Origin of the sequence: Burkholderia sp. WAC0059 (assembly GCF_002870125.1) — a bacterium.
Taxonomy (GTDB): Bacteria; Pseudomonadota; Gammaproteobacteria; order Burkholderiales; family Burkholderiaceae; genus Paraburkholderia.
This window is the reverse complement of sequence record NZ_PNEO01000008.1, coordinates 57,672-112,973: the sequence shown is the minus strand read 5'-3', so window position 1 is coordinate 112,973 and position 55,302 is coordinate 57,672. Positions and strand designations below refer to the sequence as shown.

Here is a 55,302-nt window from a genome sequence, read left to right as displayed (position 1 = left end):
GCACGCCGCGCTCCGGGTCGAACACGTAGCGGCCGTCGGGCTGGACCGCCTGGCGCGCGACGGTGCGGTTCAGCGCGAGCGCGTAGCCGGTCTCGCGTAGCAGCACGCGCTCGAACGAACGCAGCACCTGGACGGCGGGCTCGTCGTGCGCGAGACGCGTGAGCGTGACGACATAATGCCGGAACAGCTCCGGATGCGGGTCCTCGCGCGCACAGAACTTCACGAGCAGCTCGTTGACGTAGAAACCGCAGAGCAGCGCGTCGCCCGCGAGCGGCAGCATGCCGCCCACCCACTCGGCGCCCGTCAGCGTGCGCACCTCGCCCTTGCCGGTCCACGACAGCGCAAGCGGCTGGAACGTCTGCAGCACGCCGCGCAACGCGGAATGCGGACGCTTCGCGCCTTTCGCGACGAGCGCGACGCGCCCATGATCGCGCGAAAGCACGTCGACGATCAGGCTCGTTTCGCGGTACGGATAGCTGTGCAGGACGAAGGCCGGCTGCTCCGCGACCCGGTAGTCGGGAACGGACGGCGCGCGCGGCGCGCGGCGCGCGGCGGCGGACTTGCGCGGCGTCCCGGCGACGGGCGCATCGGCTTCGCCGACCGGGGTCGCGTACGCGACGTCCGCGTTGCCGGTCACGCCGTCGTTCGTCCCGTCATTCGTACCCATAGGCGCGCAGTCCGGCCTCGTTGTCCGCCCAGCCGCTCCTCACCTTGACGAAAGTCTCCAGATAGATCGGGCCGCCGAACAGCTTCTCCATGTCGAGCCGCGCCTCGGTGCTGATCTGCTTGAGCTTCGCGCCCTTCTGTCCAATCACCATCGCCTTGTGGCCGTCGCGCTCGACCAGGATCGTCGCGAAGATGCGCCGCAGCCGCCCTTCCGTCTCGAACTTGTCGATCAGCACCGTGCTCGTGTAGGGCAGCTCGTCGCCGGTCCAGCGGAACACTTTCTCCCTCAGGATTTCGGCCGCGAGGAAGCGCTCGCTGCGGTCGGTCAGGTCGTCCTCGCCGTAAATCGGCTCGCCCTCGGGCAGATACGGCTTGAGCGTGTCGAGCAACCGCCGGATGTCGTCGGGATGCTTCGCCGACAGCGGCACGATCTCGCGGAACGGGCGCAGCGCCTGCACCTGCCCGATGAACGGATAGAGCGTCGCCTTGTCCGACACGCGGTCGAGCTTGTTGGCGATCAGGATGGTCGGCGCCGACGGCGGAATCAGGTCGAGCACCTTCTGGTCGTCCGGACCGAAGCGCCCGGCCTCGATCACGAACAGCACGGCATCGACCGAGCTCAGCGTCGAGGTGACGGCGCGATTGAGCGAGCGGTTCAGCGCGGTGCTGTGCTGAGTCTGGAAGCCCGGCGTATCGACGAAGACGTACTGCGCGTCCTCGATCGTGTTGATGCCGGTGATCCGGTGCCGCGTGGTCTGCGCCTTGCGCGACGTGATGCTGATTTTCTGGCCGACCAGCGCGTTCATCAGCGTCGACTTGCCGACGTTGGGACGGCCGACGATCGCGACCGTGCCGCAGCGAAAACCGGCAGAAGGGGTAGGAGTGGCGTTCATGGTCGGACGGCTCAGGATGGAGAGCGGCGCCGCCTCGCGCGAGGCGGCGCCGGAAATGGTGGCGTCAATGGCCGGCATCGGCTGCGCGTGCCGGCAGGACGGCCGGGAGGGCTGTCGTCGCGCCGGCGGCGTCGAGCCCCGCGTCGTCCGTGGCGCCGGCGACGGACGCGGCATCGCGAACCCTGGCCGGCCGCTCGGCGGTGCGCTCGCCCCCGCGCGCCGCCGCGGACTCCGCTTTCGCCGCGTTGCCGCGCGGCACGGCCGTGACGGCCGGCACACCGTCGGCGAGCGGCGCGGCCTTCTCAGCAACCTTCTCGGCGGATTTCTCCGCCGGCCGGTCCGCCGCGGAATGCCCGGGCGCATCGGTCTTCCCGGCGGTCGGCCGCTCACCGGCTTCGCCCTTCTCGCCGCCCCGCTCCTGGCTGTATTCGACATGCGCCGCCCGGATCAGCGCAAGCGGCACGGCAGCGGCCATCGCGCGCTCGACGTCCCCGGCCGCAGGCGCAGATTCCTCCGCTACCACGACGACGGGCCGTTCACCGGAGCGCGACGCGCGCTCGCGACGCTCGGGCGAACGCAGATCGAGCGCGCCCTGAATGCCCGTGACCCCCGGCACGACTTCCGGCTCGGCCTTCGCGGCGCGCGCGCCCTTCGAGCGTTTCGGCTTCGCGACGGGCGCGGGCGCCGCCGCCATCACCTCCTCGAGCGCCTTCTTCGCGGCGGCCTGCTCGGCCGCCCGGCGGCTCGCGCCCGAGCCCGACACCTTGACGTCGAGCTTGGGCACCGTGCATTCGACCTCGAACTGCTGATTGTGCGCCGCACCATGTGTCGCGATCACTGTGTAGGTCGGCAGCGCGATCTTGTGCCCCTGCAGGTACTCCTGCAGCAGCGTTTTCGAATCCTTGCCGAGCGTGCGCGGGTCGATATGGTCGAGAATCGGCACGTACAGGCGCTTGATGACCGTCTGGGCCGCGTCGAAGCCGCCATCGACGAAAATCGCGCCGAAAACCGCCTCCAGCGCGTCCGCGAGGATGGACGGTCGCCGGAAACCACCGCTGCGCAACTCGCCCTCGCCCAACCGCAGGCTGTCCGCAATATTGAGGGCCTGAGCTATTTCGTACAACGACTGCTGCTTCACGAGGTTCGCGCGCACGCGCGACAGGTCGCCTTCGTCGAGCTTGCCGAAACGTTGAAACAATAGGGCCGCCACCGCGCAATTCAGGACCGAATCGCCGAGAAATTCGAGGCGTTCGTTATGCGTGGCACTGTGACTGCGGTGGGTCAAAGCCTGGCGCAACAATTCCGCATTGCGAAATTCGTAGCGCAGCCGGCTTTCCAGCGGGGATAAAGGCATGGGGAGAGTATAACGCGCCGGCCCGCCCCGGCGAACACGCGCGGCGGGCGGCGAAAGAACGTGTCGAAGCGGCGTTACTGCGGATTCTTCAAGTAGCGCGCGAACATGCCGAGAGCCGCACGACTACCTGACGACGACGATTCGCGATTACCTGAAGAAGCCGATGCGCTTGAGGCTGCTGAAGTTCATCCAGACGAAGAACGCGCGGCCGACGAGATTCGCGTCGGGCATGAATCCCCAGTAGCGGCTGTCGGCACTGTTGTCGCGGTTGTCTCCCATCACGAAGTAGTTGCCGGGAGGCACCTTGCAGATGATGCCCTGCGCGTTGTACTGGCAGTTGTCGCGATAGGGGAAGTCGTCGGCGCCGATGATGAACGGCGGCACCGCCGGATTGTTGAGGATCTCGTTCTTGCGGCCGCCGAGGTCCTCCTCGAACTGCTTCATGTAGCCGCCGCGCTCGTCGTCGTAGAAGTCGGGCAACGGCGTCTCGGACACGGGCGTGCCGTTGATGGTCAACTGCTTGTCCTCGTAGGCGACCACGTCGCCGGGCAGACCGATCACGCGCTTGATGTAGTCCACGGACGGATCCTTCGGATAGCGGAACACGACTACGTCGCCGCGCTTCACCGGCTCGCCCTGGGTGAGCTTCGTGTTGACGATCGGCAGGCGGATGCCGTAATCGAACTTGTTGACGAGAATGAAGTCGCCGACGAGCAGCGTCGGCATCATCGAACCCGACGGAATCTTGAACGGCTCGACCACGAACGAACGCACGAGAAAGACGACGAGAATGACGGGGAAAAAGCTGGCCGAATACTCGAGCCACCACGGTTGGCGCAGCTTGTCGTTGCGCAGCTTCTGGCGCGTGACCGGCGCGTTCTCGTCGGCGAAGCGCTCGCCGACGCGCGCCTGCTGACGGTCGAACTCCTCGACCGCCGCAACGGCGGCGCGGCGCCGTTGCGGCAGGAAAACCAGTTGATCTGCAACCCATGCAATGCCCGTCACGACGACGAGCGTAAAAAGAATAAGCGCAAAGTTCATTTAAAAGTCCAATCCGGTCTTATTTGTCCTCGACCCGAAGAATCGCGAGGAAAGCCTCCTGCGGAATTTCGACGGAGCCGACCTGCTTCATCCGCTTCTTGCCTTCCTTCTGCTTTTCGAGCAGTTTCTTCTTGCGCGTGATGTCGCCGCCATAGCACTTGGCGAGCACATTCTTGCGCAACGCCTTGATATTTTCACGCGCGATGATGTGCGCGCCGATCGCCGCCTGGATCGCCACGTCGTACATCTGGCGCGGGATGATCTCGCGCATCTTCGCGGCGACCTCGCGCCCGCGATACTGCGACTGCGAGCGGTGCACGATGACCGAGAGCGCGTCGACCTTGTCGCCGTTGATCAGCATGTCGACCTTCACGACGTCCGAGGCCCGATACTCCTTGAACTCGTAGTCCATCGACGCATAGCCGCGCGACACCGACTTCAGCCTGTCGAAGAAGTCGAGCACGATCTCGGCCATCGGAATTTCGTAGGTCAGTTGCACCTGGCGGCCGTGGTATTGCATGTTGACCTGGTTGCCGCGCTTCTGCGTGCACAGCGTGATGACCGAGCCGACGTAGTCCTGCGGCATGTACAGGTTGACCGTGACGATCGGCTCGCGGATTTCCTCGACCTTCGACGGGTCGGGCATCTTCGCGGGATTCTCGACCATCAGGATGGTGCCGTCGCCCTGCACGACCTCGTAGACGACCGTCGGCGCGGTCGTGATCAGGTCCATGTCGAACTCGCGCTCGAGCCGCTCCTGGACGATCTCCATGTGCAACAGGCCGAGGAAGCCGCAGCGGAAGCCGAAGCCGAGCGCCTGCGAGACTTCCGGCTCGTACTGCAGCGAGGCGTCGTTGAGCTTGAGCTTTTCGAGCGACTCGCGCAGCGCGTCGTACTGGTTCGCCTCGACCGGGTAGAGCCCCGCGAACACCTGCGGCTTGACCTCCTTGAAGCCGGGCAGCGGTTCGACCGCGGGCACGCCCCCCGACGAACCGGCCGCGTGCGTGACCGTGTCGCCGACCTTCGTCGCCGCCAGTTCCTTGATGCCGGCGATGATGAAACCCACCTGCCCCGCCGACAGCGCCTCCAGATTCTTCGCCTTCGGCGTGAATACGCCGATGTGCTCGACCGGGTACTGCGCGCCCGTCGCCATGAGCCGGATCCGGTCCTTCGGACGCAGCGTGCCGTTGACGATGCGCACGAGCATCACGACGCCGACGTAGTTGTCGAACCACGAGTCGATGATGAGCGCCTGCAGCGGCGCGTCGGGCTCGCCCTTCGGCGACGGCACCTTCGCGATCAGCGCCTCGAGCACGTCCCCGACGCCCTCGCCCGTCTTGGCGCTGCAGCGCGTCGCGTCGGTGGCGTCGATGCCGATCACGTCCTCGATCTCGGCAATCGCGTTCTCGGGGTTCGCCGCCGGCAGGTCGATCTTGTTGAGCACCGGCACGACCTCGACGCCGAGCTCGATCGCCGTGTAGCAGTTCGCGACGGTCTGCGCCTCGACGCCCTGGCTCGCGTCGACGACGAGGAGCGCCCCCTCGCAGGCCGACAGCGAGCGGCTCACCTCGTAGGAAAAGTCGACGTGACCCGGCGTGTCGATCAGGTTCAGGTTGTAGAGCCGGCCGTCGCGCGCGCGATAGCTCAGCGCCGCGGTCTGGGCCTTGATCGTGATGCCGCGCTCGCGCTCGAGGTCCATCGAGTCGAGCACCTGGGATTCCATCTCGCGGTCGGACAAGCCACCGCATAGCTGGATGATGCGATCGGCGAGCGTCGACTTGCCGTGGTCGATGTGCGCAATGATCGAGAAGTTACGAATATGATCCATTCAATGCCGATCAAGCAAAAAAGGCGCGCCCAGACAAAAAGCGGAGCACGCCTTGTAAGCAGATGAAAATCCGGGCTATTTTAGCCGAAAAGGGTTCCGGCCGGACAGCAGTACAGTCCGAACCCGCTCTTTGTCGAGCCGGTGGTGGCACAGTTCGGCCCCGCCGCAAACCAGCACCGGCACCCGCTCGCCGTAACGCGCCCGCCATGCCGGGTCGCGGTCCACGTCGATCCGCTCGACGCGGGCGTGGGTCCCGGCCAGGACGGGCTCGAGCGCCGCGTGCATCTCGTCGCACAGGTGGCGCCCCGGGCGGCCGTAGCGTTCGAAGCACACCGCGCCGCCTTCGGGAAGCCGGGCCATGGTCAATTCTTCTGCTCCGATGCGCGCGGCCGCAACGGCACGAATTGCGCGTTGCCCCCGCGCTGCACGAGCAGGGCGACCATCTTCTGCGGGTCGAGCCGCGCGGTCACGGCCTCGAACTGCCGCGCGCTCGTGATGTCGGTGTCGCCGACGCGCAGGATGACGTCGCCTTTCTGCAGCCCAACGCGCGCAGCCGGCCCCTCGACCGCCACGACCTGCACGCCGCCGTGCAGCTTCAGCGCCTTGAGCTGATCGGCCGACAGGTCGCTCACAGCGAGACCCAGCGCGTTCGAAGCGCGCGGCGCCGGCGCCGGCGGCTTCTTCTGCCCCGTCTTCGCGCTCTTGCCCGACTGAATTTCGGCCACCGTGACCGTCAGGTCGCGCGTCTGGCCCTTGCGCCAGACGGTGATGGTCGCCTGCGTGCCGGGCTTCGTGTCGCCGACCATGCGGGGCAAATCCGTCGCCGCATCAACCGTCTGGCCGTTGAACTTCAGGATGATGTCGCCCGGCAGCACGCCCGCCTGGCCGGCAGGGCCGTCGGGCTCGACGCTGCTCACGAGCGCGCCCTCGGCCCTCGGCAGGCCCAGCGAGTCGGCCACGTCGCTCGTCACCTCGCCGACCGCCACGGCAATACGCCCGCGGATAACCCGGCCCGTCGTTTCGAGCTGGTCCGCCACGCGCATCGCCTCGTCGATCGGAATCGCGAACGAAATGCCCATGAAGCCGCCCGTGCGGCTGTAGATCTGCGAGTTGATGCCGATGACCTCGCCGTCCATGTCGATGAGCGGACCGCCCGAATTGCCGGGATTGACGGCCACGTCGGTCTGGATGAACGGCAGGTAGTCGCCCGTGTCGCGCCCCTTGGCGCTGACGATGCCGGCCGTCACGGTGTTCTCGAGCCCGAACGGCGAGCCGATCGCCACGACCCACTCGCCGACGCGCACCTTGTTCGAATCGCCGATCGTGACGACGGGCAGATTCGAGGCGTCGATCTTGACCACGGCGACGTCGGTGCGATCGTCGACGCCGATCAGTCGCGCCTTGAACTCGCGCTTGTCGGTCAGCGTGACGTAGATGTTGTCCGCGCCGTCGACCACGTGCGCGTTCGTCATCACGTAGCCGTCGGAGGACAGGATGAAGCCCGAGCCGACCCCGCTGCTCTGCTCGCCGCCACCGCCGTTGTCACCGTTATCGCCGCCGTTGTCCGGAGACGAATCGTCGGGCGGCGGGACATCCTGCTGGCCCTGCGGCCCTTGACCCTGCTGCCCTTGCGGCAACGGGATGCCGAAGAAGCGGCGAAAGAATTCCGACATGTCGCCGTCGTCGGACCCCGACGGCAGGCCGCCCGGCTGATCCGACGACACGCGCGTCGTCGTGCGGATGTTGACGACCGCCGGGCCGACCTTGTCCACGAGATCGGTGAAGTCAGGCAGATTGGCTGCGGGAGCCGCCGACGCATCGAGCGAGGCAAACGGCAGGCAAGCCGCCATCGCCACGGCCGCTAAAAATTTGCGCACCGGGAAAATCGTCATGTCGTAGTCAGCCAAAAGAATTTACCTGGGAGCCTTGTATTCTATGGCAGACGCAAATTGCTGCAATGTGGCCTCGGGAACTTCGCCGAGCAGCGTGATCCAGTAGTCGCCGCGCCGCTCGACGAGCACGTGGGTCGCGCCGCTGCTGCCGGTGCCTTCCTTGCGGCTGTTGTGCTCGACGGGCTCGACGAAAATGGAAATGGCCGACAACCCGTCGGAGAAAACGGCCTGGTCGACGGGGATGGGCGGATCGGACGGATTGCTCGCGGCCATCAGGCGGCGCAGTTCGCGGATCTCGCGAAAACCGGGCACGGCGATCGGAAAGCGCCAGCCCTGCGCCTCCATGTCGACCGGATCGAGCGGCGGATGCACGACGGTCCAGCCCGCGGTATCGCGGATGCCGTTGACGATCGGCGCCAGGTCGGCAGGCACGCCGATGCTGATCTGCGAAAACGCCAGTTGCTCGAGAACCTGGCCGTCGGGACCGAGCGTCTGCGCGCGCAACAGCAAACCGGTCTTTTCGTCGGCCCAGAGCTTGTAGGCAAAACGCCAGGCGTCTTTCGGATCGAGCTCGATCACCTGGCTGTCGACACCCGCCACGCGGTCGGTGCCGAGCAGCTTCGGCTCGTAGACCGAGAGCACCTCGTCGTCGCCCGTCGTGAAGAGCGCCGGGAAGGTGTCCCGGCTCTGGCGCTTCTCGACGATGCACAGATGCCGCTCGGGCACGAACGTGTAGAGGTCGTCGTCGTGACGCAGCATCTTGCGCGGCTTGCCGTCGAGACTTTCGAGCTGCTCGTACTCGCCGTCCTTGCCGGCCGCGTAGTGGACGATGCTCGTTGACTGCACGAACGCGCCGCGCTGATAGACGAACGCGCCTTCGTAGTTCTGATCCTCCGCGGCGACGCGTATGCGGTCGAGCCAATGCGCGGTCTGCTGCCGGACCGAGGCGGCATCGCCGGCCGGCGAGCCCTCGGCGTGGGCGCGGTTCGCCGCGGACAGAGCGGTCAACAATACGGCCGCGCAGCACAGAAATGCCGGCAGCCGCCCCCAGGTTGTCGTTCTACCGAACCGCTGCGTCTGCATCAGACTTATTGGCCTTGCGTGGTGAGGGCTGAAGTCCGGATCAGCGGCATGACGGGCATGACCGGCTGCTGGGCGAACTGTTGGTGGGCCTCGAGATATTCGTCGAGGCGCGCGTCGCGGATGATGTTGCCGCCCTGAACGGCGGCGGCCGGCATCGAGACCTGCTGGACGGCCCCCGATTGCGGCGTCTGCACCGATGCGACCTGCATGCCCGTCGTGCCGCCCGCGCCGCGCATCTGCGGCACGACGATCCACGTGAGCGTGGCCGCCGCGGCGGCCACGGCGAGCGTCGGCACCACGCGGCGGCGCAGTTCGAGCAGGCGGCGCGAAACAGACGCTGCCGCGGGCGCGAGCACGTGCGGCTCGGCCCCGAGACGTTGCGCGAAGCCGGCGAGGAACGTCTTGCTGGCCGACGGACTGACGGCCAGCTCGTCGGAGCGCAGCACGTCGCCGATCAGGTGATAGTCCGACCATGCAGCGCGATCTTCTTGATTCAAATCAGAAAAAAACGCATTCAAATGTCCGTCGTCCGCCAACTCTCCGTCGACGATTGCGGACAGACGCTCGCCTCGCGAGGCTACCTGCGATTGCACCGAGACCGACCCCATGATGATCCCCTTCCTTACGGACGCCCGTAACGGCGCCAACCAACCCCATTCATCGTATCCGCACCGGACCCGGCGCGGCTCACCAGCGCTTGCCTTCCGGCGTATCCAGCAGCGGACGCAATTTTGCCGCAATGGCTTCGCGAGCCCGAAAAATACGCGACCTGACGGTGCCGATCGGACAGCCCATCATCTCGGCGATTTCCTCGTAGCTCAACCCTTCAATTTCCCGAAGCGTAATGGCGGTGCGCAACTCTTCCGGCAAAATCGCCATGGCAGCGTTGACCGTCTCCGCGATCTGCTTGCTCATCAACATCGATTCGGGCGTATTGATATCCCTTAGTTGATCGGCGTCCGAGAAAGTTTCCGCTTCCTCCGCGTCCGCTTCAGTCGAGGTCGGCGCTCGCCGACCCTGGGTCGCAAGGTAGTTCTTCGCGGTATTCACCGCAATCCGGTACAACCACGTGTAAAACGCCGATTCCCCGCGAAACTGGGGCAACGCCCGGTAGGCCTTGATGAAGGCGTCCTGGGCCACGTCCTCGACTTCGGCGGGGTCCCGCACGAGGCGCGAGATCAGCCTGAGGATCTTGCGGTGGTATTTGGAAACCAGCAGCTCGAACGCGGCCTTGTCGCCCTTCTGCACGCGCTCGACCAGCACCTGGTCGATTTCTTTTTCGCTCACCTGGAAAATCCGTTAGCCTGGGAATGCAACGCGGGGCCCCATTGTAGCGTTCCCCCGCCGGCCGACGTCATACCGGAAGCAGCGGTTACAGTCGTTACAGGGTACCGCGCCGCCCTCACGCCAGCCGCCCGGATGCGCGGCGGCCACGCACGGCCAACTCGCGAAAATCGTCGGCCGATGCGGCATCGGCCGCAATCGGCAACGCTACGGCCTTCCGCCCGGCGTCGATGACGATAACGAGCAGCCAGCCACCCCACTGGGCCTGACCGGCCAAGCGCCCGCGCACGAGACACGAGCCGTCCCGGGCGAAGGCGGCCATACCATCCGGCCCGATTTCGAACAGGGCCGGCGGTCTGCGATGCCAATGTTTCAGCGCGAGCGCGCCGGCGGCGAGGAAAGCGAGCGAGAGCAGCACGTCCCCATGGCCGGGCAGGGGCGCGAGCGCGGCATGAAAAGCGCCGACGGCGACGAGCAGCGCGATGGCCGGCAGAACCAGCAGCCACGCAGAGGGCCGCAGCGGGATGCGCCGCGCCGGAAAACGCGGCAGGAGGAATGGATACGCGACGCGACCGGCCGGATCGTCCGGCCCGGCCGCGCCATGCCGAAAGGCGGTCAAGCGTGACGCCTGAAAACCAGCGTGCCGTTCGTGCCGCCGAACCCGAACGAGTTCTTCAGGGCGACGTCGATCTTCATGTCCCGCGCGGTATTGGCGCAGTAATCGAGATCGCACTCCGGGTCCTGGTTGAAGATGTTGATGGTCGGCGGCGACACCTGATGATGCACGGCCAGCACCGTGAACACCGATTCGAGCCCGCCCGCGCCGCCGAGCAGGTGCCCGGTCATCGATTTCGTCGAGTTCACGACGATGTTCTTCGCGTGGTCGCCGAAGGCGCGCTTGATGCCGGTCGTCTCGGCCAGATCGCCGAGCGGCGTCGACGTGCCGTGCGCATTCAGGTAGTTCACCTCGCCTACGTTCACGCCGGCGTTGCGCAGCGCGGCCGCCATGCAGCGGCGCGCACCGTCGCCATCCTCGACCGGAGCGGTCATGTGATAGGCGTCGCCGCTCATGCCGTAGCCGACCACTTCCGCGTAGATCTTCGCACCGCGCGCCTTCGCGTACTCGTACTCCTCGAGCACCATCACGCCCGCGCCCTCGCCGAGCACGAAGCCGTCGCGGTCCTTGTCCCACGGGCGGCTCGCCGTCGCCGGATCGTCGTTGCGTTGCGACAGCGCGCGCGCCGCGGCGAACCCGCCGATGCCGAGCGGCGAGACGGTCGATTCGGCACCGCCCGCGATCATCACGTCGGCGTCGCCGTATTCGATGAGCCGCGACGCCTCGCCGATGCAATGCAGCCCCGTCGTGCACGCCGTCACCATGGCGAGATTGGGGCCCTTGAAACCGTACTTGATCGACAGATGGCCCGAGATCATGTTGATGATCGAGGCCGGCACGAAGAACGGCGAGATACGCCGGGGACCGCGGTTCAACAGTTCGGTCTGCGTCTGTTCGATCATCGGCAGCCCGCCGATGCCGGAACCCACGATCACGCCCACGCGCTCCGCATTCGCTTCGGTGATTTCGAGGCCGCTGTCCTGCATCGCCTGGATGCCGGCCGCCACGCCATAATGGATGAACGTATCCATGTGGCGGGCTTCCTTGCCCGGGATGTAGTCTTCGATATTGAAGCCCTTCACCTCGCCGGCGAAGCGGGTCGAGAAATTCGACGCATCGAACTTCGTGATGCTGGCAATACCGGACCGGCCGGCCACCAGATTGGCCCAGCCATCGGCAACATTATTGCCAACAGGCGAAATCAGCCCCAGGCCTGTAACAACAACACGACGGCGACTCACGGTAACCCCTTTTCCATAGAATGACAAAAGCAAAAGCCACAGCGGCCACAGGAAATGCTCCTGTGAGCCCTGTGGCTGTTAACCGGCCGATGCGCGTACAAGGCGCTCGCAGGTTCGCGGAACGCAACCGGCCGACGAAGCCGGCCCGGCGAGGACGCGAAGCGCCTCAGGCCTTGACGTTCGCGCGCGCGTAGTCGATGGCCTGCTGGACCGTCGTGATCTTTTCGGCTTCTTCGTCCGGAATTTCCATTCCGAACTCGTCTTCGAGGGCCATCACCAGCTCGACCGTGTCGAGCGAGTCGGCGCCGAGATCGTTCACAAACGAGGCTTCGTTCTTGATTTCCGCTTCCGCGACGCCCAGTTGTTCGGCCACGATCTTCTTGACGCGCTGTTCGATGTTGTCCATTACCCCTCCAGGGAAAGTGAGTTCATAAATACGAGTGCGCGCATTTTATCAGGTTTGCCCCCGCAAAAAAGCGCCGCTCGAGGTTCCAGACCGGCGGTCCGCGCACGCCCCGGCAGGGCGCGTCAAGGCGCGGATACTACCTGAATCCGGTTAAGACATATACATGCCGCCGTTCACGTGCAGCGTCGTGCCGGTGATGTACCCCGCCTGCGGCGAAGCGAGAAACGCGACCGCGTGCGCGATGTCGTCGGGGCTGCCCAGCCGGCCGAGCGGAATCTGCGTCATCAGCGCAGTCTGCTGTTCGGCGGGCAGATCCTTCGTCATGTCGGTATCGATGAAACCGGGCGCGACGCAGTTCACCGTAATGCCGCGGCTGCCGATTTCACGCGCGAGCGCACGGGCCATGCCCGCCACGCCAGCCTTCGCCGCCGCGTAGTTGGCCTGCCCCGGATTGCCCGCCGAGCCGACCACCGACGTGATGTTGATAATCCGTCCGCTGCGCGCCTTCATCATCGGACGCAGCACCGCGCGGGAGAGGCGGAACACCGACTTCAGGTTGGTGTCGATCACCGCGTCCCATTCGTCGTCCTTCATGCGCATCGCCAGTTGGTCCTGGGTGATGCCCGCGTTGTTCACGAGGATCGCGAGACCGCCGAACGCCTTGACCGTCGCGTCGATCAGCGCTTCCGCCGCGGCGATGTCGTTGACGTCGAGCACGGCCCCGCGGCCCGCGAGCCCCTCGGCGGCGAGCGCGGCCGTGATCGCCTCGGCGCCCGGCCCGCTCGTCGCCGTGCCGATCACGGTGGCCCCACGGCGCGCGAGTTCGAGCGCGATCGCCCGACCGATGCCGCGCGATGCGCCGGTCACGATCGCGGTCTGTTTATCGAGAATCTTGTCCATCGTTCGGATTTCCTGGTGCAAAGCCGCGGGCCAGATCAGGCCGCAACCCGTTTCAGCGCTTCGTCGAGCGAAGCCGGATCGGCGACCGACAGGCCCGTGAGGTTGCCGTCGATGCGCTTCGTCAAACCCGCGAGCACCTTGCCGGGGCCGCATTCGAGCACCTGCGTCACGCCCTGCGCGGCGATCGCCTGCACGCATTCGACCCAGCGCACGGGGCCGGCGGCCTGGCGCACGAGCGCGTCGCGAATCGCGGCCGGCTCGCGCACGATCGCGACGTCGATGTTGTTCACGACCGGAATGACCGGCTCGCGCAGCGTCACGCCGGCCAGGTAGTCGCGCAACTGGTCCGAAGCGGGCTTGAGCAGCGACGAGTGGAACGGCGCCGACACCGGCAACGACAGCGCGCGCTTCGCCCCCTTCTCCTTCGCGACTTCGCAAGCCTTTTCGACGGCCGCCTTGTGGCCCGCGATCACGACCTGCGATGGCGCATTGAAATTCACGGCCTCGACGACGCCGGCCGACGATGCCTCGACGCAAACGGCGCGCACCGTGTCGTCGTCGAGACCGAGAATCGCCGCCATGCCGCCTTCGCCGACGGGCACCGCGCCCTGCATGGCCTGCGCGCGGAAGCGCACGAGCGGCACCGCGTCGCGAAACGCGAGCACGCCGGCCGCGACGAGCGCCGTGTATTCGCCGAGGCTGTGACCGGCGACGATCGCCGGCGCCGGGCCGCCCGCCTGCTGCCACGCGCGGTAGACGGCCCATGCAGCCGTGAGCATGACCGGCTGCGTGTTGGTCGTGAGATTGAGTTCCTCGGCCGGCCCTTCGGCGATGAGCTTGCCGATGTCCTGGCCGAGCGCGTCGGACGCCTCTTCCAGCGTCTCGCGCACCACGGCGTTGTCGGCAAAAGCGTTGAGCATTCCGACGGATTGCGACCCCTGTCCGGGGAAAACAAACGCGAATTTCATATCGTCCCTAATTCGATCTTCTCATTCCCGAATGCGCCTTGCCGCGCTCGCGAAAACCTGCGCGAGACCCGGCCACGACGAAAACGCGACCTGCCCGCCAGTCGGCAAACGACAGACGGTCGGTGTCAGTAACGGATGACGGATGCGCCCCAGGTGAAACCGCCGCCGACCCCTTCGATGAGCACGATCTGGCCGCGCTTGATGCGGCCGTCGCGCACGGCGACGTCGAACGCGAGCGGGATGGAGGCCGCCGACGTGTTGCCGTGCTCGCCGACCGTCACGATCATCCGTTCCGGCGGCAACCCGAGCTTGCGGCAGGTGCCCTGCATGATGCGGATGTTGGCCTGATGGGGAATCAGCCAGTCGACCTGGTCCGGCGCCAATTGCGCCTTTTCGAGCGCTTCGTGCGCCACCTTGTCGAGCACGTTGACGGCGAGCTTGAACACCGCCTGCCCGTCCATGTGCAGGAAAGCATTGCCCGCGATCGCGCCACCGCTCACGTGCCCCGGCGTGCACAGGATGGGCGCATAGCTGCCGTCCGCGTGCAGCGCGCTCGCGAGCACGCCCGGCCGGTCGGAGGCGGACAGGACGACCGCGCCCGCGCCGTCGCCGAACAGCACGCAGGTCGTGCGGTCGTTGAAATCGAGCAGCCTCGAGAACGTCTCCGCGCCGACGACGAGCGCGGTGCGATGCTGGCCGCTGCGAATGAAGCTGTCGGCCGTGGCGAGCGCGTAGGCGAAGCCGGAGCACACGGCCTGCACGTCGAACGCCGCGCCGTGATTGCGGATGCCGAGCTTGCTTTGCAGCAGGCAGGCCGTGCTCGGAAACACGTAGTCGGGCGTGGAAGTCGCGACGATGATGAGATCGATGGACTGCGGATCGACGTCGGCGGCCTCGATGGCGCGCTGCGAAGCGATCAGGGCGAGCTCGCTCGTCGGCACGTCGGGCGCCGCGAAATGGCGCGCGTGAATGCCGGTGCGGGCCACGATCCATTCGTCGCTCGTCTCGACCCCTTTGCTCGCGAGACGCTGCGCCAGCTCGTCGTTGGTCACTCGCTGCGGCGGCAGGTAACTGCCCGTGCCCAGCACGCGGGAATAAATAGTTGATTGAGCCATCATGCCTTCGGAGATAGTGCGGCGCGGGGCTCGGCCGGCTGGCCGGCGAACGGGCCGGGATAGCCGCCGCCCGATTCGCGCACCGCCTGTTCGAGAGAACCGGCGTTCTCTTCCATGGCGCGTGCAAGGCGATCCAGCACGCCGTTTTTGACGGCATCATACCCGCGTTTGATCGCCCACTCAAACGCGTAGGCATCGGCCGAACCGTGGCTCTTGATAACGAGGCTGCGTAGGCCCAGCAGCGCCGCGCCGTTGTACTGGCGGGGGTCGACGCGCCTCCTGAAACGCATCAGCACGGGCATCGCGGCGAGCGCCATGAGCTTCGTGAGCAGCGAACGGCCGAACTCTTCCTTGATGATGTCGGAGAGCATCTGCGCGAGGCCCTCGGAAGTTTTGAGCGCGACGTTGCCGACGAAGCCGTCGCAGACGATCACGTCGACGGTGCCCTTGTAGATGTCGTTGCCTTCCACGTTGCCGTAGAAATTCAGCGTGCTTGCGCGCAGCAGTTCGCCGGCGCGCTTGATCGTGTCGTTGCCCTTGATAACCTCTTCGCCGATGTTCAGGAGACCGATGGTCGGGCGCTCCTTGCCCTCGAGGGCGGACACGAGCGCGTGCCCCATCTCCGCGAACTGCAGCAGGTGCTGCGGCTCGCAGTCGACGTTGGCGCCGAGGTCGAGCATCGTCGTATAGCTGCGCGAATTGGGCATCGCGAACGCGATCGCCGGGCGCTCGATGCCCGGCAGCGTTTTCAGCACGTAGCGCGACACGGCCATCAGCGCGCCGGTGTTGCCCGCGGACACGCAAGCCTGGGCCTCGCCGTCCTTCACGCGGTTGAGCGCGACGCGCATCGACGAATCTTTCTTTTTGCGCAGCGCGACTTCGACCGGATCGTCCATGGCGACGACTTCGGTGGCGGACACGACGGCAAGCGCGGGGTCGTCCAGCGCCTTGAGCTTTTTCAACTGGGCGCGAATTGCCGCCTCGACGCCGACGAGCAGGAGACGCGCGTCGGGGTGGGAACGGACGAATTGGACTGCGGCAGGCACCGTCACGGACGGACCGTGGTCGCCACCCATGCAATCTATCGTGAGCGTTACAGTCATGGAGTGCGACGGATTTCAGGCATAAAAAAGCGGCAGTTGAATGCCGCCTTTTTACCGAGCCGGGAAAATGTCAAGCGAACGGATCGCCGTGCACGGCACCCTGGGGTGCCGCGCCGCGGAGCGATTAGTCGTTCTTGGTCTTGACGACTTTCTTGCCGCGGTAATAGCCATTCGGGCTGATGTGGTGACGCAGATGCACTTCGCCCGTGCCCGGCTCCACCGCCAGCGGCGTGGTCGTGAGGAAATCGTGCGAGCGGTGCATGCCGCGCTTGGACGGCGACTTCTTGTTTTGTTGGACTGCCATGATAACTCCTGAAAATTTTCCGGATTCTAACACAGCCCGATGCGGCCTCCGCCACCTGGCGAATCGCCTGGGGCCGCATCGCGCTAACCTTAACCTCGATAACCTGCGGCAACTCAATGCTCGCTGCCGGACCCGCTTTCTTTCTTGAGCGACTCGAGCGCCGCGAACGGATTCGGCCGCTCCTCGTCGTCGGGTTCGCTCCCGTCCTCCGGCACCTCGTCGACCGAATCGACGCCGTCGGCACCGTCCGCGCCCGAGACGAGACTCTCGTGCACCTGCGGGCAGACGTCGTGCTTCGGCACGAGCGGCAGCGACAGCAACAACTCCTCTTCGATCAAGTCGACGAGATCGAAATGGCGCGAACCCACGATCACTTCGACTTCATCGTCGTCGAGCGGAAACTCGTCCGCCTCCGCTTCCGTCGCGACGATCCGGTAGACGGCATCGACGTCGAACGCCTGCCCGTACGGCGCGAGGCACCGCTGGCATCCGAGCCAGGCCTTGCCGTGAACCGCCAGCCGCAAATACGGCTGCGGCCCCTCGACGCCGTTGTCCTGCAGTTCCGGCTGCGTCGCCCCTTCCGCCCGCCACTCGAACACGGCGTCCGAATCTGGCGCGTCGGCCGGGACTTCGTTTAACATGCGCGGCAGTTCCTGCAAGCGCAACGCGCCCGCCGCGTCCCGACCGCCGCGCGCGAACTCGAACAGGTCGACATCGCGCGGATCGACGGCCGACGATTTACCAGAGTGGCCAGGGTGTTCGGTCATGTGAAACTCCTGCATCGGCGGGGATGGCCATTTTTCATCGCATGCCCGCCGTCTGCCCGCGACACGCATTACCGGCAACACTGCTCGACTCCACGGGACGCGCGCAGTACGCGGTTTAAGTACGCGTTTAAACTGCGTAGCCAATAATCCATCCGGGCAAAATTCACGCAATCCGCGCCGCCGCACCGATGAAAAGCCCAAAATCATATCCTTTTTGTCTTTTCGAGTCAAACACTTAAGACTGTAACCGCAAGCCGGCGACAACCCGCCGTCGCCGGCCGGTTACCCTCCCCTTTCGCTGCCTCCGGATCGCCCCATGCAGGACTCGCCCCCCAACCCGCCCCTCGCCCGCCAGCCCGCGCTGGTACTCGCTTCGAGCTCGCGATACCGCCGCGAGCTGCTCGAACGGCTGCGGATTCCGTTCGAAGTCGCCGTGCCGGCGCTCGACGAAACACCGCTCGCCGGCGAAACGCCCGAGGCGACCGCGCTGCGCCTCGCCGAAGCCAAGGCGCGCGCCGTGGCCCAGGGGTTGCCCGCCGGCGACAGCCGCACGCTCGTGATCGGTTCCGACCAGGTGGCCACGTTCGACGGACGGCAAATCGGCAAGCCCGGCACCCACGAGCGCGCGCTGGCGCAACTGCAGGCCATGCGCGGCCGCGAGGTGTCGTTCCATAGCGCGCTGTGCCTCCTCGACAGCGCGACGGGCCGGGCCGACACCGTCGACGTCGTCACGAAGGTCCGTTTCCGCTCGCTCTCCGACGCGCAACTGGACGCCTATCTGCATGCCGAACGCCCCTACGACGTGGCCGGCAGCGCCAAATCCGAAGGGCTCGGCATCGCGCTGCTCGAGGCGATCGAATCCGACGATCCGACGGCGCTCGTCGGCCTGCCGCTGATCGCGCTGACGCGGATACTGCTCGCGGCCGGCTATCCGCTCTGGGAGAAGGCGCCATGAGGGGCGTGCTCTACCTGATTCCGAACACCCTCGGCGAGGGCGACGAGACCGCGCTCGCCGCCGTGCTGCCCGGCCCCGTGCGCGCCCGCGCGGGCTCGCTCACGAGCTATATCGGAGAAAACGCGAAAACGACGCGCGCGTTCCTGAAGCGAATCGGCACCGAACGGCCGATTCAGGAAATCGACATTCATGAACTGAACGTCAATACGCCGGCAGGCGAGATCGACCGGCTGCTCGCGCCGCTGCTCGCCGGCGTCGATACGGGTCTCGTTTCGGAGGCCGGTTGCCCGGCCGTGGCCGATCCCGGCGCGTTGCTCGTGCGCCGGGCACACGAACGCGGCATCCGGGTCGTGCCGCTCGTCGGCCCCAGCTCGATCCTGCTCGCGCTGATGGCCTCCGGGCTCAACGGCCAGAGCTTCGCCTTTCACGGATACCTGCCCGTCGACGCAGGCGAGCGGACGAAGCGCCTGCGCGAACTCGAGCAACAGTCGCGCAAGGCGAGGCAGACCCAGATCTTCATCGAGACGCCCTACCGCAACCGGGCGCTGCTCGACGCGCTACTCTCGACCTGCGCGCCGTCGACGCTCGTTTGCGTCGCAGTCGACTTGACGCTGCCCGGCGAAACGATCGCGAACCGCACGGTGGCGGACTGGAAAAAGGCGCCGGCCATCGAACTGCACAAGCGGCCGGCGATCTTCCTGCTGCTCGCCCACTGAGCGCGCCCTCGCGCCCTTAGTGCAGCGAGAGATTGAAGCCCGAAACGAGCGAGTGCACGGCGGCCGAACCGATGGACGCGCCGAAGCGGCGCGCCACACGGTCGGTCAGGCTCTGCTTGACCGTGTAGTCGACGAGATCGGGCGCCTTGATGACTTCGCGGGCCACGTAATCGGTATCGCCGAAGCCGTCGGCCAGACCCAGCGCGACGCTCTCCTGCCCGGTCCAGAACAGGCCCGAGAAGATGTCGGGCGTTTCGTGCAGGCGCTGGCCGCGCCCCGCGCGCACCGCGTCGATAAACTGCTGGTGGATCTGGTCGAGCATCTCCTGCGCGTGCGCATCCATTTTCGGCGTATCGGGCGAGAACGGATCGTAAAAGCCCTTGTTCTCCCCGGAAGTGCGCAGCCGGCGCTCGATGCCGAGCTTGTTCATCAGGCCGGTGAAGCCGAACCCGTCCATCAGCACGCCGATCGAGCCCACGATGCTGGCCTTGTCGACGTAGATCCGGTCCGCCGCCGCTGCGACGTAGTAGCCGCCCGAGGCGCACATGTCGCCGACCACCACGTAGAGCGGGATGGCCGGATATTTCTTGCGCAGGCGCCAGATTTCGCTGTTCATGATTCCCGCCTGCACCGGGCTGCCGCCGGGACTGTTGATCTGCAGGATGACGCCGGCCGTGCCCGGGTCCGAGAACGCGTTGTCGAGCGCGGAATCGATGTCCTCGGCATTGGCCGGCGAATCGGCCGAGATTTCGCCGTCGAGCGACACCACCGCCGTATGGCGGCCGCCGCTCGACACGTGGGTGCCGGAAACGTCCAGCACGCTCCAGACGAGGAGCAGCAGCACCGCCAGGAACGCGAAGCGGAAAAAAATCTTCCAGCGCCGCGCCGCGCGCTGTTCGTGAATCGCGGCCAGCGCAATACGCTCGAGCGCCTCGCGCTCCCATCCGGCGGGCTGGCCGGGATACCCCGACGCGGGAAGCGGACGGCCGGCGGGCGGTTCGTTGTTTTCGGGTGTCAGGTTCTCGGGCATGCGGCGCGGATTGGAGGTTAGTGGAGGTCGGAGCCGGGGACGAGCGGACGCAGATCGCCGGCCGGCAGCCAGAATACCGCACGCCCTTCGGGCGTGTCGCGCTCTTCCACGCGTACCGGCCGCAGCCGGCCACCGCGGCACGGCCCGCCGACGCACCGGCCCGTGTCGGGCTCGTAGGTCGCGCCGTGCGTCGCACACACGAGGTAGAGGCCCGAGGCGTCGAAAAACTGCCCCTCGACCCAGTCGAGTTCCATGGGCACGTGGGCGCAGCGGTTCAGATAACCGTAAGGTTCGCCGCCGTAGCGCACGAAGAACACCACGGCATCGCCGTCGCCATATCGCGCCGCCAGACGGCGACCCGCGCCGCCGTCCACGAGTTCGGCGGCGGCGCACACGCGCACGACTTCGGGCCCGTCGGCGCTCACGCGTGCGCCCTCAGCCAGTCGAGCAGCGCGCTCACGCTCGGCGCGACGAACCGAGGCGAAAGCGCCGCGAGCGAATCGGACGGATGCGCGCCGTAGGTGACGCCGATGCCGGCCACGCCCGCGTTGATCGCCATCTGCAGGTCGTGCGTCGTGTCGCCGATCATCACGGTACGCGACGGGTCCTGTCCCAACTCGCGGGTCAGTTCCTGGAGCATGGCCGGATGCGGCTTCGAGAACGTCTCGTCGGCGCAGCGGGTGCCGTCGAAAACGCTCGTCAGATGCGCCTGGTCGAGCGCCCGATTGAGCCCGACGCGGCTCTTGCCCGTCGCGACGCCGAGCAGGTAGCCTGCCTCGCGCAACTCCACGAGCATGTCCCGCACGCCGTCGAAAAGCTCGATCTGCTGGTCCTTGAGCAGATAGTGCACGCGGTAGCGCTCGACGAGGCGCGGATAGTCGGCCGAATCGAGCGTCGGCGCCGCGATCTGCAACGCCTCGCGCAGGCCGAGCCCGATCACGTAACTCGCGGCGGCGTCGTCCGGCACCGGCAGGCTGAGGTCGCGGCAGGCCGCCTGAATGCTGCGCGTGATGTGCGCAGTCGAATCCATCAGCGTGCCGTCCCAGTCGAACACGATCAGGTCAAATTGCTGTCGGGGCATGCGGCTCCCTCTCCAAACGGTCTTTAATCTGATTGCGCGATACCGGCCGGCGGGCCGGTGTCGCACAACGCTTTCAGTTCGTCAACGAACCGCCGGCATTCCGCCGGCAGCGGCGCCTCGAATTGCAGGGCTTCGCCGGTCAGCGGATGGGCAAGCCGGAGCCGGTGGGCATGCAGGAACATCCGCTTGATGCCGGGCCGCGCGCTCGCGCGTGCGAGCGCCTTGTTCAGCGGGAAATCGCCGTATTTCGCGTCGCCGACGATCGGCAGGCCGAGGTGAGCCAGATGAACCCGGATCTGGTGCGTGCGGCCGGTCTTGAGTTCGGCCTCCAGGAGCGCGTAGCCGGGCCAGCGCTCGACGAGGTTGAACACTGTGTGCGAAGCCAGCCCGTCGGGCTGCACGCGCACGCGCCGCTCGCCCTCCGGGGTCAGATACTTGTGGAGCGGCTCGCGGACCGCGCGGCGACGCCCCCAGTCGGCCGCCCACTCGCCGTGCACGCAGGCGTAGTAGCGCTTATCCATACGGTTTTCGCGGATCTGCTCGTGCAACCCGACGAGCGCGGCACGCTTCTTCGCGAGCATCAGGATGCCCGAGGTCTCGCGGTCCAGCCGATGCACCAGTTCGAGGAAACGGGCCTGCGGACGCGTTGCGCGCATCTGCTCGATCACCCCGAACGCCACTCCGCTGCCGCCGTGGACGGCGACGCCGGCCGGCTTGTCGATGACGAGGAGCGCGTCGTCCTCGTACAGTAAGGGAAAGTGCGCGGCGGGCACGGGCGCCGCCATCGGGACATCGGTCGCCTGCGCCGTGCGCACCGGCGGCACGCGCACCACGTCGCCGCTGGCGAGCCGGTACTGCGCGTCGACGCGACCCTTGTTCACGCGGACTTCGCCGCTACGCAGAATCCGGTAAATATGGCTTTTCGGCACGCCCTTGCAGACGCGCACGAGGAAATTGTCGATCCGTTGCCCGGCGGCGCCGTCGTCGATTTCGACGAACGAAACCTGATCGCTTGCGACCTGATTCTGGGAAATTTTGCCTAACCCTTTCATTCTGAATATAATTTGCCCAGCGCACTGCGGCAGGCAGCCTGGCCTTCGGGAAACTTCCGGAAGGCGGTCACGCCGCGCGAACTGCGCAGGCAGCAAGCGATAAACCGTTATTTTACTTGCGCCCGGGGTCTGTTGCTCGCCCCGCAACACCAAGATGCAACGAGTTGCACGCACGGATCCCGCATCCGGCAGGGACGGCGCCCGCAGGCACGTTCGGCCGGGATCGGTTCCGACGGTAACGGAATGTTGGTACAAAGAATTTACCCGGCGAGTTGCGCCGCGCGCTCGAAGTGAGCGCGCCGGAACCCGCCGGTGGCGAAAATACGGCGTGCGCCCGAAGCGTCCCGCGGCAACGTGCGGGACATGGCGACGTCAAGTGAGGCAAGACACCCTGAGGGGGAGAGACGAACGTTTCCGGGGCGTTTCCCGCGCGCGGCCCTGTCGCGCGCAAGCCCTGCGAGCCTGCCGGCGGCGCGCCATTCGCGCCCGCGGAAACCCAGGCGCCGCAAGGCGGGAGACCCCGGCGTCGTGCTCCCGCGTCAAGTCTGGCCGCTGTTTGAAGCCGTATTCGCATGCGCCCCTGCGGCCCCGTCCATGGCAAGACGTCGTGAGGACCGGGCACTCTGAAGGCAATTCTCCCCGCCATCGTTCCTGCTCCAGCGTGCTGTTTAAACACGATAAGGCGCGGCATGCCGCGGCCCCTTGCGCCCCGATCCGGCTTTCCTCGCCGGGGTGGACGCGGGCCGGCCCCTGCCGCTCTGGAGCCGTTCAATGAAACGTATGCTGTTCAACGCGACGCAGCAGGAAGAACTGCGCGTCGCCATCGTCGACGGTCAGAAACTGATTGACATCGACATCGAAACCGCCGGGCGCGAGCAGCGCAAAGGCAATATCTACAAGGGCATCGTCACGCGCATCGAGCCGTCGCTCGAGGCCTGTTTCGTCAACTACGGCGAGGACCGCCACGGCTTCCTGCCGTTCAAGGAAGTCGCCCGCCAGTACTTCCGCGACGGCGTGGACATGCGCTCCGCGCGCATCCAGGACGCGCTTCGGGAAGGCCAGGAGCTGATCGTCCAGGTCGAGAAGGAGGAGCGCGGCAACAAGGGCGCGGCGCTCACCACGTTCATCTCGCTCGCCGGCCGCTACCTCGTGCTGATGCCGAACAACCCACGCGGCGGCGGCGTCTCGCGCCGCATCGAGGGCGACGACCGTCAGGAACTGCGCGAAACCATGGGGCAGTTAGAGCTGCCCGAGGGCATGAGCATCATCGCGCGCACGGCCGGCATCGGCCGCAGCGCCGAAGAGCTCCAGTGGGACCTGAACTATCTGATGCAGTTGTGGCGCGCCATCGAGTCCGCCTCGGTGGCCGGCCAGGCCGGCCAGCCGATGCTGATCTACCTCGAGTCGAGCCTCGTGATCCGCGCGATCCGGGACTATTTCCAGCCCGACATCGGCGAAATCCTGATCGACACGTCCGAAATCCATGACCAGGCGCGCGCCTTCATGGACATCGTGATGCCGGACAACGTCGGCAAGGTGAAGCGCTACCACGACGACGTCCCGCTCTTTTCGCGCTTCCAGATCGAGCACCAGATCGAGACCGCGTACTCGCGCACGGTGCCGCTGCCCTCGGGCGGCGCGATCGTGATCGACCACACGGAAGCGCTCGTCGCGATCGACGTGAACTCGGCGCGCGCGACCAAGGGCGCCGACATCGAGGAAACCGCCGCGCGCACCAACCTCGAAGCCGCCGACGAAGTAGCCCGCCAGCTCCGCCTGCGCGACCTGGGCGGCCTGATCGTGATCGACTTCATCGACATGGAGTCGGCGCGGAGCCAGCGCGAAGTCGAGCAGCGCCTGAAGGACGCGCTGCGCCACGACCGCGCACGCGTGCAGATGGGCAAGATCTCGCGCTTCGGCCTGATGGAGCTGTCGCGCCAACGGCTGCGCCCGGCGCTCTCCGAGGGCAGCCACGTCACCTGCCCGCGCTGCAACGGCACCGGCCACATCCGCGACACGGAATCGTCCGCGCTCCAGGTGCTGCGGATCATCCAGGAAGAAGCGATGAAGGAGAACACCGCGGCAATCCACTGCCAGGTGCCCGTCGAAGTGACCGCCTTCCTGCTCAACGAGAAGCGCTCGGAAATCAACAAGATCGAATCGCGCTTCAAGGTCAATGTCGTCCTGATCCCGAACAAGCATCTCGAAACGCCGCACTACAAGCTCGAGCGCCTGCGCCACGACGACGCGCGCCTCGACGACCCGCGCGCCTCGTGGAAGATGGCCGAGGAAGCGGCCCACGAACTGGAGTCCGAAACCGGCTACAGCAAGCGCACCGCCGAAACGAAGCCGAAGCAGGAAGCGGCCGTCAAGGGCATTACGCCGGAGCGGCCGGCGCCAGCCCCGTCGGCCAGCAAGGCCGCCGAAACGGCCGTCGCGATTGCGCCGCCGGCAGTCCCGGCGGCCGTGCCGGCAAGCGGCGGGTTCGTCGGCTGGCTCAAGGGCCTGTTCGGCGGCGGCCATACCACCGCTCCCGCGCCCGCCCCGACCCCGGTCGCTCAACCCGAGAAAACCGCGCGCGAAAGCCGTGGCGAGCGCCCAGCGGAACGCAGCGGCAACGGCGATCGCAACAACCGCAACCGTCGGGGCAACCGCGACGCCGCGGCCGGCCGCGGCGAATCGACCGGCGGGCAGCGCCAGGGCCAGGGCCAGTCGGCTCCGCGCCAGGAACGCGAGCCGCGCGAAGGTCGGGACGTCTCCCGCGAAGCACGCGAAAGCCGGGAAGGCCGCGAGCCGCGCGGCAACCGTGAACCGCGCGAAGGTCGCGGCGAGCGCGAAACGCGCGGCGGCCGCGAACCGCAACGCATCGAACGCGTCGAGCGGGGCCAGGAACGCGCCGAGGCGACCGAAGCCACGGCGCGCGGCGAACGTCAGGAACCGCGCCGCGAGCGTGGCGAACGCGGCAGCCGTCGCCCGCAGCAGGAAGCGGCCGACGCGCTCGAAACGCGCAACGACGTGGCAACGCTCGAAGCCGCGGCCCAGCAGGCCGGCGCGGCCGACAACGTGCCGCCGACCGACGAGGACGCGGCCACGCCGCGCGAGAGCGAAGAGCGCCGTCGCCGCCGTCGCGGTCGCCGCGGTGGCCGTCGTGATCGCGAGACGGAAAGCGTCGACGCGACGTCGGTTACCGGCGAAAGCGATACGGACGTTGCTGACGCGCAGGAAACCGCTGTCGCCGGCGAAGCCGAATCCGTGACTACGGCCCCCGAAGCGCCGACGTCCGACGCCACGGCAAGCGAAGCCGCCAGCGCGCCGTCCGCGGCACCCGCCGTCGTGACCGCCCTGCCGGTCGCCACGGAAGACGGAGCGCAAGTGGCGACGCCGGTCGAGACGACGCCCGCGCCCCAAATCGAAGCGAACCCGGCCATCGAAGCGGTCGTGCCGCCGGCCCCGGTCGCAACGACGACGGCGCCCGAAGCACCGGCCCTTCCGGCGGCAGCCCCGGCGCCCGTCCATGAAGCCCCGGTCGTGCCCGAAGCCGAAGTCGCCGTCACGACGCAGCAATCGGCTACGGCCGCCCCCGCGGCCTGGCAACCGGCACAACCGGCACAATCGGCCCAACCAGCACAATCGGCCCAACCGATCGCACCGGCCGTCGAGCCGTCGTCCGTCGCCGGGATCGAAGCGGCCGCGCCGCGCGTCACGGCCGAGCCGGCTGCCCGCGCCAACGGCCTCTCGCAGGAAGCCCTGCAGCCGATGCTCGAAACGGCCGGCCTCGTCTGGGTGAACACCGACGCGGAAAAACTGCGTCTCGCCCAGGAAGCCGCGGCCCAGACGGTCAAGCCGACGCGCGCGCCCCGCGAACGCAAGCCGCTGCCGCCGGTCGACAGCGCGCCGATGCAGCAGGTCGAAACGACCCGCCATTGATTCCGGACCCGCCGGACTGGATCGCAAAATCCGGGACGGTGGGCTAATCCGGCTCAAAGCCCGCCCTTCGAGGCGGGCTTTTTCATGCCGGCTCCGGGAAACGGCCACATGCCACCTCGCAATGGCAATGGGCGGCCGCGGCCGTTCGGCTAAAATAGATGAATAATCCGACTCCACTCATCATGTCCCGACGCATCATCCCGGTTGCCGACGCGAGCACGCTCGCGCCGCCCCTCGTGGCCGGCTCCCTCCGGATGCCGGGAGGCGTCGTGCGCGATACGCTCGCGCGACCGCTGCGCGATCTGCGCATCTCCGTCACGGATCGCTGCAACTTCCGCTGCGTCTATTGCATGCCGCGCGCCGTGTTCGACAAGGACTACCCGTTCCTGCCCCATGCCGCGCTGCTCACGTTCGAGGAAATCGAACGCCTCGCCCGCATCTTCGTCGCGCACGGCGTAACCAAGATCCGCCTGACCGGCGGCGAGCCGCTGCTGCGCAAAAACATCGAATTCCTGATCGAACGGCTCGCCCTGCTCGAAACGCCCGACGGGCAGCCGCTCGACCTGACGCTGACCACCAACGGCGCGCTGCTCGGCCGCAAGGCGCGCTCGCTGAAGGACGCCGGCCTCGCGCGCGTGACCGTCAGTCTCGACGCGCTCGACGATGCGCTATTTCGTCGCATGAACGACGCCGACTTTTCGGTAAGCGACGTGCTCGACGGCATCGAGGCGGCGCAGGCGGCCGGCCTCGCGCCGCTGAAGGTCAACATGGTCGTCAAGCGCGGCACCAACGACAGCGAGATCGTGCCGATGGCCCGGCACTTCCGCCGCTCCGGCGCGGTGCTGCGCTTCATCGAGTACATGGACGTCGGCACGTCGAACGGCTGGAACATGGCCGAAGTGCTGTCGTCGGCGGACGTGATCGAGAAAATCGACGCCCACTACCCGCTCGTGCCGCTCGAGCCGCACAGCGCCGCCGAAACCGCCCAGCGCTGGGGCTATGCGGACGGCGCGGGCGAAATCGGCGTGATTTCGAGCGTCACGCGTGCCTTTTGCACGAACTGCACGCGCGCGCGGCTCTCGACCGAGGGCAAGCTCTATCTGTGCCTCTTCGCGTCGGCCGGCTACGATCTGCGCGCGCTGCTGCGTAACGGCACCGACGACGCCCTCATCGGCGCGACGCTCGCACACGTCTGGGAAGCGCGCGCCGACCGCTACTCGCAATTGCGCGGCAGCCGGACCGCGCAAGAGACCGGCAGCGCGCGCCGCATCGAGATGTCCTACATCGGCGGCTGACAACGCGCCCCATGCCCATCCCCGCGTCTTCCATCACCGGGCTCGTGCTGGCCGGCGGCCGCGGCCAGCGCATGGGCGGCCTCGACAAGGGCCTGCAGACGCTGCGCGGCAAGCCGCTCGCGGTCCATGTCGTCGAACGGCTCGCGCCGCAGGTCGGCGCGCTCCTGATCAGCGCGAACCGTCATCGCGACGAATACGCGACGCTCGGCACGCCGTGGCGCGCCACGGTGGTCGGCGATTCGCTACCCGACTATCCGGGCCCGCTTGCCGGCCTGCTCGCGGGACTGCAGGCAGCCCGCACGGACTGGCTGCTCACCGCGCCCTGCGACTCGCCGTGGTTACCCGCCGACCTCGCCGCGCGCCTCGCCGCGGCGCTCGACGACCAACCGGCCGACATCGCGACGGTACGCACCCGCGCCGCCGACGGACAGCCGTCGCTGCATCCGGTGTTCGCCCTGCTGCGCACCTCGCTCGCGGCCGATCTCGCCGCCTCGCTCGCGGCCGGCGAGCGCAAGGTCCGCGCGTGGTACGCGCGCCACAGGGCCACCGAAGTCGACTTTGCCGACGAACGCGCGTTTTACAATATCAACTCTTTGCAGGAGCTTGCCGGCTTCGAACGCGCCTGACGCCCGTTCCGCCTGCCGGCGGCTGCCGGACATCGCAGTTCCGCGAGGCGCGAAAGCCCGCCGCGCACGGATGCGACGCCCCTCCATCCCATGACCACGCTCAACAACTTGTCCGGCTGCATCGCCCAGTACGACCCTCACGCCTTGCCCGTCAGTGCCGCCCAGGCCATCGTGCTCCAATGGGTGAGCCCGCTTTCGGCCAGCGAGCGCGTCCCGCTGGTCGATGCGCTCGACCGCGTGCTCGCGCGCGACATCGTCTCGCCCATCGACGTGCCCGCGCACGACAACTCGGCCATGGACGGCTATGCGTTCGACGGCACCGCGCTCGTCGCGACAGGCGACACGGTGAAACTGGCCGTGGCGGGCAAAGCCTTCGCCGGCCATCCGTTCCGCGACGACGTGGCGGCCGGCGCCTGCGTGCGAATCATGACGGGCGCGCCGATGCCCGCAGGTTGCGACACCGTGGTGCCCCAGGAACTGGCCGAACGCGCGGGCGACACGGTGTCGTTCCCCGCCTCGGCCGTCGCGCGCGGCGCGAACCGTCGCCGCGCGGGCGAGGATCTCGCGGCCGGCCATGCGGCATTGCGCGCGGGACGTTTGCTGCGCGCGCCCGACATCGGGCTCGTCGCCTCGCTCGGCATCGGCGAAGTCGGCGTGCGGCGCCGGCCGCGCGTCGCGTTCTTCTCGACGGGCGACGAACTGCGCTCGCCGGGCCAGCCGCTCGAAGCGGGCGCCATCTACGACAGCAACCGCCACACGCTGCACGCGATGCTGCGTCGGCTCAACGTCGATACGCTCGACCTCGGCATCGTGCGCGACGAGCCGGCCGCGCTCGACGCCGCATTGCGCAGCGCGGCCGAAAGCGCCGACGTCGTGATCACCTCGGGCGGCGTCTCGGTCGGCGAGGCCGACTTCACGCGCGCCCGGTTGCAGGAGCACGGCGACGTCGCGTTCTGGAGCCTCGCCATGCGGCCCGGCCGGCCGCTCGCGTTCGGCCGGATCTGGTCCGGCGCGCGGCCCGGCGAAGGCCGCGGCGCGCTGTTCTTCGGCCTGCCCGGCAATCCGGTCGCGACGATGGTCACGTTCTACCAGATCGTGCGCCCGGCGCTCATCGCGCTCTCCGGCGCCGAGCCGCAGCCCGTGCCGCTCGTCGCGGCGGTCTGCGACACGGCGATCCGCAAGCGCGCGGGCCGCACCGAATTCCAGCGCGGACTCGCCGCGCGCGACGCTGCCGGCCGCTGGCACGTCGCGCCGACGGGCTCGCAAAGCTCGGGCGCGCTCAGCACGATGAGCGCGGCCAACTGCTTCATCGTGCTCGCGCACGACCAATCCGACCTCGATGCCGGCGAGCCCGTCGACATCATGTTGTTCGACGGGCTCGTCTAGGCCGTCGCGTCCCTCACTTCCCGCTTATCCATCGCAACGGACCCGCCGTGCCCCACGGATCGACCCAGATGAAAAAACAAATCTCGTACATCGCGCCGGGACAGACCGCCAAGGCGCTCATCCTCGTGTACCTGACCTTCAGCGTGCCCATCGTGGTCCTCGGCATCCTGGTGGCGTTCGTGCGCAACGGCTCGATCGAGCTGGGCACGATCTTCAGTACGATCTTCAGCGCGCTGCTGCTCAACGCGATTCTCGGCTTCGTCCTGCTGTGGATCGCGTGCCACGCCTACAACTGGGTCGCGTCGCGCTTCGGCGGCATCGAGATCCAGCTCTCCGACGCGCCGGAAGAAGCGTGATGACGCCCCCCACCCTCCGCGCGGCCGCGCCCGCCGACGTCGGTGCGCTCTTCGCGCTGATGCGCGAGCTGGCCGAATTCGAAAAGCTCACGCACCTGTTCGTCGCCACCGAGGATGGCGTGCGCGACGCGCTGTTCGGTCCGCGCGCGCCGGCCGAGGCGCTCGTCGCCGAGGTGCACGGCCGGATCGTCGGCTACGCGCTCTACTTTCACAACTATTCGACCTTTCTCGGCCGTCGCGGGCTGTATCTCGAAGACCTCTACGTGCAGCCGGCGCAGCGCGGCGGCGGCCTCGGCACGGCGATGCTGCGCCGGCTCGCGGCGCTCGCCGTCGAGCGCCAGTGCGGTCGCTTCGAATGGACGGTGCTCGACTGGAACCAGCCGGCCATCGACTTCTACGAGAAAATGGGCGCGACCGTGTTGCCCGACTGGCGCGTCGTGCGCGTGACCGACGACGCGCTCGCGCGGCTGGCCGGCGCCGGCCCCGCGCCACAGACGACGGCCGGCGGGATCGAGCGCTGACGGCACGACGGGGAAAACATCGCGTTTTCCCCGTCCGTCGCGATGCCCTGCCTCAAGCGTCGTCGCCGTTGCCGGCCGTATCGTCGCCGAGCAGCGTCCCCGCCTCGTCTCCGGGCAACGCCTCGACGTCGCGCAGCTTGCGGCTCATCGCGCGCGTGCGCACCTCGGCCGCCTCGATCGAACGCGCGACCGTCTCCAGTTGCGATTTCGTCTTCGCGAGCACGTCGCCGAACTTGCCGAACTCCGTCTTCACTGCGCCGAGCACCTGCCACACCTCGCTCGAACGCCGCTCGATCGCGAGCGTGCGGAAGCCCATCTGCAGGCTGTTGAGCAGCGCCGTCAGCGTGGTCGGCCCCGCCACCGTGACGCGATAGTCGCGCTGCAGCAGGTCGGTCAGGCCCGGACGCCGCAGGATCTCCGCGTAGAGCCCCTCGGTCGGCAGGAACAGCAGCGCGAAATCGGTCGTGTGCGGCGGCGCCACGTATTTCTCGGCGATGGTGCGCGCCTCGGCCCGCACCCGCGTCTCGAGCGCCCGGCCCGCCTCGTCGATGGCCGCCGTGTCGGCGCGCTCCTGCGCGTCGATCAGGCGCTCGTAGTCCTCGCGCGGGAATTTCGCGTCGATCGGCAGCCACACCGGCGTGGCCGCGTCGCCCGCGTCGGCGCGGCCCGGCAGCCGGATCGCGAACTCGACGCGCTCGTTGCTCTTCGGCACCGTCGCGACGTTCTTCGCGTACTGATCGGGCGTCAGTATCTGCTCGAGCAGCGCCTCGAGCTGCACTTCGCCCCAGGTGCCGCGCGTCTTCACGTTGGTCAGCACCTTCTTCAGGTCGCCGACGCCCGCGGCCAGCGTCTGCATCTCGCCGAGCCCGCGATGCACCTGTTCGAGCCGGTCCGACACGAGCTTGAACGATTCGCCGAGGCGCTGTTCGAGCGTCGCGTGCAACTTCTCGTCGACGGTGCGGCGCATTTCCTCGAGCTTGGCCGCGTTGTTGGCCTCGATGTCCTTCAGACGCTGCTCGAGCGTCGCGCGCACCTCGACAAGGCGCCGGTCGTTCGCCTCGGTTAGCTGCGCGAGCTGCTGAACGAGCTGATTGCCGAAATGCCGCAGCGCCGTGCCCTGTTCCTCGCGCGCCTGCTGGGCCTGCTGCTGCAGGCTCTGGCGCACCGCCTCGAGCTGCTGCGCGTTCGTTTCGGTCAGCTTGACGAGTTGCTGCGCAAAGCCCTCGATCTGGTTGTTCTGCACCGTGGCGATGCTCGTCAACTGGGCCGCGAGCGCCTGCTGGAACTGCGCAAAGCCGCTGCCGAACTCGCTGCGCGAAGCCTGCGCCGTACGCGCGATCTCGTTGCGCAATTCGCGCTCGATGCGCTCGGCGGCCTGCGCCTGGACATCCGCCGCGCCGGCCACGCGCCGGCCGAGTTCTTCGAGCGCGCGCGCGCCCGTTTCGTCTCGACGTCCGCGCGCGAGCGCGAAAAGCGAGACGAGCAACGCGAGCGCGACGACGAGCGTCGCGACGGACATCGACAGCAACGGGCTCATGAACGCGCCTTCCCGAGCACGCCGGGGTTGATCGGCGTCGGCGGCTGGCCGGCGTTAGGGCCCTCGCCCAGCGCGGCGATCAGGTTGTCCGCGGCGAGATTCGCCATGGCGCGACGCGTCGCCCCGCTCGCGCTCGCGATGTGCGGCGTCAGGACGACGTTGGGCACGGTGAGCAGCGCCGGATTCACGGCCGGCTCGCCTTCGAACACGTCGAGCCCCGCCGCCGCGATGCGCCGCTCGCGCAGCGCGTCGGCCAGCGCCGCGTCGTCCACGATGCCGCCGCGCGCGATGTTGGTCAGCGTCGCCGAGGGCTTCATCAGCGCGAGCTCGGCGGCACCGATCGTGTGATGGCTCTCGGGCGTGTACGGCAACACGAGCACGACGTGGTCCGCGCGGCGCAGCAGCTCCTCTTTCGAAACATACCGTGCGTTCAGCTCGGCCTCGATCTGCGGCGCGACGCGCGAGCGGTTGTGATAGATCACCTGCATGTCGAAGCCGCGCGCGCGCCGCGCGAGCGCCTGGCCGATGCGGCCCATGCCGATGACGCCGAGCGTCGCGCCGTAAATGTCCCCGCCCAGAAAGCCGTCGTAGGACCACTTGCGCCAGTGGCCCGCGCGCAGCCAGTGCTCGGATTCCGCGATCCGGCGCGCGGTCGCCATCATCAGCGCCCAGCCGAAGTCGGCCGTGGTTTCGTTGAGCACGTCGGGCGTATTGGTGCCGACCACGTTGGACGCGTTGAAAGCGGCCATGTCGAAGTTGTTGTAGCCGACGGCCAGGTTGGCCACGGCCCTGAGCTTCGGCGCGGCGGCGAGCACCGCGGCGTCGACGCGCTCGCCCGCGGTCAGCGCGCCGTCCTTGTCGGCGATCCGCTGCCTGAACACGTCGGGCGGCAGCGTCTCGCCGTTGTTCCAGTCGACTTCGAAGTATTGCTTGAGCCGCTCGATCACGTCGGGAAAAATCGGACAGGCCACCAGAATTTTTTGCATTGCTCCACTCTCCATGTGTTTTGAACCTCGAACGCGTAGACGTTCGTCCACGCCCTCCTGCTACGCGCGCAGGAAAAACAGCCGGGTCGCCACGGCGAACACCGGAACCAGCACGGCGCCCGACCAGAGAAGATAGCCGAAGAAACCCGGCATGCGAATGCCCCGCGATTCGGCGATGGCTTTCACCATGAAATTCGGCGCGTTGCCGATGTAGGTGTTCGCGCCCATCAGCACGGCGCCGGCCGAGATCGCCGCGAGCGTCGGGGCGCCCGACGTCATCAGCGTCGGCGCGTCGCCGCCGGCCAGGTTGAAGAACACGAGGTAGGTGGGCGCGTTGTCGAGGAACGACGAGAGGAGACCCGTCGCCCAGAAGTACATGACGTTGTCGGGGCCGCCCGACGCGTCGTTCACGAGGTGCGCGAGGCCCGCGAACGGACCGGCGGCGCCGGCGCGCAGCATCAGGATGACGGGCGCGATCGTCGTGAAGATGCCGGCGAACAGCTTCGCGACCTCGGCGATCGGCGCCCAGTCGAAGTCGTTGCCCGAGCGCGCGCGCTTCGGCGTGAGCGCGAGCGAAGCCAGCGCCAGCGCGACCAGTCCGGCGTCGCGCACCGCGTTCTGCAGCGCGAGCGGCACGCCGAGCGGCGCGAACGTAACGCCCGGCTTCCAGAGACCGCTCATCAGCACGAGACCGACCACGCCCGCGAGCAGCGCGAAATTGACCTTGCCTTCGATGCGCAGCCCGTGCCGCGGCCCGTGCGTGTCCGGCGTCGGGTCGCGCGCGGGCGGTCCGGCCTCGTCCGCGCGGCGGAAGTACCAGGCGTCGAGCGCGTAGAACAGCGCGAGCAGCACGCCGCAGACGAACAGCATCGGCACGAGGAGATGCCGCGTGGTCCAGAAAAAGCCCACGCCGTTCAGGAAGCCGAGAAAGAGCGGCGGATCGCCGAGCGGCGAGAGCAACCCGCCCGCGTTCGCCACGAGGAAGACGAAGAACACGACCACGTGCACGACGTGCCGGCGGTTGTCGTTGGCCCGCAGCAGCGGCCGGATCAGCAGCATCGCCGCGCCCGTCGTGCCCATGATGCTCGCGAGCGCCGTGCCGAGCGCGAGTATCGCCGTGTTCGTACGCGGCGAGCCGTGCAGGTTGCCGCGCACGCAAATGCCGCCCGCCACCGTGTAGAGCGCGCCGATGAGCGCGATGAACGGCACGTATTCGTCGACGAGCGCATGGGCGAACAGCGCGAGCGCGGCCGGCGCGCCGTGCGCGGCCGCGAACGGCAGCAGGAACGCGAGCGCCCAGGCGGCGGCAACCTTGCCGAAATGGCGATGCCAGAGCACGGGCGCGAGCATCGGGCCGATCGCGATCGAAAGCAGCATGCCGGCGAACGGCAACCCCCAGAACGCGCAGAGCGCGGCGCCGTCGACCGGCGCCGCGCTCGCGAGAGACGGCCAGCCGGCGCCGGCGGCGGCAAGCGCGAGCCCGATGCTTCCAGCCCGTCGCCGTGCTGGCCGGCAGCCAGTCGCGGGCCTCATTTCGAGGAAAGTTCTTCCTCGACCGGCGTCTCGATGCCGAACACCTGGCGCAGATAGGCGAGATAGGCCTTGTCTTCGCACATGTTTTTGCCCGGCGAGTCGGTCAGCTTGGCGACCGGCTGCCCGTTGCAGCGAACCATCTTGATGACGATCTGCAGGGGCCGGTAGCCGAGGTCGTTGGTCAGGTTCGTGCCGACGCCGAACGCGAGCTTGCAGCGTCCGCGAAAACGCTCGTAGAGCTCGATCACCTTCGGGATGTCGAGCGCGTCGGAGAACACGAGCACCTTGGTGCGCGGATCGCAGCGGTTCTCCTCGTAGTGCCGGATGAGCCGCTCGCCCCACTCGAACGGATCGCCCGAGTCGTGGCGCGCGCCGTCGAACAGCTTGCAGAAATACATGTCGAAGTCGCGCAGGAACGCCCGCATGCCGTAGACGTCCGACAGCGCGATGCCGAGGTCGCCCCGGTACTCCTTGGCCCACATTTCGAAACCGAAGATCTGCGAATCGCGCAGGCGCGGGCCGAGCGACTGGCAGGCCTGCAGGTACTCGTGCGCCATCGTGCCGAGCGGCGTGAGGCCGTGCTTCATCGCGTAAAACACGTTGCTCGTGCCGGCGAACTGCGGCCCGAGATCGGACTTCAGCGTGAGAATCACCTCCTCGTGCCAGTCCTTCGAGAAGCGCCGCCGCGTGCCGTAGTCGGCGATCTTGCAGTCGGCGAACTCGGGCTTCGCGCCGAGCAGCCCGATCTTGCGGTCCAGCCGCTCGCGCCCTTCCCCGTACTGCGGCTGCTGCTGCGTGTTGCGGAAATAGACCTCGTTGACGACGGCGAGCACCGGAATCTCGAAGAGAATGGTGTGCAGCCACGGTCCCTTGATCTCGATGTCGATTTCGCCGTTGCCCTTCTCCGACGGCCGGATCGAAATGCACTTTTCGTTCAGATGGAAAAGCGCGAGAAAATCGACGAAGTCGCTTTTCAGGAAGCGCAACTGGCGCAGATAGTCGAGCTCCGCGTCGGTGAAGCGCAGCGTGCAGAGCGAGGCCACCTCGGCGCGGATCTCGTCGACGTAGGGCACGAGGTCGACGCCGGGCGTGCGGCAGCGAAAGCGGTATTCGACGTGCGCGGCCGGGAAATGATGCAGGACCACCTGCATCATCGTGAACTTGTACAGGTCGGTGTCGAGCAGCGAGGTAATGGTCATGATGGACGGGCCGGACTGCGATCGGACGAAACGGGCGCCGGGCCGCGGCGGTGCGGTGTCGGGACGCGCCTTCTGGTGTGCCCCCATGTTACCCGAATGCGTCCGGGCTCATCGGACACTCCGGCACGGCGGGCGGCGGAACGGGGGCCTGCGCGGCCCGCCGGCGCCCATAAACTAATCACGAAACGATCTAAGCGCGCGCGTGCGCGTCTGGATGGGACATTTCCCGTTACGTTACAATATCGGTCCTGGCGTTTCGCCGCCCCCAAATATCTCCCCGATACTGCATGCAGGAGTTGCCTGAATGACCCACGTTGTGACCGAAAGCTGCATCAAGTGCCGCTATACCGACTGCGTCGATGTGTGCCCGGTGGACTGCTTTCGCGAAGGTCCCAACTTCCTCGCGATCGATCCGGACGAGTGCATCGACTGCGCCGTGTGCGTCGCCGAATGCCCGGTGAACGCCATCTACGCGGAAGAAGACGTGCCGGGCGACCAGCAGACGTTCATCGCGCTGAACGCCGAACTTGCGAAGGGCTGGCCCAGCATCACGAAGACCAAGACCGCGCTGCCCGAAGCCGACGAATTCAAGGACGTGAAGGACAAGCTCGCGCTGCTCGCGCGCTGATTGTTCCCGGCCGTGCCGGGCGCGGCCCAGGCCGCGCGCCGCCGCCGGCCTGTTGACAGGCCTTCGCCCGCACCATAGAATCTCGTTCTTGGCTTTTGTTGTTCCCCGATAGCTCAGTTGGTAGAGCGCCGGACTGTTAATCCGTAGGTCCCTGGTTCGAGCCCAGGTCGGGGAGCCAAAGAAATACGCAAGAGCCCGTTCACGCGACGGGCTTTTTCATGTCGCCGAAAAGTTGCCGTATCGCTGTTCCCCGATAGCTCAGTCGGTAGAGCGCCGGACTGTTAATCCGTAGGTCCCTGGTTCGAGCCCAGGTCGGGGAGCCAAAGAAATCAAGGGGTTGCGTGTAGACGCAACCCCTTTTCTTTTGCAAAGGTTCAACGAAGGTTCAACGCAGAAAAAACAGTCCAAGGTTCAACGCCCGTTGAACCCGCCACGGCGCCACCCACATCTCCCCTCCATTTCGACGAACGTTGCATTTCCGCGACGGACTGCCTCTGGTTTAGCAATCACGAAACCGGCGGACGAAGACTCAGAGCGCCCAAGTTAGCCAGCAGGTTCTTATTTAAGCCAGCTTACCTAAGCCTCACCGTTATTTAAATAAACGGCACCTTGTTTAAATAAGAGTCGGCGGCCATAATTTCCGCATGACTGACCAGAACTCAACGAATACCCGGCTTGGCCGCTTCGTCGAAACCGCTGTGGGCGGAGAGACCGTGCGCACCTTTGTGCCACCCGCTTTGCCACCGGAGCCGCCGATCGACATCTTGGGCCTACTCGAACGGCTGAGCCTCGCCGAGCGAGCGCTCGGGCGGTTGGATGGCATCACCATGCTCCTTCCCCGCCAAGAGCTCTTCCTCTACATGTATGTACGAAAGGAAGCCGTCCTCTCGTCCCAGATCGAAGGTACTCAATCAACGCTGACGGATCTCCTTCGCTTCGAAACCGAAGCGCAGGCGGGTCAGCCCATCGACGACATTCGCGAGGTGTCGAACTATGTCGATGCCATGATGTACGGGTTGGATCGACTCCAAACCCTGCCGCTGTCCTTACGACTGATCCGCGAAATGCATGCCCGCCTGCTGCAGAACGGCAGAGGTGGCTCGAAAAGCCCCGGCGAATTTCGCCGCTCGCAAAACTGGATCGGCGGCACGCGACCGGGCAATGCCTTGTATGTGCCGCCCCCGGTCAACGAACTCGATACTTGCCTCGATGCGCTTGAGCGATTCATGCACGAAGACCGTTCACGCCTGCCGACAATCATCAAAGCTGGCCTGCTCCATGTCCAGTTCGAGAGCATTCACCCGTTCCTCGACGGCAATGGTCGTATCGGACGGCTTCTGGTTACCCTGTTCTTGAACGTACACGGGGTATTGCGCTCGCCGCTGCTTTATCTGAGCCTTTACCTGAAAACGCATCGGGCGGACTACTACCGACTACTGCAGGAAGTACGCGAGCGCGGCGCTTGGGAGCCGTGGCTCGAGTTTTTCCTCGATGGGGTCGCCGAGACGGCAAATCAGGCCTTCGATGCTGCCACGCGCATCGTCGCCCTCTTCAAGGAAGATCGCGAACGCATCACGGCTGAAAGCGAGCGCGCCAGTTCTGCCCTACGCATCCACGAGTTGCTACAGCAGAATCCGTTCCTCACTGCCAACGTACTTGTTGAACGTACCGGCCTGAGCGCTCCTACGATCAATTCTGCGCTCGCCGACCTCGAGCGACTCCAGGTCGTCGAGGAAGTAACGGGCCGCAAGCGCGGTCGTGTCTTCGGCTATCGCCGCTACCTCGCCATACTCAGTGAAGGCACGGACCCATTGCCCACCCCCTCTACCACACTCGATAAGTAACATTTGCTTTACATTACTCGGGCAGTGCTCCGAGCATGAGGCAAAGACGCGAACTACGGTGCACAGATCTTTTTCCGCGATGCCAGCGTGAATCAAAAGTTCACGCCATGTGCTGTGCACGACCACATATGAGAAAACAAGATGGCCAAAGTATTTCTTTATAGTGATGAGTCAGGTTCGAAGGGTTATGCCGATCGCGGAGAGGCATATCCTGGTGAGGTTGGCGTCTTTGCCGGTATTCTGGTTCCCGAATCCGAAATTGGAAAGGTCAAACCCGCCTTCGATTCCATTGCGCAAAAATATGCCCCGTCTTCGGGCAAGCTGCATATTGCCGATCTGGATACCGACCAACAGCAGGCCCTACGCGAAGAACTCTACGCAGCCATCCGTCAATATTGGTTGCCGTGCTTCTGGTATGCGATACACGTCGAGGGGTTTCACCAATTCCACATGGATCAACAGCTAGCACTGCAACAAAGCGCGGCCGCAATAAAGGCCGCACGTGGCGACGCAGAGCCAAGGGTCAAGCGTGGCAGTCCGCGGGTCGACGTTCCCTCTATGCATGTGGCGCTTTTCTCCGGCCTGTATTCGCACCTGGTCGCCTTTCTTCTCGAACGAAAGCAGAACCGGGTGGATGTGGAAATCCGCACGGATCAAGTCGACACACCTATCGTGAAACAATTCGAACAGGTGGCGAAGGAACTGCTGAATGACGATCCGGAAGTCATCAAGACCAAGGGTTTTGACACCCTGACGAAACAGGTTGTGAAGGGCTCGATCACGACATCCGTCCAGTGGCCTGACGAACTGAAAATATCCCCGGTTGTGAAGGGCTTGAGCATCGAAACCGTCCCGGATAGCGATGGATTGGTCCTAGCCGCAGATGTGCTCGCGAACAGCCTGCTGTACCTGTTCAAGAATCGCGATGCCGTTGAGCTATACGCCCCCCTCAATCGACAAACAGCGATTGCCTCGCATCCGCTCGCTCAACGGCTCGATGCCTTTTATAACTGGGGCTCCGACGACCTGGTCGGTGATCGTCTATACCGTCACCCTCTCGCGAAATAACACAGACCACCCGAGTCTCGTCGAGCCAGCGTCGGGTGGCTCAACGGCGTCGCCAAGCGCCCTCCCAATCTTTACATCTATGCCGGAAGAGGCTCCGGCCTGTCCTAGGCAGTAATTACAGCGCAATGCTGCGTGGCAAACGGCTTGTCTTTGTATTCATTTTTGATTATATTGAATACGCCAATCACATCAGGAGCATGCCATGCCCCGGACAACCACTACCACCATGACGGTCCGCCTCAGTGGAACCCTCAGCGACTTCGTCGCGGCAAACGTGGGTGAGCATGGCTCCTATGAAAACGTCAGTGAGTACATGCGGGATCTGATCCGCCGCGACATGGAACGCGTCGAACAGGAAGCGCTTGACAGGCTGAAAGCGGAACTGACGCATGCCTATGCGGCGCCCGAGTCCTCGTACAAGCCGTTGACGGCGGCCGAGGTGATTGCACGCAATCGGACCTGACAGCATGTCCAGAGTGCATGTCCGGGTCCAGGAGGCCGCGTCCTACCGAATCGACGAGATCTACCGTTACACTCGTGATCGTTGGGGGGAGCAGCAGGCTGAACGCTATATCACCGGCATGTTCGAAGCCTTCGACGGGATCGAGAACCACAAAATACCATCGAAGCCCATCCCCGCCGAATTCGGCATCGAAGGCTACTTCTTCCGGTATGAGCGGCACTTCGTCTACTGGCGCCGGCTCTCGAAAGGCGACATTGGTATTGTGACAATCCTGCACGAGCGGATGCATCAGATCGATCGTTTCCGGGATGACTTCGGCCTTTGATTGCTTTGCCCGCCATCGACCTGCTGCTCTCCGTACTACCACCACCTACCTGAATCCTTCCATCTCTTCTGAAGGAGCCATGCTGTGGATGCGCCCCGAAAAATCAAGGCTCCGACTGTTCCGTGCCCGTCCTGCCCGTGGCGACGGGATCAGGACGCCCGGGATATTCCGAACTTCAGCCTCGAAAAAGCGGAAAGTCTTGCGGCAACCTGCCCCGACGAACGCGGCATGGGACCGTCTTTCAGCGCCTCCTGGTTTGCCTGTCACCAATCGCCAGAAGGACACGAAATTCCCTGCGCCGGCTGGCTCTCCATGGTCGGTCACGCACACCCGCGGGTGCGTATCGCCATCATGGAGGGACGCCTCAATCGTCGGGCGCTTGAGGCGCCCGCGGACGGCCCAGAGCTTCATCAGACATACGGCGAAGTGCTGGCCAAGCTGCGGGCTTCACTTAAGTAAGTTCGCAACCTATGCGCGCGAGTTGATCCGATGCCATCTCCCTCCAGCAAAGTAGGCCGTATCGTAGAATCACGGCTGTGTCCATCACGTATCACAGCCGCCGCAAGCTGCTTTGCCGTATGTCCCGTCCATCCCGCTCCGTCCATCGCAAACCGCGCCTGACCCGGGCCATGTTGCTGCCGCTCCCTGCCGCAGCCGTGCGCAACCGCTCGCTGAAATTCCATGCGTGTCTTGAAACCGTTCGCAGGGGCTTCGGCCAGCCTCAACACCTGGTCGAGCTGGCAAGCCTGATGTACATCACGTGGTTTCTGCAGCGCGCCGGGTACGGCGACCTGCCGCTCGCGCAATTCCACGAGGCGGAGCAGTACATGGAACTGGCCAACCGGCGTGGCGCCGAAAAGGGTACATGGTTGCTCGACAACGAAGGTTACCCGAGTTTCGAGTGCCTTCTGACGCTGCATGACCAGCAGCTCTCCGCGGCTCCCGCACACGCCATTGTCAGTGCCGAAGATGAACTGATGCGCTTCATCGACGGCGACAGTCCTTCGCCACTACCGGCCATGCCGGCTTGATAAATACATGGCCCGCCCGTCCACCAAGGCAAGTCCATCGAGCCGCCGGCCGCTCACGCGCGCCATGCTGCTCCCCCTACCGGCCGCGGTAGCGCAGACCGCATCACTGCAGAACCACCTGGCGCTCGAGACGCTCCGGCATGGCTATGGTGCAAGCACCCAGGTTTCATTCCTGTTCCGGGCGGTTTTCCTGACGTATCTCCTGCGCGATCGCGTGAAGGACTGCTGTGGCATCGAGACATTCCGGAATGCCGAGGCGGCCCTGTACCGCTGCACCCGGCGGGCGGCAGATGACGGCGTATGGCTGCTTCCCGAAGCAGACATCCATGATCTGATGCTGATCCTTGCCGTCCACGACCGGCAACTCGCGTCCGTGCCGACTCACGCTCACGACGCAGCACGTGCAACCGTATTGCGCTATGCGACAGGCAACGAGCCGTCGCCCATCCCCCAAGCCGATGCCAATATCCCGGCGCCGGGCGGATGAATCCAGGGCCGGCACATACCAGGAGAAAGATCGATGAAGATAATCCGAAGCCGCGAATTCACGGCAGAGCGTCCCTGGGGCGCACTGGATATCGCCAGCATGAACGGAACAACTGTCCGCCTGCACTGGACCGACCAGCCGTACAGGTGGCATGTCAATGACGGCGAGGAAGTCTTTGCCGTGCTCGACGGCATCGTCGACATGCACTACCGCGAGTCGGGCATCGAACACATCACGGTCCTGCATGCCGGCGACATTTTCTTTGCAGGTATCGGCTGCGAGCATGTAGCTCACCCGAAAGGACAGGCCCGTATTCTGGTCATCGAACGGGAAGGAAGCGTCTGAAAACAATCTACATCGGCCCTTGTCCCCTGCCGATGAACCGGCAGGCAACCGACAGTGTCCATCCTGCCACTGAGACTGCCCGCCATGAGACGAATGCAGGTCGGCGTCCCCGTCAGTCGGGAGAATCCATTCCCGACTGCTGATAGTTCTGGATACCGACCTTGTCGACCAGGCTGATCTGCGTTTCCAGCCAGTCGATATGTTCCTCGGTGTCGTCCAGGATCTTCACAAAGATCTCCCTGGATACGAAATCACTCACGGATTCGCAGTAAGCGATGGCCTCCTTGCAGGTGGCCTGAGAAATCTGCTCGAGCTTCAGATCACATCCCAGGATCTCCTGGGTCGTCTCGCCAATCAGCAGCTTGTGCAGGTCCTGAAGATTCGGCAGTCCGTCCAGCATGAAAACTCGCTGGATGAGCCGGTCTGCATGCCGCATTTCGCCAATCGACTCGTCGTATTCGTGTTTGCCAAACTCATCCAGGCCCCAGTGCTTGTACATGCGCGCATGCAGGAAATACTGGTTGATGGCGGTCAACTCGTTTTTCAGTTGTGCATTCAGGTATTCAATGACTTTCGGATCGCCCCGCATCAACGCTCCCGAGCATGGAAAACACAGACCCCGGCGGCCTGATTGAATCCAAGCATAGGACATGCCCATGGCCACGTCCGGAATGAAAACGGTAACGGTTCTCTTTTCTGCGTGCCAACCCCGCACCCGACTCCGGGAATCGACGAGGTGCTATGTACGAGCTGGCAGATTCGCAGGGCCGAATGCGATCCCCGGCATGACCGCGCGCAGCGGCAGCCGCGCCCGCCCAGTGCGAACCTCCCGGCTCGCCGCCAGTCGCTCTGCGAACGCCGCTGGTGTACGGCGACCTCGCTCCAGCCTTCGCGTCCTGCCTTGTCGCGACCGCCGCTCTTCCGCATTGGCATCAAGCCTGGCAAGGGGATTGAGATGTCGTGTCTCGGCCAGGTGCTCCGGCGACAGGTGTGCATAGCGCATCGTCATCGCGAGGCTGTGGTGACCCAGCGCGCGCTGCAGGGAAAGGATATTGCCGCCGTTCATCATGAAATGGCTCGCAAAGGTATGCCGCAGCACGTGCGTCAGCTGACCCTTCGGCAGTACGATCTTCGCACGCTCCACTGCCTCGCGGAACGCCGACCACGCCGACCCAAAAATGCGATCACCCTCGCCATGGCTCTTACGGTGTGCCCGCAACATCCTCTCCAGTTCACGGGTAACCGGCACACCACGCGCCTTGCTCGATTTTGTCTTGACGAACTGGATCACCCCCGAGCGTACCTGGGACATGCGCAACCTCTCAGCTTCGCCCCATCGGGCGCCTGTCGCAAGACAAACTTTCGAGATCAGCATGACATGCACATTCTTGCTTTTCTGAAGTTCTTCCAGCAAGATCCGGATCTGCTCAAGCGTCAGATAGCTTAATTCGGTATCCTGAATCTTGAAGGCGCGCAATTCACTGAGTGGATTGCCAAGCTTCCATTTCTTGAGGCGCTTCAGTTCGTTGAACATCGCCCTCATGTAAGCGTGCTCACGATTCATGTTGTTCTGGGTGATCCCTTCGGCCAGCCGCTTCGAGCGATACTCCGCAAACATGTCTGTCGTGAAGAGATCAGCCCTTGGATCCCCCAACGCCCTGCATATCTGGAGCAACCGGCTTTTCGTATCCTCGCCTGCATTCAAGCCTGACCCATGCAGGACAAACCACAGCTCGACCAGTTCCGACAGCCGTCGCGGATCCTTGCGTGCCGGCATCCATTCGGGTGCCTCCTGAACTTTCCCGAGGACATAACGCTTCCAGCCCTCGGCTTCAGCCTTCGTCGGAAAAGTCTTTTTCAGCCGCCGGGCCCCGCGGCCACCCGGCTGAATGTCGACCTGCCACCCTGACAGCACCTGCTTGATCGTCATCTCATGTCCTCTTCAACATGACCGGATCAGCGCAGCGTGTCATCATTCACTGGCCGGTCCCGCCCCCTGCTTTCCGTATCGCCTGCACGTAAAAGAGATCCCACGGATCCTGGTGAGCCGATCGAGCATCCTTGCCGAGCACCGGCGATCCACCTGTTTCGCCCTTGCTCTCCCGCCGGCCTACAGACGGCCGGTCCTTTCCCCGAATGTGACGGCATCGCACGATACGCTCCGCCTCACGCTGATGCCACAATGCCTGGAGCTGTTCGTAGTCCGACGTGCCCGCCATCCGGTAAGCAGCGTCCGCCAGCGGACTCTCATGCCAATGTGCCAGCGGCCGGGTACGCTCAACCGCGTACAGCCTCTCCCGATCATCCTCACCGTTGACATGACCCTCCGCTGCAAGCTGCGTCTCCAGGGCCAACGAAACCCGGAAATATTCTTCAGAAGCCGCCGACCCCTGGTACAGCCGCTCGGGAAACGTCTGCGCGGTCATCGGCGCCACATGGCCATTGACGGCATCGGTGATGCCCGTCGCCAGCCAGAACGCGTAAGACGGGAACAGTCTCGCCAGCGCCTGGAGCATGTCCGACGTCACCTTCTGCTCACGCGCGTATACCTTGCGCCAGCGACGCGACAGCACCCCCGTGCGCTCGGCAAGCCGCTCCCAGAACCCATGCCCGCCCAGTACTGGCGTGCCATCCGATTCCGGCTGCCCGCCGGGAGCGCGATCCCCCGCCTGCTCGCGCAGCAGCAGAATCACGCGGTCTTCCATGGTTGTTGACACGATTGCGATATCTCCAGTATAACATCCCAAACAAGACATTTGTACTTTTAAAGGACAAATAACCTATGGGGGACTGATGTACTCTGGAGAGTATTATGGACCAGTCTTCCAGTCTCACTGCCGTGCCGTCGCCGGCCTACGCCTCGCCGCTCGTCACCCGCGAACGATTCGCCGAGCTGGTTGGCCTGCCGATCGGGGTCGTCATCGGCTTTGTCAACCGGGGTTACATTCCGACCGTGTCGATCGGCAAGTACAGCCTCGTCAATCTCGAACTGCTGCGCAAGCGCTGCCTGGAGAAGGAATTCGACTACAGCTCACGGCCGCAACGCTGATATCCGCCCCGGGATGGATCATGCTCCTCCGTAACGCCCAGGCCGGCCTGGCGCCATGGCATGCCGTCGGGATGCGCACGCTCACGCTTTCGCCGCTGTGCATGCCCGGGCTCGAGCGGCGTCAGATCCGCAAAGCCACAGTTCTGCAATACCGCGCAAAAACCTTCGGGCGTAAGACTTCGGTGCGCACCGATACGCACCTGGCCCGGCTGGGCGAGCACATCGCTGAATGTCGAGAGTACTTGCCAGGCATCATCGAACACCTCCAGCCTGGGTGCGATGACCCGGTCAAGCTGGAACCAGCGGACTGCCATTTCGCCCAGGGTTCCCGCTTCGGCACGACGTCGCAGACCGAAATTGACTTCATCCAGATAAGGCACCTCGCGCAAGGTCGCATCGCCATACCAAGCCCGCCGCAGGTGAATGTAATAACGCTGATCGCCGGTATCCATTTTCTTTCCTCCATTCCCCCGGCAATATGATATGTATTCCTTAACTTATAAATCGAGTCGCCTGCTCATTCAAGTCCTTTCTTCCTCGTCACGATCACCGCCCGCCACGCATCACGCCCCGCTCATTGCCGGGTATCAGACGTACATGGGAACAGGCGCCGCCCAATCGAGGCTGCAGTCCGGAATATCCCGGGGGTCCCGGTCGAGACACCGCGGGCAGGAAAGTCAGTGCGGTGCAGGCGCCTCGACCTGTTTGGAGGGATTCACTGTCGCTTTCTCTCCATGAGCCATACGATTTCCACCTCGCTCAACTCACGGCAAAACGTTCTTTCATCATCCCGAGTTCATCGTCAACCGTCTCCTGGGTCCGACGATCTTCACCGGGGCGATAGCGCTCGCGAGCCCGCTCAATGGACATGACGACGACAGGCGGCCAGCCAAACTGATCTGCGGCAATGTCCACGACGAACGCCGCACCGCCGCTGGACACGCCCTCAACCCAGTAATGCCCATGCCAGACACCCGAAGGGTCAATGGCACCTCCATCAAGATACCCCTCTCCCCCGCGAACAACCGCCTCGCACTCCCCGAATTTCTCCAGCGACTGCTGCAGCAGAATCGATGCCCACAGACAGGTTCCCGAGACGTCACCTATCTTGCTGACTGCCAGAACCCGTATGAATATCCCGCGCACGCTCGCGCAAAACTCGGCGACCCGATCCAGATCATTCACGACAGGTCTCACACGGGATTCCAGTGTCATGGTTCAAAATCCCGTCTGATTTCCGTTGCATGTACCAGTCAACCGGCACCGCTATTCAATACGCTTACCTTGCCCTTCACGCCGTTGCCTCTGCAATTTCCGCTTTCGGCACCTCGGCGGCCTTTACCGATGCCTTTTTAACGGCAACCGTCCGCTTGCCCGGTGCAGTGATCGTCTTGCCCGACGCCGCCGTTTTGGCCGCCACTTTCCTGGCTGAAGCGCCCTTCACTGCAGTCTTTGCGCCAGACGTTTTCCTGGCGGCGGTCTTCTTTACGGTAGCCTTCTTCGCAGCGACCTTCTTCGCAGCGACCGTCTTGCGGGCCTTCACCGTTTTGGCTACCGGCTTCCTGCCTGCCGATTTCGATTGGGCTGCCACAACAGCATCCTCTGCCACATCGGCAATCAGGAATTTGCTGCGATCCCTGACGTTGGCGATCCATGCCGGCGGACGGGCACGGCCACTCCATGTCGCACCCGTTTTCGGATCACGATACTTCGGTGGCAACTTGCCCTTGGAGCCATTGACTTTCACGCTCTTGTTCCCCGTGCCCTTTACCGACTTCACCCGGCCCTTTCGGCCATTGAGGTGCGCTTCGATATCCGCAATACTCAGACCATGTTTTTCGACGATATCGCGAATACGGTCAAGTGCATGAGTGGCTTCCCGAATGGCAATTGCCTCTGCCTGAGCCTGCAGTTTCTTGATTTTCATGTGGATGGCTTCGAGTGTCGGCATGATGACCTCTATGAGTTAACTTGCAACGACACTATGCCATGATTGCCCCGAATTTCCATCTGTCGCGGCCGGTTTGTCTGGCCTGCGTTCCGTTCATGCGCCTGCCACTCAGCATCGATATCTGCACTCTTCCGGATATTTGCCGATCTCACCGGATCCTGAATCGAGATATCCCCGTCACTCATCTGTCCAGACACAAAAGCATTCCCTGCGTAAATGTTCGCGCCAACCGCGTGTATCATCTATAGGCTCCCGTAACATCCATGAATGCTCTGCCGCCATCAGGCAGCATGGCAAATCTCCCGGTTTCGCAGCATGTACGCAGCAGCCTGGCCTCCCCTGACGATGTACTGAACGCGTTCTGCACGGGCCGCCGCACAGCCGGCGATCCGTGCGAACCGACATGCCCCCCCGTGAAATATTCAAGGCGGGCAGTTTTGTTTCGCCCCTGCGCCTGACGACAGGCACCGGGCGAACGGTACTTCGTCATGGATGGACAATATGCGTATCTTCAATACGATGGCGGCGCACGCCATCCCGTTTATCCCCCGCGCGCTGATCCGCAAAATCTCACGCCGCTACATTGCCGGCGACTCGCTGGCCGATGCCGTCGAGCGCGTCCGTAACCTCAATGCCCAGGGTTTCACCGCCACGCTTGATGTGCTGGGAGAAACCGTTTCGTCGTCCAGTGAAGCCGAAGCGACGGCGGCAGAATATCTGCGTGTGATCGATGTGATCCAGACACAAGGCCTCGAGGCCGGGATCTCGATCAAGCCGTCCGCACTCGGATTGCTGATCGCCCCGGACACATGCGAGCGCCTCGTCGAACAGATCGTGGACACCGCTGCGGCCCAGGGCATCTTCGTCTGCATCGACATGGAAGATGCAGACTGCACACAGAAGGAAATCGACCTTTTCGTCAGGGTAGCCGCTACCCGTGCAAACGTCGGCCTTGCCTTGCAGGCCTATCTGAAACGCAGCGACCGGGACATCGTCTCCCTGTTGAACGCAAAGCACACGCTACGCATCTGCAAGGGCATTTACGCGGAACATCCGTCGCATCTCATAGAGGGGGCGTGTGAAGATCGCAGCAGAATCAACGCGCCATTCATTCGTTACGTATCGCGCTGTTTCAGGGCAAATGCCTTCGTCAGTATCGCGACGCATGATGCTGCATTAATCGATGCGATTGTCGCCCTGGTACATCACGATGAGGTAGACCGCACCCGCTTCGAATTCCAGATGCTCCTCGGCGTGTGCGAGCCCTTGCGGAACAAGTTACTCAGCATGGGATTCAGGGTCTGCATCTATGTGCCCTATGGCGAGGACTGGTACGGTTACAGTATTCGCCGCATCAAGGAAAATCCGCGCATCGCGGGCCATGTGATCAAGGCCACCCTGAGCCGGGCATAGTCTGGCCATGCCGGTCCGCTGCCTGCGGGTCGGCTGTCCGGGCCAGACAGGCACACCGGCGTGCCTGAAGGTAGAAAACGTGCGGATCGCACAGTATGATCGCCTGATCCCCTATCCATGGAAACCTGCATATGCCCGACAAGGAAGACGCCGCTGTACCGGCACCCACATGGGTCGTCGAGCGGCTGGCCGCATTTTCCGAAGGCGATACCGGGGGCAATCCCGCGGGCGTCGTCATCTGCGCGGTATTGCCAGATGCCACGGCGATGCAGTCGATTGCCGCAGAGGTCGACTATTCCGAGACCGCGTTTGCCTCGCCTGTCGATGAAGGCTGGCGGGTACGCTACTTCGCACCGGAAATCGAGGTGCCCTTCTGCGGGCACGCAACCATTGCCCTGGGCGCGGCCCTCGCGCTACGTCAGGGCGACGGGCTGTTCCAACTGCATCTCAACGAGGCCCGGATCACGGTCGAGGGATATCGGTCAGGCTCAAGACTGACCGCCACCCTTCAGTCGCCGCCGACGCGCAGCGAGCCCGCTCCGGCCGACCTCGTGCAGCAGAGCCTGGCGCTTTTCGGCTACACCCTGGACGATCTCGATCCGCGACTGCCGCCCGCCGTCGCCGAGGGCGGAGCCAGGCACCTCATTCTGGCGCTCGCGAAGCGTAGCCGTCTGTCCAGCATGCACTACGACCTGGCACACGGCCGGACATTGATGCTCGCACACGGCTTCGCCACCATTGCACTCGTACACGCCGCCGACTCACGCCTGTTTCATGCCCGCAATCCCTTCGCCGCAGGAGGCGTATACGAGGATCCCGCGACCGGTGCCGCAGCCGCGGCCCTGGCTGGCTACCTCAGGGATATCCGATGGCCGCATCAAGGTGCCATCGACATCATCCAGGGCGTAGAGATGGGTATGCCCAGCCGCCTGCATGCTGAAATCTCTCCCGACGCCGGGGCAAGCATCCGGATTTCCGGCACGGTCCGAACCCTGGCGTGAAATGAGTTCGAACCGAGCACCGAACCCCGTCCACATCACCGGCCTCACCACCGAACCGGTGCCGGCCTGACCAGCATGCGCAATCCCACTCCCGTCGTCTTCATTCATGGCTTCATCGGCACACTCGACATTGCCGACTACGCGTTTCCACACGCCATGCCCGACCTGCTCGGTTACGGCGAGCACCAGGCCGCTCCGTTTGACACCATAACGCTATCCGGTCAGGTCGAGCATCTCCGCCGGTTTGTTGACTCTCACTTCGGGAGCAAGCCCGTCGACCTGGTCGGCCATTCCGTTGGTGGTGCGATCGCCATGCTGTTCGCCCACACATACCCCGAGTACGTCCGCAGGGTCGTCAATGTCGAAGGAAACTTCACATTGGACGATGCGTTCTGGTCGGCCTCGGTAGGACGGATGAGTCCGGGCGAAGCCGCCGCCATGCTGAACGGGTTCCGCTCGGATCCGTCAGCGTGGATAAATGGCGCCGTTACCGAACCCGCACCGCATCTGGAGGGTATCGCCGCCCGCTGGCTGGCTCACCAGCCAGCGTCCACGCTTCGCGCAATGGGGCAGTCGGTTGTCACGATAACGGGCAGCGCCGACTACCCGGGGCTGCTCGAACAGGTCTTCAACCGGCATCCGGTGTACCTGCTTTCAGGCGAGCGCTCCCACAAAAGCTGGAACGTACCCCGCCGGGCATGGGAAAAATGTGCAGGACATCAGATGCTCGCCGGCAGCGGCCATCTGATGATGCTCGACGATCCCGCCACCTTTTCGGCGGCGATCAGGCGATGCCTGGTCGAATAGATCCGCGGGGCATCAGGTTCCGCGCAGGATCGTCGTAGAGCGCGAAGACAACACCTGACTGCGCCCACCAGAAAGATGTTTTCAGGTAGTAGCGACCGCCTGTATGCCGAAATTACGAGGGACAATATTACGACACCGCCGTGCTTTTACTGCCCAGCACCCGTTGACCAGTACGTGTATGGGTAGGTCCCCGAGCACCCTTGAAAACCCGCCACCCGCCGTTCGTGTACGGTCAGCAATAGATCCGCGGGCGTGAAAGCGGATGTCAGCGCAAGCATTAGCCTCAATTCTTCCTACGCCATCCAGGCCAATGGCCTGAGCCCGATTCCATGCCAGTCCGTCGACCGTCTCCTGCGCAACGTTCGACAGAGTTTCGTCCTGGTCAGCGCCGCTGTGCCAGCACGCCATGTGGCTGACCGTTCCGTCAATATGTCCGTCGACAATCACACTTGCACCGCTACGCCCGACTATGCGGCCATCCGTGCCGCCAGGGAGTCGATCAAGCACAAGGGTAGTAAAGACGTCGAGCACACCGAGATTGTCGAGCAGCTGAATTCCGCTGCATGCGTACGCATCCTGGAAGTTGCGGAAATACGGGCGGCCATCATCAACCCGGACAAGGAGACGACGGCCGCTTTCGCGCGCGAGCCGGTGCAATCTGACCGTCAATGTCGGGGAAACGCATAGCTGTGAACCAATTCCGAGGCCCAGACGCAGCGTATCGCTCTCCCGTCCGTCGAGATGATGCGAGTAACTGCGCTGAAAGATATCCCACGGCTGCTGGACCGGCCCGCTTCCTTCGCCTAACCACCGGTCCGAGCACGTCATGTGCAATGCCACCCGCAATCCAGCCGCCTGGGCAAGGTGCGTAGTGGACGGTACATCGGCCGCAAACACGCAAAGCGTCGTATATCCGCGCAAGACAGCGGAGACCAGCACCCTGAAAAGTTCGCGGGCCTCGGTGGCCGACCCGGAAATACCTGACATACCGTCATCGACCGGAAGAGGCCAGGGATGATCTTCCGCCGCCGCATACCCGCCTCCCGTCTGCCGCCGCGTCAACGCCGTGCCGACCCGTCCCGGCAAGCAGACGAATGGCTCCCCATCAAAACGGTCTTTCAGGCGCGAGCGGCGCGGCGGTGCAATACGGGCGATCCGGCCGCCTTCAATCTCGATGTCGCCGGCCACCAGACACCCCCTCGACGAATCGTAGTAGAGGGTATTCTGGATAACCCACGCCTGATGCAAGCTTCTGGATTCCACAATCGCCTCCCCACCATCCGACACCCGTCCGTGCAGTACGACTGAGCATGACCGCGTGCCGTCATGCCTGGATCACTACTCTGAAATGGCAAGAAACACAGCCACGAGCACCATGCACACCCCGAACACATAGCCCTGTATCTTCATCGACTGAGCACTCTTGACTCGCTCGAAGATCAGTTGACCTCCGTAAATCCACGGCAGGTGGCACAGCACGCACAGGATCGTGAAGACGATGGATATCTGCACGACCTGCACATAAAGCGGCACGATCGTCGTCAGGAACTGGGAGAACAGCACAAAGATCATCGTATGAATCTTCGGATTCAGCGACACCGACATGAAACCGTCCACAGCGTTCAGCTTCTTGATGTCCTGCTGCGCACCCAGCGATGAAGACTTGAAGAAACCATAGGCAAGGTACAGCGTGTAAAGGATGCCGGCCCACTTGAGAATCATGCGCAGATGCGGATATTCGATCAGCACACGGCTCAGCCCGAAGCCATACACGAAGCACCAGACCAGATTGGCTGCCTCGAACCCGGCAAGGAACGGCAGCGTGCCGCGCACACCGAATTTTCCACCTGCGGTCGCGAGTATGGTGTTGCCCGGGCCCGGGCTGATAATCATCGGTATCGAAAAGCCCAGAATGAGCAACCACACTTCAAGCGATATCATTGTTTCCCCTGCTCTCAGACCTGTTTGAACATGCGTCGGGTACCGCAGCGCTCATGCGCCGTGGTACCCGATCCCCTCCAGCCCGACCTACACCGCGATCGTACTGCCCGCCTTCGCATCATGTGGCGCGCTCTCCGGCTTGCCGGACGCACGGCCCTGTCCGAGATAGAACCGGTTGCCCACCACGAACCCATCCAGTTCCCGATCCCGGCAATACTCTGCAAGGTCGCTCGTCCGGTTGATGAATCCCCGTCCATTGAAGTTCAGGGATGTGTTGCAGAGCACGCCATAGCCCGTCCGCTGTTTAAAGGCACTGAGGAGGTCGTACAGCGCCGGCGTCGATCCACGCGACACGGTCTGCACGCGTGCGCTCCCGTCCACATGGGTAATCGCCTTCAGCGACGCGTCGCGGACGCGGCTAAAATGCAGCATGTAGGGAGACGGACGCTCACGGCCAAACAGCGCGCTCGCGTCTTCCTCCAGGCACAACGGCGCGATCGGACGATATCCTTCGCGATTCTTGATCCGGTTCAGGCGCGTGGTCGTATCCGCACTGAACGGCGCAGCGAGAATCGACCGGTGCCCCAGCGCCCGCGGGCCGATTTCGTAGCGCCCCTGGACCCAGGCAATCACGTTGCCAGCCTCGAGGAACTGCGCAACCGTATCGATGTCGAGCGGATGGACGGAGAAACCGTCCGGCACACCCTCGACATCGTCCTGGAATTCGTCGCCGGCATAGACGCTCCATTCGATCTTCGCGTTGCCGCTGAGGAAATGCTGCGCGTCGATTCCCGTCCCGATGGCGGAACCCGAATCGTTCGGACACGGCGGAATGAATACGCTCTCGAACAGCCCCGAGTCCTCCCAGTTCGTATTCCAGTCGCAGTTCAGCCCGCAACCGCCCGCAATCAGCAGCGGATATCCTTTTGTCAGGTGCTGCCGGGCAAAGGCATGAAACCGCTCGAACAGTGCGTCACTGAACTTGCCCGCCAGGTTCTTGAATTCCGTCGATGCCACGCCAATGTCGTAGAACGGCGTCCAGTCGTACGACTCCTTCGGACGCCCCAGCAGCAATCCGTCCGAGCCGAGAATCGTGTCGATCAGCTTCTGCTCGTCTTCCGTTGCCGGCGCCCTGTCGGAATAGGCGGCCAGTGCCATCAGCTTCCCGGCATCCTCGTACCGGAAGTGGCCCTTGATGGGCGGAAAGCCCGGATCGCCGATCATGAACAGCGACGAATACTTGTTGCCCGGATCCGTCAGCACCCGGCCGACATGATGAACGACAACGTTGCTGTCGATCTCGTAGAAGTCGCCGATGTTGCCTTCCCATACGAGGCAGTACACCGGCTGCCCCTGCGGGTATGGCGACATCCCGTATGCGCCGAGGATGTGGGAACGCTCATGGGTCGAGGAAAACACCTTGACCTCCTTGCCCATGAAGTTCTGACTCCGGTGCCGAATGCCCGACTCTTCCCATCCGTAGTAACCGGCCTCGGTCTGCCGCTCGACAGAGTGAAAACCCTTCACCCAGCCGCTGATCGCAATCGCGTCCGGTATCCGGTCGAGCCGTTTTGCAGCCAGCGTCACGAGCTCCGGCGTGATGCGGTCATATCGTGGAAACGAGTCCTTCTCCGCTTCCAGCGAAAACAGGAGCTTGCCGTTGTCGATCGCTGCGAGCGTGCCATCGTGACCGCCCTTGAATGAAAGAATCAGCATGTTCGATATTCCTCTTCTACAGGTAACAGGTTTCGTCGCGCCAGAGTCCCGCCTGGTCGGAAGGCAGAAGCCTCAGCGCGCCACTTTTTGGATTTCGTCAAGCAGTTCCTCCAGCCCCGCACAGCAAGTCCCGATTCCGGCCGCCTCCCGTATGGCGGGTGGTGCGTTCACCAGGAATCCATGCTCGGCCTGACGGAGCATGCCGAGGTCGTTGTACGAATCGCCGGCGGCAATCACCGTGAAACCCAGCGCCTGCAGCGACCTGACCACCTGGGGCTTCTGGTCAACCAGACGCGGACGCCATCCTGTCAGCCGCCCATCGTCTCCGATGATCAGGTTGTGACAGAAGACTGTGGGCAAACCGAGTTTCGGCGCCAGCGGCAGAAGAAATTCATAGAAGGAATCCGAAATAAGTGCGCAAGGCCACCTTCTTCGAACTTCCGAGAGAAACGCCACTGCACCGGGCAGCGGCTCGACCTCGCGCACGATGCGCAGGATGTCCGTGTATGACACATCGTGCTGGCGCAGCAACTCACACCGGCGCAGCATCAGGGCATTGAAATCCGGTTCGTCACGCGTCGTCAGCGACAGACCCGCAATGTCCGTCACCGAGGCAATGCGGATCCAAATCTCCGGCAGCAGCACCCCCTCCACATCAAGACAAATGAAGTTCATGCTGCTTCTCCGCATACAGTGACCTGCTTGATATCCAGGCCGAGACATTCCGATACCGCCAGGTGAGCGTCCGACAGTGCGCGTGAATAGGCTCCGCCGGATGGCACATAGTGGTTGTAGTAGGTCGCGCCTTCAACGGCCGGCCCCAAAACCCAGATACCTGGCACGGGTACGCCACTGGCATCCACCGGATGACCGCATGTGTCGATCGCGACGCCGTACAGCCCGGCTGCACGGTCAACCGCCTGCAGCAGCCCCGCCCCGGCCATTGAAGCGAGAGGTTCCCGGTCCGGGCCATCCAGGCCGCTTCCGCCAACGCGTGCAACGACAAGCCAGTCCAGCCAGACCGGCGTCCAGTCCGGCCGGTCGGATGCCAGCTCGAAGCGGCCAGCCGCCTCGCGCCACACGCACTGGCCGCCGGCCGGCGCGATCTCCACAATCCCCGCATCCATCAGCGCCAGCAGATCCTCATGGCGCTCTTTCTGCGGCCCCGCCACCAGACGGTTGATGAGCGCCGCATACTGACGGTAAAAGACCCGCCTCGATACGGGCGTGAGACCCGAATGGTCGACGGCAGCGCGAAGCACATCACGCAAATCCCGCCATACTTCCAGCGCGACCTTCACCGGACTCGCCGGCACGCCGAGCCGTCCCTCCGCGAGATCCGCCTCGATGTACCCGCGAACCCACCGGGCATAGTCCGCTCCGTCCAGTGACCCGGGAACTTCCGCGATCAGATAATCGTTCGGCTCGAACGCGCCATAGCACGCCGCAAGTGCGGCAAACACGTCCCCAGCCGCACCGAGTGGAAACGCCCCGGCCAGTTCAGCGGCGACGGCATGCGCCTGTTGCTCGCCCTCCCGCCTCGCGCAAGCGATGTAAAACGCCGCCCGCATC

General features: G+C 64.8%; 59 protein-coding genes and 2 tRNA genes (2 of these 61 running past the window's edge). 23 read left to right on the top strand and 38 right to left on the bottom strand.

Annotated features, from left to right (window positions below; all coding sequences use genetic code 11):
* The 19 genes from recO to CY652_RS10215 form a co-directional block, all read right to left on the bottom strand.
* Positions 1–667, bottom strand: the 5' portion of a protein-coding gene (gene recO, locus CY652_RS10305) for a DNA repair protein RecO (RefSeq protein ID WP_102130604.1). 215 nt of this gene lie to the left of the window's left edge; 667 of the gene's 882 nt are visible here — the first part of the coding sequence; its start codon is at positions 665–667; the stop codon falls past the left edge of the window.
* Positions 654–1,559, bottom strand: a complete 906-nt coding sequence (gene era / locus CY652_RS10300; protein ID WP_102130705.1) for a GTPase Era — start codon at positions 1,557–1,559, stop codon at positions 654–656. The genes recO and era overlap by 14 nt, the downstream gene beginning before the upstream one ends.
* A gap of 64 nt (positions 1,560–1,623) precedes the next feature.
* Positions 1,624–2,913 carry a ribonuclease III gene (gene rnc, locus CY652_RS10295; protein ID WP_102130603.1) on the bottom strand — a complete coding sequence of 430 codons (1,290 nt, stop codon included), beginning with the start codon at positions 2,911–2,913 and terminating at the stop codon, positions 1,624–1,626.
* Positions 2,914–3,060: 147 nt separating this feature from the next.
* Positions 3,061–3,954: a signal peptidase I gene (gene lepB / locus CY652_RS10290; protein ID WP_102130602.1), complete on the bottom strand. Its 894-nt coding sequence runs from the start codon at positions 3,952–3,954 to the stop codon at positions 3,061–3,063.
* A gap of 19 nt (positions 3,955–3,973) precedes the next feature.
* On the bottom strand, positions 3,974–5,782 hold the full coding sequence (gene lepA / locus CY652_RS10285) for a translation elongation factor 4 (RefSeq protein WP_102130601.1): 1,809 nt from the start codon (positions 5,780–5,782) through the stop codon (positions 3,974–3,976).
* 75 nt (positions 5,783–5,857) lie between these two features.
* Positions 5,858–6,142 (bottom strand): glutaredoxin family protein, encoded by a 285-nt coding sequence (locus CY652_RS10280; RefSeq protein ID WP_102130600.1) that lies wholly within the window; start codon positions 6,140–6,142, stop codon positions 5,858–5,860.
* A gap of 2 nt (positions 6,143–6,144) precedes the next feature.
* The gene (locus CY652_RS10275) at positions 6,145–7,674 is read right to left on the bottom strand and encodes a DegQ family serine endoprotease (RefSeq protein WP_102130599.1); all 1,530 of its coding nucleotides are present in this window, start codon (positions 7,672–7,674) and stop codon (positions 6,145–6,147) included.
* A gap of 21 nt (positions 7,675–7,695) precedes the next feature.
* A complete protein-coding gene (locus CY652_RS10270; protein ID WP_102130598.1) occupies positions 7,696–8,757 on the bottom strand; it encodes a MucB/RseB C-terminal domain-containing protein in 1,062 nt (353 codons plus the stop codon).
* Between the two features lie 5 nt (positions 8,758–8,762).
* Complete coding sequence (locus CY652_RS10265) at positions 8,763–9,365, bottom strand: sigma-E factor negative regulatory protein (protein ID WP_102130597.1); 603 nt, start codon at positions 9,363–9,365, stop codon at positions 8,763–8,765.
* Positions 9,366–9,444: 79 nt separating this feature from the next.
* Entirely contained in the window at positions 9,445–10,044 is a 600-nt protein-coding gene (rpoE, locus tag CY652_RS10260; RefSeq protein WP_102130596.1) for an RNA polymerase sigma factor RpoE, read from the bottom strand.
* A gap of 115 nt (positions 10,045–10,159) precedes the next feature.
* Positions 10,160–10,660 (bottom strand): hypothetical protein, encoded by a 501-nt coding sequence (locus CY652_RS10255; protein WP_102130595.1) that lies wholly within the window; start codon positions 10,658–10,660, stop codon positions 10,160–10,162.
* The gene (fabF, locus tag CY652_RS10250; protein ID WP_102130594.1) at positions 10,657–11,898 is read right to left on the bottom strand and encodes a beta-ketoacyl-ACP synthase II; all 1,242 of its coding nucleotides are present in this window, start codon (positions 11,896–11,898) and stop codon (positions 10,657–10,659) included. The genes CY652_RS10255 and fabF overlap by 4 nt, the downstream gene beginning before the upstream one ends.
* Before the next feature lie 166 nt (positions 11,899–12,064).
* On the bottom strand, positions 12,065–12,304 hold the full coding sequence (gene acpP / locus CY652_RS10245) for an acyl carrier protein (protein ID WP_004197638.1): 240 nt from the start codon (positions 12,302–12,304) through the stop codon (positions 12,065–12,067).
* A gap of 150 nt (positions 12,305–12,454) precedes the next feature.
* On the bottom strand, positions 12,455–13,204 hold the full coding sequence (gene fabG / locus CY652_RS10240) for a 3-oxoacyl-ACP reductase FabG (protein WP_102130593.1): 750 nt from the start codon (positions 13,202–13,204) through the stop codon (positions 12,455–12,457).
* Positions 13,205–13,239: 35 nt separating this feature from the next.
* Positions 13,240–14,172 (bottom strand): ACP S-malonyltransferase, encoded by a 933-nt coding sequence (gene fabD / locus CY652_RS10235; protein ID WP_102130592.1) that lies wholly within the window; start codon positions 14,170–14,172, stop codon positions 13,240–13,242.
* 125 nt (positions 14,173–14,297) lie between these two features.
* Complete coding sequence (locus CY652_RS10230; protein WP_102130591.1) at positions 14,298–15,287, bottom strand: beta-ketoacyl-ACP synthase III; 990 nt, start codon at positions 15,285–15,287, stop codon at positions 14,298–14,300.
* Positions 15,287–16,390 carry a phosphate acyltransferase PlsX gene (gene plsX / locus CY652_RS10225; RefSeq protein ID WP_102130590.1) on the bottom strand — a complete coding sequence of 368 codons (1,104 nt, stop codon included), beginning with the start codon at positions 16,388–16,390 and terminating at the stop codon, positions 15,287–15,289. The genes CY652_RS10230 and plsX overlap by 1 nt, the downstream gene beginning before the upstream one ends.
* Before the next feature lie 124 nt (positions 16,391–16,514).
* Complete coding sequence (gene rpmF, locus CY652_RS10220; RefSeq protein WP_102130589.1) at positions 16,515–16,694, bottom strand: 50S ribosomal protein L32; 180 nt, start codon at positions 16,692–16,694, stop codon at positions 16,515–16,517.
* 113 nt (positions 16,695–16,807) lie between these two features.
* Positions 16,808–17,461: a DUF177 domain-containing protein gene (locus tag CY652_RS10215; protein WP_102130704.1), complete on the bottom strand. Its 654-nt coding sequence runs from the start codon at positions 17,459–17,461 to the stop codon at positions 16,808–16,810.
* Between the two features lie 316 nt (positions 17,462–17,777).
* Between CY652_RS10215 and CY652_RS10210 the strand changes: the two genes are divergently transcribed.
* Positions 17,778–18,416, top strand: a complete 639-nt coding sequence (locus tag CY652_RS10210; protein WP_102130588.1) for a Maf-like protein — start codon at positions 17,778–17,780, stop codon at positions 18,414–18,416.
* On the top strand, positions 18,413–19,132 hold the full coding sequence (locus CY652_RS10205) for an SAM-dependent methyltransferase (protein WP_102130587.1): 720 nt from the start codon (positions 18,413–18,415) through the stop codon (positions 19,130–19,132). The genes CY652_RS10210 and CY652_RS10205 overlap by 4 nt, the downstream gene beginning before the upstream one ends.
* A 16-nt stretch (positions 19,133–19,148) precedes the next feature.
* On the opposite strand, the gene CY652_RS10200 is transcribed toward CY652_RS10205, so the two are convergent.
* From CY652_RS10200 to CY652_RS10185, 4 genes are read right to left on the bottom strand one after another with little or no spacing between them, the layout of a single operon-like run.
* Positions 19,149–20,162: a S49 family peptidase gene (locus CY652_RS10200; RefSeq protein ID WP_102130586.1), complete on the bottom strand. Its 1,014-nt coding sequence runs from the start codon at positions 20,160–20,162 to the stop codon at positions 19,149–19,151.
* Between the two features lie 17 nt (positions 20,163–20,179).
* Positions 20,180–20,587: a Rieske (2Fe-2S) protein gene (locus CY652_RS10195; protein WP_180970516.1), complete on the bottom strand. Its 408-nt coding sequence runs from the start codon at positions 20,585–20,587 to the stop codon at positions 20,180–20,182.
* A complete protein-coding gene (locus tag CY652_RS10190) occupies positions 20,584–21,243 on the bottom strand; it encodes an HAD-IIIA family hydrolase (protein WP_102130584.1) in 660 nt (219 codons plus the stop codon). Before CY652_RS10190 ends, CY652_RS10195 begins: the two co-directional genes overlap by 4 nt.
* A gap of 23 nt (positions 21,244–21,266) precedes the next feature.
* On the bottom strand, positions 21,267–22,295 hold the full coding sequence (locus CY652_RS10185) for an RluA family pseudouridine synthase (RefSeq protein ID WP_102130583.1): 1,029 nt from the start codon (positions 22,293–22,295) through the stop codon (positions 21,267–21,269).
* A 771-nt stretch (positions 22,296–23,066) separates the two neighbouring features.
* Between CY652_RS10185 and CY652_RS10180 the strand changes: the two genes are divergently transcribed.
* The 6 genes from CY652_RS10180 to CY652_RS10155 all read left to right on the top strand — a co-directional run bounded on the left by CY652_RS10180 (position 23,067) and on the right by CY652_RS10155 (position 30,406).
* Positions 23,067–26,222, top strand: a complete 3,156-nt coding sequence (locus tag CY652_RS10180; protein WP_102130582.1) for an Rne/Rng family ribonuclease — start codon at positions 23,067–23,069, stop codon at positions 26,220–26,222.
* Between the two features lie 182 nt (positions 26,223–26,404).
* Positions 26,405–27,517, top strand: coding sequence for a GTP 3',8-cyclase MoaA (moaA, locus tag CY652_RS10175; RefSeq protein ID WP_102130581.1), 1,113 nt, complete (start codon positions 26,405–26,407; stop codon positions 27,515–27,517).
* Positions 27,518–27,528: 11 nt separating this feature from the next.
* Positions 27,529–28,143, top strand: a complete 615-nt coding sequence (mobA, locus tag CY652_RS10170; protein ID WP_102130580.1) for a molybdenum cofactor guanylyltransferase MobA — start codon at positions 27,529–27,531, stop codon at positions 28,141–28,143.
* A 90-nt stretch (positions 28,144–28,233) separates the two neighbouring features.
* A complete protein-coding gene (moeA, locus tag CY652_RS10165; protein WP_102130579.1) occupies positions 28,234–29,529 on the top strand; it encodes a molybdopterin molybdotransferase MoeA in 1,296 nt (431 codons plus the stop codon).
* A gap of 68 nt (positions 29,530–29,597) precedes the next feature.
* On the top strand, positions 29,598–29,885 hold the full coding sequence (locus tag CY652_RS10160; protein WP_102130578.1) for a hypothetical protein: 288 nt from the start codon (positions 29,598–29,600) through the stop codon (positions 29,883–29,885).
* Positions 29,885–30,406 (top strand): GNAT family N-acetyltransferase, encoded by a 522-nt coding sequence (locus tag CY652_RS10155; protein ID WP_102130703.1) that lies wholly within the window; start codon positions 29,885–29,887, stop codon positions 30,404–30,406. The genes CY652_RS10160 and CY652_RS10155 overlap by 1 nt, the downstream gene beginning before the upstream one ends.
* Before the next feature lie 52 nt (positions 30,407–30,458).
* Here CY652_RS10155 and CY652_RS10150 read toward each other — a convergent pair whose 3' ends face one another.
* Genes CY652_RS10150 through pncB form a run of 4 tightly spaced genes read right to left on the bottom strand, consistent with a single transcriptional unit; the run spans position 30,459 to position 35,661 of the window.
* Positions 30,459–31,925, bottom strand: a complete 1,467-nt coding sequence (locus tag CY652_RS10150; protein ID WP_374703648.1) for a DNA recombination protein RmuC — start codon at positions 31,923–31,925, stop codon at positions 30,459–30,461.
* A gap of 14 nt (positions 31,926–31,939) precedes the next feature.
* On the bottom strand, positions 31,940–32,929 hold the full coding sequence (locus tag CY652_RS10145) for a 2-hydroxyacid dehydrogenase (protein WP_102130576.1): 990 nt from the start codon (positions 32,927–32,929) through the stop codon (positions 31,940–31,942).
* Positions 32,930–32,989: 60 nt separating this feature from the next.
* Positions 32,990–34,462: a sodium:proton antiporter gene (locus tag CY652_RS10140; protein ID WP_102130575.1), complete on the bottom strand. Its 1,473-nt coding sequence runs from the start codon at positions 34,460–34,462 to the stop codon at positions 32,990–32,992.
* A complete protein-coding gene (gene pncB / locus CY652_RS10135; protein ID WP_102130574.1) occupies positions 34,459–35,661 on the bottom strand; it encodes a nicotinate phosphoribosyltransferase in 1,203 nt (400 codons plus the stop codon). Before pncB ends, CY652_RS10140 begins: the two co-directional genes overlap by 4 nt.
* 304 nt (positions 35,662–35,965) lie before the next feature.
* Here pncB and fdxA point away from each other — a divergent pair, with 304 nt between their 5' ends.
* The 11 genes from fdxA (at position 35,966) to CY652_RS10080 (ending at position 41,852) form a co-directional block, all read left to right on the top strand.
* Entirely contained in the window at positions 35,966–36,289 is a 324-nt protein-coding gene (gene fdxA, locus CY652_RS10125) for a ferredoxin FdxA (RefSeq protein ID WP_102130573.1), read from the top strand.
* Positions 36,290–36,391: 102 nt separating this feature from the next.
* Positions 36,392–36,467, top strand: a tRNA-Asn gene (locus tag CY652_RS10120).
* A gap of 69 nt (positions 36,468–36,536) precedes the next feature.
* Positions 36,537–36,612, top strand: a tRNA-Asn gene (locus CY652_RS10115).
* Between the two features lie 321 nt (positions 36,613–36,933).
* The gene (locus CY652_RS10110) at positions 36,934–38,133 is read left to right on the top strand and encodes a Fic family protein (protein WP_102130572.1); all 1,200 of its coding nucleotides are present in this window, start codon (positions 36,934–36,936) and stop codon (positions 38,131–38,133) included.
* A gap of 141 nt (positions 38,134–38,274) precedes the next feature.
* A complete protein-coding gene (locus CY652_RS10105) occupies positions 38,275–39,201 on the top strand; it encodes a hypothetical protein (protein ID WP_102130571.1) in 927 nt (308 codons plus the stop codon).
* Between the two features lie 202 nt (positions 39,202–39,403).
* Entirely contained in the window at positions 39,404–39,664 is a 261-nt protein-coding gene (locus CY652_RS10100; RefSeq protein WP_102130570.1) for a ribbon-helix-helix domain-containing protein, read from the top strand.
* A 4-nt stretch (positions 39,665–39,668) separates the two neighbouring features.
* Entirely contained in the window at positions 39,669–39,989 is a 321-nt protein-coding gene (locus CY652_RS10095) for a type II toxin-antitoxin system RelE/ParE family toxin (protein ID WP_102130569.1), read from the top strand.
* An 84-nt stretch (positions 39,990–40,073) separates the two neighbouring features.
* Complete coding sequence (locus tag CY652_RS23945) at positions 40,074–40,448, top strand: DUF6283 family protein (RefSeq protein ID WP_146010059.1); 375 nt, start codon at positions 40,074–40,076, stop codon at positions 40,446–40,448.
* A gap of 170 nt (positions 40,449–40,618) precedes the next feature.
* Positions 40,619–41,020: a hypothetical protein gene (locus CY652_RS10090; RefSeq protein ID WP_102130568.1), complete on the top strand. Its 402-nt coding sequence runs from the start codon at positions 40,619–40,621 to the stop codon at positions 41,018–41,020.
* A 7-nt stretch (positions 41,021–41,027) separates the two neighbouring features.
* Positions 41,028–41,507, top strand: a complete 480-nt coding sequence (locus CY652_RS10085) for a hypothetical protein (protein WP_146010058.1) — start codon at positions 41,028–41,030, stop codon at positions 41,505–41,507.
* A 33-nt stretch (positions 41,508–41,540) separates the two neighbouring features.
* Positions 41,541–41,852, top strand: coding sequence for a cupin (locus CY652_RS10080; RefSeq protein WP_102130566.1), 312 nt, complete (start codon positions 41,541–41,543; stop codon positions 41,850–41,852).
* Between the two features lie 112 nt (positions 41,853–41,964).
* Here CY652_RS10080 and bfr read toward each other — a convergent pair whose 3' ends face one another.
* The 3 genes from bfr to CY652_RS10065 all read right to left on the bottom strand — a co-directional run bounded on the left by bfr (position 41,965) and on the right by CY652_RS10065 (position 44,545).
* Positions 41,965–42,441 carry a bacterioferritin gene (bfr, locus tag CY652_RS10075; protein WP_102130565.1) on the bottom strand — a complete coding sequence of 159 codons (477 nt, stop codon included), beginning with the start codon at positions 42,439–42,441 and terminating at the stop codon, positions 41,965–41,967.
* 150 nt (positions 42,442–42,591) lie between these two features.
* Complete coding sequence (locus tag CY652_RS10070) at positions 42,592–43,782, bottom strand: phage integrase (protein ID WP_102130564.1); 1,191 nt, start codon at positions 43,780–43,782, stop codon at positions 42,592–42,594.
* Between the two features lie 46 nt (positions 43,783–43,828).
* Positions 43,829–44,545 (bottom strand): hypothetical protein, encoded by a 717-nt coding sequence (locus CY652_RS10065; RefSeq protein ID WP_146010057.1) that lies wholly within the window; start codon positions 44,543–44,545, stop codon positions 43,829–43,831.
* Between the two features lie 119 nt (positions 44,546–44,664).
* On the opposite strand from CY652_RS10065, the gene CY652_RS10060 reads away from it, so the two are divergent.
* A complete protein-coding gene (locus CY652_RS10060) occupies positions 44,665–44,901 on the top strand; it encodes a hypothetical protein (protein WP_102130562.1) in 237 nt (78 codons plus the stop codon).
* On the opposite strand, the gene CY652_RS23940 is transcribed toward CY652_RS10060, so the two are convergent.
* The 3 genes from CY652_RS23940 to CY652_RS10045 all read right to left on the bottom strand — a co-directional run bounded on the left by CY652_RS23940 (position 44,877) and on the right by CY652_RS10045 (position 46,852).
* Positions 44,877–45,353, bottom strand: a complete 477-nt coding sequence (locus CY652_RS23940) for a hypothetical protein (RefSeq protein ID WP_146010056.1) — start codon at positions 45,351–45,353, stop codon at positions 44,877–44,879. The two genes, CY652_RS10060 and CY652_RS23940, sit on opposite strands and share 25 nt — an antisense overlap.
* Before the next feature lie 307 nt (positions 45,354–45,660).
* On the bottom strand, positions 45,661–46,116 hold the full coding sequence (locus tag CY652_RS10050; RefSeq protein ID WP_258002263.1) for a hypothetical protein: 456 nt from the start codon (positions 46,114–46,116) through the stop codon (positions 45,661–45,663).
* 76 nt (positions 46,117–46,192) lie between these two features.
* On the bottom strand, positions 46,193–46,852 hold the full coding sequence (locus CY652_RS10045) for an H-NS histone family protein (RefSeq protein WP_102130560.1): 660 nt from the start codon (positions 46,850–46,852) through the stop codon (positions 46,193–46,195).
* Positions 46,853–47,353: 501 nt separating this feature from the next.
* Between CY652_RS10045 and CY652_RS10040 the strand changes: the two genes are divergently transcribed.
* The 3 genes from CY652_RS10040 (at position 47,354) to CY652_RS10030 (ending at position 50,073) form a co-directional block, all read left to right on the top strand.
* On the top strand, positions 47,354–48,265 hold the full coding sequence (locus CY652_RS10040; RefSeq protein WP_102130701.1) for a proline dehydrogenase family protein: 912 nt from the start codon (positions 47,354–47,356) through the stop codon (positions 48,263–48,265).
* A gap of 131 nt (positions 48,266–48,396) precedes the next feature.
* Complete coding sequence (locus tag CY652_RS10035) at positions 48,397–49,266, top strand: PhzF family phenazine biosynthesis protein (protein WP_102130559.1); 870 nt, start codon at positions 48,397–48,399, stop codon at positions 49,264–49,266.
* Positions 49,267–49,341: 75 nt separating this feature from the next.
* Entirely contained in the window at positions 49,342–50,073 is a 732-nt protein-coding gene (locus tag CY652_RS10030; protein ID WP_102130558.1) for an alpha/beta fold hydrolase, read from the top strand.
* Between the two features lie 81 nt (positions 50,074–50,154).
* Here the strand turns inward: CY652_RS10030 and CY652_RS23935 are convergent, their stop codons facing one another.
* The 5 genes from CY652_RS23935 to CY652_RS10005 all read right to left on the bottom strand — a co-directional run.
* The gene (locus tag CY652_RS23935) at positions 50,155–51,336 is read right to left on the bottom strand and encodes an amidohydrolase family protein (protein WP_146010055.1); all 1,182 of its coding nucleotides are present in this window, start codon (positions 51,334–51,336) and stop codon (positions 50,155–50,157) included.
* A gap of 75 nt (positions 51,337–51,411) precedes the next feature.
* Complete coding sequence (locus CY652_RS10020) at positions 51,412–52,014, bottom strand: LysE family translocator (RefSeq protein ID WP_102130556.1); 603 nt, start codon at positions 52,012–52,014, stop codon at positions 51,412–51,414.
* 87 nt (positions 52,015–52,101) lie between these two features.
* On the bottom strand, positions 52,102–53,730 hold the full coding sequence (locus tag CY652_RS10015) for a carbamoyltransferase C-terminal domain-containing protein (RefSeq protein WP_102130555.1): 1,629 nt from the start codon (positions 53,728–53,730) through the stop codon (positions 52,102–52,104).
* Between the two features lie 72 nt (positions 53,731–53,802).
* Entirely contained in the window at positions 53,803–54,405 is a 603-nt protein-coding gene (thrH, locus tag CY652_RS10010) for a bifunctional phosphoserine phosphatase/homoserine phosphotransferase ThrH (protein ID WP_180970515.1), read from the bottom strand.
* On the bottom strand, positions 54,402–55,302 hold the 3' end of the coding sequence (locus CY652_RS10005; protein ID WP_102130553.1) for an FAD/NAD(P)-binding protein. The gene runs 977 nt beyond the window's last position; the window shows 901 of its 1,878 coding nt (coding positions 978–1,878); the start codon falls outside the window, past its right edge; its stop codon occupies positions 54,402–54,404. The genes thrH and CY652_RS10005 overlap by 4 nt, the downstream gene beginning before the upstream one ends.

What these genes read in the sequence shown, in the direction of transcription:
- era (WP_102130705.1), bottom strand. Translation starts at nt 1,559, where the DNA reads ATGAACGCCACTCCTACCCCTTCTGCCGGTTTTCGCTGCGGCACGGTC.
- rnc (WP_102130603.1), bottom strand. Translation starts at nt 2,913, where the DNA reads ATGCCTTTATCCCCGCTGGAAAGCCGGCTGCGCTACGAATTTCGCAAT.
- lepB (WP_102130602.1), bottom strand. Translation starts at nt 3,954, where the DNA reads ATGAACTTTGCGCTTATTCTTTTTACGCTCGTCGTCGTGACGGGCATT.
- lepA (WP_102130601.1), bottom strand. Translation starts at nt 5,782, where the DNA reads ATGGATCATATTCGTAACTTCTCGATCATTGCGCACATCGACCACGGC.
- CY652_RS10280 (WP_102130600.1), bottom strand. Translation starts at nt 6,142, where the DNA reads ATGGCCCGGCTTCCCGAAGGCGGCGCGGTGTGCTTCGAACGCTACGGC.
- CY652_RS10275 (WP_102130599.1), bottom strand. Translation starts at nt 7,674, where the DNA reads ATGACGATTTTCCCGGTGCGCAAATTTTTAGCGGCCGTGGCGATGGCG.
- CY652_RS10270 (WP_102130598.1), bottom strand. Translation starts at nt 8,757, where the DNA reads ATGCAGACGCAGCGGTTCGGTAGAACGACAACCTGGGGGCGGCTGCCG.
- CY652_RS10265 (WP_102130597.1), bottom strand. Translation starts at nt 9,365, where the DNA reads ATGGGGTCGGTCTCGGTGCAATCGCAGGTAGCCTCGCGAGGCGAGCGT.
- acpP (WP_004197638.1), bottom strand. Translation starts at nt 12,304, where the DNA reads ATGGACAACATCGAACAGCGCGTCAAGAAGATCGTGGCCGAACAACTG.
- fabG (WP_102130593.1), bottom strand. Translation starts at nt 13,204, where the DNA reads ATGGACAAGATTCTCGATAAACAGACCGCGATCGTGACCGGCGCATCG.
- fabD (WP_102130592.1), bottom strand. Translation starts at nt 14,172, where the DNA reads ATGAAATTCGCGTTTGTTTTCCCCGGACAGGGGTCGCAATCCGTCGGA.
- CY652_RS10230 (WP_102130591.1), bottom strand. Translation starts at nt 15,287, where the DNA reads ATGGCTCAATCAACTATTTATTCCCGCGTGCTGGGCACGGGCAGTTAC.
- plsX (WP_102130590.1), bottom strand. Translation starts at nt 16,390, where the DNA reads ATGACTGTAACGCTCACGATAGATTGCATGGGTGGCGACCACGGTCCG.
- rpmF (WP_102130589.1), bottom strand. Translation starts at nt 16,694, where the DNA reads ATGGCAGTCCAACAAAACAAGAAGTCGCCGTCCAAGCGCGGCATGCAC.
- CY652_RS10215 (WP_102130704.1), bottom strand. Translation starts at nt 17,461, where the DNA reads ATGACCGAACACCCTGGCCACTCTGGTAAATCGTCGGCCGTCGATCCG.
- CY652_RS10210 (WP_102130588.1), top strand. Translation starts at nt 17,778, where the DNA reads ATGCAGGACTCGCCCCCCAACCCGCCCCTCGCCCGCCAGCCCGCGCTG.
- CY652_RS10205 (WP_102130587.1), top strand. Translation starts at nt 18,413, where the DNA reads ATGAGGGGCGTGCTCTACCTGATTCCGAACACCCTCGGCGAGGGCGAC.
- CY652_RS10200 (WP_102130586.1), bottom strand. Translation starts at nt 20,162, where the DNA reads ATGCCCGAGAACCTGACACCCGAAAACAACGAACCGCCCGCCGGCCGT.
- CY652_RS10190 (WP_102130584.1), bottom strand. Translation starts at nt 21,243, where the DNA reads ATGCCCCGACAGCAATTTGACCTGATCGTGTTCGACTGGGACGGCACG.
- CY652_RS10185 (WP_102130583.1), bottom strand. Translation starts at nt 22,295, where the DNA reads ATGAAAGGGTTAGGCAAAATTTCCCAGAATCAGGTCGCAAGCGATCAG.
- CY652_RS10180 (WP_102130582.1), top strand. Translation starts at nt 23,067, where the DNA reads ATGAAACGTATGCTGTTCAACGCGACGCAGCAGGAAGAACTGCGCGTC.
- moaA (WP_102130581.1), top strand. Translation starts at nt 26,405, where the DNA reads ATGTCCCGACGCATCATCCCGGTTGCCGACGCGAGCACGCTCGCGCCG.
- mobA (WP_102130580.1), top strand. Translation starts at nt 27,529, where the DNA reads ATGCCCATCCCCGCGTCTTCCATCACCGGGCTCGTGCTGGCCGGCGGC.
- moeA (WP_102130579.1), top strand. Translation starts at nt 28,234, where the DNA reads ATGACCACGCTCAACAACTTGTCCGGCTGCATCGCCCAGTACGACCCT.
- CY652_RS10160 (WP_102130578.1), top strand. Translation starts at nt 29,598, where the DNA reads ATGAAAAAACAAATCTCGTACATCGCGCCGGGACAGACCGCCAAGGCG.
- CY652_RS10155 (WP_102130703.1), top strand. Translation starts at nt 29,885, where the DNA reads ATGACGCCCCCCACCCTCCGCGCGGCCGCGCCCGCCGACGTCGGTGCG.
- CY652_RS10150 (WP_374703648.1), bottom strand. Translation starts at nt 31,925, where the DNA reads ATGTCCGTCGCGACGCTCGTCGTCGCGCTCGCGTTGCTCGTCTCGCTT.
- CY652_RS10145 (WP_102130576.1), bottom strand. Translation starts at nt 32,929, where the DNA reads ATGCAAAAAATTCTGGTGGCCTGTCCGATTTTTCCCGACGTGATCGAG.
- CY652_RS10140 (WP_102130575.1), bottom strand. Translation starts at nt 34,462, where the DNA reads ATGAGGCCCGCGACTGGCTGCCGGCCAGCACGGCGACGGGCTGGAAGC.
- pncB (WP_102130574.1), bottom strand. Translation starts at nt 35,661, where the DNA reads ATGACCATTACCTCGCTGCTCGACACCGACCTGTACAAGTTCACGATG.
- fdxA (WP_102130573.1), top strand. Translation starts at nt 35,966, where the DNA reads ATGACCCACGTTGTGACCGAAAGCTGCATCAAGTGCCGCTATACCGAC.
- CY652_RS10110 (WP_102130572.1), top strand. Translation starts at nt 36,934, where the DNA reads ATGACTGACCAGAACTCAACGAATACCCGGCTTGGCCGCTTCGTCGAA.
- CY652_RS10105 (WP_102130571.1), top strand. Translation starts at nt 38,275, where the DNA reads ATGGCCAAAGTATTTCTTTATAGTGATGAGTCAGGTTCGAAGGGTTAT.
- CY652_RS10100 (WP_102130570.1), top strand. Translation starts at nt 39,404, where the DNA reads ATGCCCCGGACAACCACTACCACCATGACGGTCCGCCTCAGTGGAACC.
- CY652_RS10095 (WP_102130569.1), top strand. Translation starts at nt 39,669, where the DNA reads ATGTCCAGAGTGCATGTCCGGGTCCAGGAGGCCGCGTCCTACCGAATC.
- CY652_RS10090 (WP_102130568.1), top strand. Translation starts at nt 40,619, where the DNA reads ATGTTGCTGCCGCTCCCTGCCGCAGCCGTGCGCAACCGCTCGCTGAAA.
- CY652_RS10085 (WP_146010058.1), top strand. Translation starts at nt 41,028, where the DNA reads ATGGCCCGCCCGTCCACCAAGGCAAGTCCATCGAGCCGCCGGCCGCTC.
- CY652_RS10080 (WP_102130566.1), top strand. Translation starts at nt 41,541, where the DNA reads ATGAAGATAATCCGAAGCCGCGAATTCACGGCAGAGCGTCCCTGGGGC.
- bfr (WP_102130565.1), bottom strand. Translation starts at nt 42,441, where the DNA reads ATGCGGGGCGATCCGAAAGTCATTGAATACCTGAATGCACAACTGAAA.
- CY652_RS10070 (WP_102130564.1), bottom strand. Translation starts at nt 43,782, where the DNA reads ATGACGATCAAGCAGGTGCTGTCAGGGTGGCAGGTCGACATTCAGCCG.
- CY652_RS10060 (WP_102130562.1), top strand. Translation starts at nt 44,665, where the DNA reads ATGGACCAGTCTTCCAGTCTCACTGCCGTGCCGTCGCCGGCCTACGCC.
- CY652_RS23940 (WP_146010056.1), bottom strand. Translation starts at nt 45,353, where the DNA reads ATGGATACCGGCGATCAGCGTTATTACATTCACCTGCGGCGGGCTTGG.
- CY652_RS10050 (WP_258002263.1), bottom strand. Translation starts at nt 46,116, where the DNA reads ATGACACTGGAATCCCGTGTGAGACCTGTCGTGAATGATCTGGATCGG.
- CY652_RS10045 (WP_102130560.1), bottom strand. Translation starts at nt 46,852, where the DNA reads ATGCCGACACTCGAAGCCATCCACATGAAAATCAAGAAACTGCAGGCT.
- CY652_RS10040 (WP_102130701.1), top strand. Translation starts at nt 47,354, where the DNA reads ATGCGTATCTTCAATACGATGGCGGCGCACGCCATCCCGTTTATCCCC.
- CY652_RS10035 (WP_102130559.1), top strand. Translation starts at nt 48,397, where the DNA reads ATGCCCGACAAGGAAGACGCCGCTGTACCGGCACCCACATGGGTCGTC.
- CY652_RS10030 (WP_102130558.1), top strand. Translation starts at nt 49,342, where the DNA reads ATGCGCAATCCCACTCCCGTCGTCTTCATTCATGGCTTCATCGGCACA.
- CY652_RS10020 (WP_102130556.1), bottom strand. Translation starts at nt 52,014, where the DNA reads ATGATATCGCTTGAAGTGTGGTTGCTCATTCTGGGCTTTTCGATACCG.
- CY652_RS10015 (WP_102130555.1), bottom strand. Translation starts at nt 53,730, where the DNA reads ATGCTGATTCTTTCATTCAAGGGCGGTCACGATGGCACGCTCGCAGCG.
- thrH (WP_180970515.1), bottom strand. Translation starts at nt 54,405, where the DNA reads ATGAACTTCATTTGTCTTGATGTGGAGGGGGTGCTGCTGCCGGAGATT.